44 protein-coding genes and 1 pseudogene are annotated in these 47,814 nt (G+C 43.6%); 36 read left to right on the top strand and 9 right to left on the bottom strand.

Features of this window, described 5'->3' with window-relative positions; genetic code table 11:
- Positions 1-98 precede the first annotated feature (98 nt).
- The 13 genes from G587_RS26285 to G587_RS0114040 all read left to right on the top strand — a co-directional run bounded on the left by G587_RS26285 (position 99) and on the right by G587_RS0114040 (position 13,599).
- Positions 99-245 carry a hypothetical protein gene (locus G587_RS26285; RefSeq protein ID WP_196812581.1) on the top strand — a complete coding sequence of 49 codons (147 nt, stop codon included), beginning with the start codon at positions 99-101 and terminating at the stop codon, positions 243-245.
- Positions 246-435: 190 nt separating this feature from the next.
- A complete protein-coding gene (locus G587_RS24605; protein ID WP_026492792.1) occupies positions 436-1,389 on the top strand; it encodes a zinc ribbon domain-containing protein in 954 nt (317 codons plus the stop codon).
- Positions 1,390-1,602: 213 nt separating this feature from the next.
- A complete protein-coding gene (locus G587_RS0114085; RefSeq protein WP_330364485.1) occupies positions 1,603-1,821 on the top strand; it encodes a FeoA family protein in 219 nt (72 codons plus the stop codon).
- 31 nt (positions 1,822-1,852) lie between these two features.
- Positions 1,853-3,844 (top strand): ferrous iron transporter B, encoded by a 1,992-nt coding sequence (gene feoB / locus G587_RS0114080; protein WP_026492790.1) that lies wholly within the window; start codon positions 1,853-1,855, stop codon positions 3,842-3,844.
- Positions 3,845-4,008: 164 nt separating this feature from the next.
- Positions 4,009-5,400 carry a DNA polymerase Y family protein gene (locus G587_RS22870; protein WP_035786801.1) on the top strand — a complete coding sequence of 464 codons (1,392 nt, stop codon included), beginning with the start codon at positions 4,009-4,011 and terminating at the stop codon, positions 5,398-5,400.
- Positions 5,401-5,455: 55 nt separating this feature from the next.
- Positions 5,456-5,677: a hypothetical protein gene (locus G587_RS26020; protein ID WP_207637476.1), complete on the top strand. Its 222-nt coding sequence runs from the start codon at positions 5,456-5,458 to the stop codon at positions 5,675-5,677.
- Positions 5,646-6,842: an Ig-like domain-containing protein gene (locus tag G587_RS22865; RefSeq protein ID WP_207637475.1), complete on the top strand. Its 1,197-nt coding sequence runs from the start codon at positions 5,646-5,648 to the stop codon at positions 6,840-6,842. The genes G587_RS26020 and G587_RS22865 overlap by 32 nt, the downstream gene beginning before the upstream one ends.
- Positions 6,814-7,638 (top strand): class B sortase, encoded by an 825-nt coding sequence (locus G587_RS0114065; protein ID WP_026492789.1) that lies wholly within the window; start codon positions 6,814-6,816, stop codon positions 7,636-7,638. The genes G587_RS22865 and G587_RS0114065 overlap by 29 nt, the downstream gene beginning before the upstream one ends.
- Before the next feature lie 144 nt (positions 7,639-7,782).
- Entirely contained in the window at positions 7,783-9,603 is a 1,821-nt protein-coding gene (locus G587_RS0114060) for a leucine-rich repeat protein (RefSeq protein WP_081679462.1), read from the top strand.
- 204 nt (positions 9,604-9,807) lie between these two features.
- On the top strand, positions 9,808-10,365 hold the full coding sequence (locus G587_RS0114055; protein ID WP_051201049.1) for a CAP domain-containing protein: 558 nt from the start codon (positions 9,808-9,810) through the stop codon (positions 10,363-10,365).
- A gap of 292 nt (positions 10,366-10,657) precedes the next feature.
- Positions 10,658-11,845 (top strand): ABC transporter substrate-binding protein, encoded by a 1,188-nt coding sequence (locus G587_RS0114050; protein ID WP_026492786.1) that lies wholly within the window; start codon positions 10,658-10,660, stop codon positions 11,843-11,845.
- Positions 11,846-11,939: 94 nt separating this feature from the next.
- Positions 11,940-12,824: an ABC transporter permease gene (locus G587_RS0114045; protein WP_026492785.1), complete on the top strand. Its 885-nt coding sequence runs from the start codon at positions 11,940-11,942 to the stop codon at positions 12,822-12,824.
- A gap of 1 nt (position 12,825) precedes the next feature.
- Complete coding sequence (locus tag G587_RS0114040; protein ID WP_026492784.1) at positions 12,826-13,599, top strand: ABC transporter ATP-binding protein; 774 nt, start codon at positions 12,826-12,828, stop codon at positions 13,597-13,599.
- 60 nt (positions 13,600-13,659) lie between these two features.
- On the opposite strand, the gene G587_RS0114035 is transcribed toward G587_RS0114040, so the two are convergent.
- Complete coding sequence (locus G587_RS0114035; protein ID WP_026492783.1) at positions 13,660-13,845, bottom strand: hypothetical protein; 186 nt, start codon at positions 13,843-13,845, stop codon at positions 13,660-13,662.
- Positions 13,846-14,043: 198 nt separating this feature from the next.
- Between G587_RS0114035 and G587_RS0114030 the strand changes: the two genes are divergently transcribed.
- From G587_RS0114030 to ilvD, 12 genes and pseudogenes are all read left to right on the top strand, one after another.
- Positions 14,044-15,825 (top strand): sensor histidine kinase, encoded by a 1,782-nt coding sequence (locus G587_RS0114030; protein ID WP_026492782.1) that lies wholly within the window; start codon positions 14,044-14,046, stop codon positions 15,823-15,825.
- The gene (locus G587_RS0114025) at positions 15,810-17,408 is read left to right on the top strand and encodes a response regulator transcription factor (RefSeq protein ID WP_026492781.1); all 1,599 of its coding nucleotides are present in this window, start codon (positions 15,810-15,812) and stop codon (positions 17,406-17,408) included. The genes G587_RS0114030 and G587_RS0114025 overlap by 16 nt, the downstream gene beginning before the upstream one ends.
- 137 nt (positions 17,409-17,545) lie before the next feature.
- Entirely contained in the window at positions 17,546-19,084 is a 1,539-nt protein-coding gene (locus G587_RS0114020; protein ID WP_035786796.1) for an ABC transporter substrate-binding protein, read from the top strand.
- 105 nt (positions 19,085-19,189) lie between these two features.
- On the top strand, positions 19,190-20,128 hold the full coding sequence (locus G587_RS0114015; protein ID WP_026492779.1) for an ABC transporter permease: 939 nt from the start codon (positions 19,190-19,192) through the stop codon (positions 20,126-20,128).
- An 11-nt stretch (positions 20,129-20,139) separates the two neighbouring features.
- Positions 20,140-21,078, top strand: a complete 939-nt coding sequence (locus tag G587_RS0114010) for a carbohydrate ABC transporter permease (protein WP_242830089.1) — start codon at positions 20,140-20,142, stop codon at positions 21,076-21,078.
- Positions 21,079-21,182: 104 nt separating this feature from the next.
- Positions 21,183-22,052: a Nif3-like dinuclear metal center hexameric protein gene (locus tag G587_RS0114005; protein WP_026492777.1), complete on the top strand. Its 870-nt coding sequence runs from the start codon at positions 21,183-21,185 to the stop codon at positions 22,050-22,052.
- A 31-nt stretch (positions 22,053-22,083) separates the two neighbouring features.
- The gene (locus G587_RS0114000; protein WP_026492776.1) at positions 22,084-22,884 is read left to right on the top strand and encodes an alpha/beta hydrolase; all 801 of its coding nucleotides are present in this window, start codon (positions 22,084-22,086) and stop codon (positions 22,882-22,884) included.
- A 15-nt stretch (positions 22,885-22,899) separates the two neighbouring features.
- Complete coding sequence (locus G587_RS24600; RefSeq protein WP_051201047.1) at positions 22,900-23,712, top strand: alpha/beta hydrolase; 813 nt, start codon at positions 22,900-22,902, stop codon at positions 23,710-23,712.
- Between the two features lie 88 nt (positions 23,713-23,800).
- On the top strand, positions 23,801-24,997 hold the full coding sequence (locus tag G587_RS0113990) for a GDSL-type esterase/lipase family protein (RefSeq protein WP_026492775.1): 1,197 nt from the start codon (positions 23,801-23,803) through the stop codon (positions 24,995-24,997).
- A 9-nt stretch (positions 24,998-25,006) separates the two neighbouring features.
- Entirely contained in the window at positions 25,007-25,849 is an 843-nt protein-coding gene (locus G587_RS0113985; protein ID WP_026492774.1) for an AraC family transcriptional regulator, read from the top strand.
- A 59-nt stretch (positions 25,850-25,908) separates the two neighbouring features.
- Positions 25,909-26,196 (top strand): annotated as a pseudogene (locus tag G587_RS0113980) (ABC transporter permease subunit); the annotation flags it as partial.
- Positions 26,197-26,229: 33 nt separating this feature from the next.
- Positions 26,230-27,978, top strand: coding sequence for a dihydroxy-acid dehydratase (gene ilvD, locus G587_RS0113975; RefSeq protein WP_026492772.1), 1,749 nt, complete (start codon positions 26,230-26,232; stop codon positions 27,976-27,978).
- Here the strand turns inward: ilvD and G587_RS24595 are convergent.
- Together G587_RS24595 and G587_RS0113965 are read right to left on the bottom strand one after the other, a co-directional pair.
- The gene (locus G587_RS24595) at positions 27,963-28,430 is read right to left on the bottom strand and encodes a histidine phosphatase family protein (RefSeq protein WP_026492771.1); all 468 of its coding nucleotides are present in this window, start codon (positions 28,428-28,430) and stop codon (positions 27,963-27,965) included. The two genes, ilvD and G587_RS24595, sit on opposite strands and share 16 nt — an antisense overlap.
- A gap of 30 nt (positions 28,431-28,460) precedes the next feature.
- Positions 28,461-29,693 (bottom strand): hypothetical protein, encoded by a 1,233-nt coding sequence (locus tag G587_RS0113965; RefSeq protein WP_026492770.1) that lies wholly within the window; start codon positions 29,691-29,693, stop codon positions 28,461-28,463.
- Between the two features lie 287 nt (positions 29,694-29,980).
- On the opposite strand from G587_RS0113965, the gene G587_RS0113960 reads away from it, so the two are divergent.
- Positions 29,981-31,753, top strand: a complete 1,773-nt coding sequence (locus G587_RS0113960; protein WP_026492769.1) for a proline-rich domain-containing protein — start codon at positions 29,981-29,983, stop codon at positions 31,751-31,753.
- Between the two features lie 114 nt (positions 31,754-31,867).
- On the opposite strand, the gene G587_RS0113955 is transcribed toward G587_RS0113960, so the two are convergent.
- The 3 genes from G587_RS0113955 to G587_RS0113945 all read right to left on the bottom strand — a co-directional run bounded on the left by G587_RS0113955 (position 31,868) and on the right by G587_RS0113945 (position 34,421).
- On the bottom strand, positions 31,868-32,302 hold the full coding sequence (locus tag G587_RS0113955) for an aspartate carbamoyltransferase regulatory subunit (RefSeq protein ID WP_026492768.1): 435 nt from the start codon (positions 32,300-32,302) through the stop codon (positions 31,868-31,870).
- 53 nt (positions 32,303-32,355) lie between these two features.
- A complete protein-coding gene (gene pyrB / locus G587_RS0113950; protein WP_026665420.1) occupies positions 32,356-33,312 on the bottom strand; it encodes an aspartate carbamoyltransferase in 957 nt (318 codons plus the stop codon).
- Between the two features lie 86 nt (positions 33,313-33,398).
- A complete protein-coding gene (locus tag G587_RS0113945; RefSeq protein WP_026492766.1) occupies positions 33,399-34,421 on the bottom strand; it encodes a DUF5050 domain-containing protein in 1,023 nt (340 codons plus the stop codon).
- Positions 34,422-34,616: 195 nt separating this feature from the next.
- On the opposite strand from G587_RS0113945, the gene G587_RS0113940 reads away from it, so the two are divergent.
- The 7 genes from G587_RS0113940 (at position 34,617) to G587_RS0113910 (ending at position 42,213) form a co-directional block, all read left to right on the top strand.
- Positions 34,617-36,233, top strand: a complete 1,617-nt coding sequence (locus G587_RS0113940) for a DUF815 domain-containing protein (protein WP_196812578.1) — start codon at positions 34,617-34,619, stop codon at positions 36,231-36,233.
- A 24-nt stretch (positions 36,234-36,257) separates the two neighbouring features.
- Positions 36,258-37,802 carry a Ppx/GppA phosphatase family protein gene (locus G587_RS0113935; protein WP_026492764.1) on the top strand — a complete coding sequence of 515 codons (1,545 nt, stop codon included), beginning with the start codon at positions 36,258-36,260 and terminating at the stop codon, positions 37,800-37,802.
- A 39-nt stretch (positions 37,803-37,841) separates the two neighbouring features.
- Positions 37,842-40,001 carry an RNA degradosome polyphosphate kinase gene (locus G587_RS0113930; RefSeq protein ID WP_035786792.1) on the top strand — a complete coding sequence of 720 codons (2,160 nt, stop codon included), beginning with the start codon at positions 37,842-37,844 and terminating at the stop codon, positions 39,999-40,001.
- A complete protein-coding gene (locus G587_RS0113925; RefSeq protein WP_026492762.1) occupies positions 39,998-40,582 on the top strand; it encodes a Maf family protein in 585 nt (194 codons plus the stop codon). Before G587_RS0113930 ends, G587_RS0113925 begins: the two co-directional genes overlap by 4 nt.
- A gap of 48 nt (positions 40,583-40,630) precedes the next feature.
- Positions 40,631-40,885, top strand: a complete 255-nt coding sequence (locus G587_RS0113920; RefSeq protein WP_026492761.1) for a hypothetical protein — start codon at positions 40,631-40,633, stop codon at positions 40,883-40,885.
- Positions 40,886-40,907: 22 nt separating this feature from the next.
- Positions 40,908-41,321 (top strand): hypothetical protein, encoded by a 414-nt coding sequence (locus tag G587_RS0113915; RefSeq protein ID WP_026492760.1) that lies wholly within the window; start codon positions 40,908-40,910, stop codon positions 41,319-41,321.
- Positions 41,322-41,499: 178 nt separating this feature from the next.
- Entirely contained in the window at positions 41,500-42,213 is a 714-nt protein-coding gene (locus tag G587_RS0113910) for a hypothetical protein (RefSeq protein ID WP_026492759.1), read from the top strand.
- 47 nt (positions 42,214-42,260) lie between these two features.
- Here G587_RS0113910 and G587_RS24590 read toward each other — a convergent pair whose 3' ends face one another.
- Both G587_RS24590 and G587_RS0113900 read right to left on the bottom strand, forming a co-directional pair.
- Positions 42,261-43,067 carry a Cof-type HAD-IIB family hydrolase gene (locus G587_RS24590; RefSeq protein ID WP_051201046.1) on the bottom strand — a complete coding sequence of 269 codons (807 nt, stop codon included), beginning with the start codon at positions 43,065-43,067 and terminating at the stop codon, positions 42,261-42,263.
- 62 nt (positions 43,068-43,129) lie between these two features.
- Positions 43,130-44,032: a NifB/NifX family molybdenum-iron cluster-binding protein gene (locus G587_RS0113900; protein WP_026492758.1), complete on the bottom strand. Its 903-nt coding sequence runs from the start codon at positions 44,030-44,032 to the stop codon at positions 43,130-43,132.
- 161 nt (positions 44,033-44,193) lie between these two features.
- Between G587_RS0113900 and G587_RS0113895 the strand changes: the two genes are divergently transcribed.
- The 3 genes from G587_RS0113895 to G587_RS0113885 are packed head-to-tail and all read left to right on the top strand — an operon-like array spanning position 44,194 to position 47,506.
- The gene (locus G587_RS0113895) at positions 44,194-45,045 is read left to right on the top strand and encodes a PHP domain-containing protein (RefSeq protein WP_026492757.1); all 852 of its coding nucleotides are present in this window, start codon (positions 44,194-44,196) and stop codon (positions 45,043-45,045) included.
- 48 nt (positions 45,046-45,093) lie between these two features.
- Positions 45,094-46,104 carry a LacI family DNA-binding transcriptional regulator gene (locus G587_RS0113890; protein WP_026492756.1) on the top strand — a complete coding sequence of 337 codons (1,011 nt, stop codon included), beginning with the start codon at positions 45,094-45,096 and terminating at the stop codon, positions 46,102-46,104.
- 49 nt (positions 46,105-46,153) lie between these two features.
- Complete coding sequence (locus G587_RS0113885) at positions 46,154-47,506, top strand: MFS transporter (RefSeq protein ID WP_242830088.1); 1,353 nt, start codon at positions 46,154-46,156, stop codon at positions 47,504-47,506.
- Positions 47,507-47,603: 97 nt separating this feature from the next.
- On the opposite strand, the gene G587_RS0113880 is transcribed toward G587_RS0113885, so the two are convergent.
- On the bottom strand, positions 47,604-47,814 hold a 211-nt coding region (locus G587_RS0113880; RefSeq protein ID WP_035786790.1), incomplete at its 5' end, for an IS3 family transposase.

The raw sequence follows: 47,814 nt of genomic DNA, 5'->3' as shown, positions 1-47,814 counted from the left end.
GACCATTCTCAACATCCAACAGGGTGCAACCGCATAAAACGGAGCGGAACCGTTGTCAAGGAAAACGTGGAATACCGAAGCGGCAGCGCCGCGAGGATATGCCGCGAAAGTTCCTTGACATAAGGTTCACGGATAATCCTGATACATTGGTCAGCAAGTGTGCTTGCTGGCCTGCTTCCGGCGAGGACGGGTGCGGGCAGAGCCCGCTTAACGGGTCAAGGGACTGGTCCCTTGCAGGTTCTTAGGGCGGAGCCCTAAGCCCTCGGAGAGCTTGTCGGTATCAATATCTACATTTTCAAGGTTCTTTTGAGCCTTTTTTCTTTGGCTCATTTTTCCATAGCAGACTTTACACTATCTAAGAAAAATGAATTTTATTTATTATTCTATTGTAATATAATAATTACATTAGTTAAATATAAAGGGAGAAATGAGGAAATGTTTTGTGAGTATTGTGGTAAAGAACTAGCAGACGGAACTAAGTTCTGCCCTTACTGTGGTAAGCCGGTAGGACAGAGTTCGCAGCAACCTGCAGGGAAGACTTCGCAGCAGCCTGCAGCACAACAGAGTACGTATGGGGAAAACGTTACTCAGCAACCAACCTATGGCCAGCAGCCTACTTATGGTCAGCAGTCTACCTATGGCCAGCAATCTACCTATGGCACCGGCACCTATGGTCAGCCGGAGAATCCTTACTACCAGACACAGCCTAAGAAGAAGGGTAATGTTGGTCTGATTATTGGCCTGGTTGCAGCAGTGGTAATTATTTTTGGAGCCATTGCAACCTTTGCCTTCATTAAGATTAGCTCAGCAGTAAACACAGCAAAGGAGATTGCCGAAAATCCTTCGGATGCCTTAGTTGATCAGTATCTCGATGAGGATGGCAATTTTGATCATGGAAAATTGAATGAATTTGAGGAAATGATGGCTGACACCTGGGAGAGTCAGTCAGAGGATATGACTGGCAAAACAATGTATGCCACACATGATCTTGTTACCAAGGAAGAGACTTCTTACTGGGAGTTCCTCGATAATAAGACAGCATGGCTTATGATGCCGGACGGAAGCTACTACGAAGCTAATTACACCTACATTACAGGTAAGCTTGGAATGCTTTACACAGAGTTTAAGTTCCAGGAATTTGGTCTTACGTATGATGAGCTTGCAAGCGTTACAGCTGCCAGAATGGAAGCGGATCCTTCCTGTGAGGGTTACGTTGTTATAGCGTTTACCAACATGGAGCTTCATAATGCTGACGGTTCCACTGAGACAATGGACAGCTCCAATGCGGTAATGTACTATGGCGTAAGCTATGACAAGGGTGATTACACTCTGTACGATATCGTAGGTGCTAACTCAGCAAGCTACTACAACTTTATATGTGATAAGTAAAATAATTATTGAAGCCTGAATCTGCGGATTCAGGCTTTATTTTTTCTACATAAATATTTTTGAATTTTTATAAGAAATGAACTTGACAATCATTCTCAATAAGTACATAATGATTTTGCGATAGTTAGCAAGAGGTAACAAGAATATGCCCTAAACAAGCCAACTATACGAATTGCATAAAATTTAATTTCTATCATAGGAAGAAGGAGTCACATGGATATGACATTAAATGAAGCCGAAATCGGAAAAGAATATATCGTTTCAGATATAGAGACTGACGGCGATGAAGACATGAAGAGTTTCCTGTTTTCACTTGGATGCTACAGCGGTGAGACTATTACTGTTGTTGATAAAAAGCGCAATCTGGTGGTCGCAATCAAGGATGCCAGATATAACATTGATCCTGAGTTAGCAGAAGCTATCAAGATATAATTGAAAAAAGTTATTTTTAGGAGGAAGTAAAATGAGAATCGCAATGGCGGGTAACCCGAATAGCGGAAAAACAACAATGTTTAATGCCCTGACCGGACGTAGTGAGAAGATTGGTAACTGGGCGGGTGTTACTGTTGATAAGAAGGAGAGTCCCATCAAAAAGTCATTTTATGATGGTGGAAAGGAGCTTATTGCAGTAGATCTTCCCGGAGCATATTCAATGTCTCCCTTCACATCCGAGGAGAGCATTACAAGCGGATATGTTAAGAACGAGCATCCTGATGCAATCATCAATATCGTGGATGCTACTAACCTTAGCAGAAGTTTGTTTTTCACAACTCAGCTACTTGAGCTTGGAGTACCTGTAGTTGTTGCACTTAATAAAAATGATGCAAACGACAAAAAGGGAAACAGCATAGATGAAAAGCTCCTTTCAGAAAAGCTTGGATGCCCTGTAATCAAGACTGTTGCTACTTCAGAGGCAGGTCTTAAGGAAGTGGTTAAGGCAGCAGCTGAGCTTGAAGGAAAAGGACAGAAGGAGCCCTATGTTCAGGGTAACGTTGATGTTCATGACAAGGCAGCAGTTGAAGAGGCAGACAGAAAGCGCTTTGCTTTTGTAAATAAGATTGTTAAGGATGTTGAGAATCGTAAGGTTCTTACAAAGGATAAGAACTTCGGAGATACAATCGATAACATTGTTACACATCCTGTTGTTGGACTTGTAGTTTTTGCTGCCATCATGTGGCTTGTATTCTATATTTCACAGACTACCGTAGGTACATGGCTTGCAGATATCCTCGCAGGCTGGATCGAAAGTTTCCAGGGCTTTGTGGGAGATAAGATGGCAGATGCCAACCCTCTTTTATATGCACTATTGGTTGACGGTATCATCGGTGGTGTAGGTGCCGTTGTAGGCTTCCTCCCCCTTGTTATGGTTATGTATTTCCTCATCGCACTTCTTGAGGACTGCGGATATATGTCAAGAGCAACAGTAGTTCTTGATCCTATTTTCAAGAGAGTAGGTCTTTCAGGAAAATCTGTAATTCCTATGATCATCGGAACTGGTTGCGGTATCCCTGCTATCATGGCATGCCGTACCATCAGAAACGAGAGAGAAAGACGTTCAACAGCAATGCTTGCAACCTTCATGCCCTGCGGAGCTAAGCTTCCTGTTATCGCACTTTTTGCAGGAGCATTTTTCCCTGAGTCAAAATGGGTGAGCTTCATCTGCTACATGGGTGGTATACTTCTTATCCTTCTTGGCGCACTTCTTATCAAGGCAGTTACAGGAATGAAGTACAGAAAGTCATTTTTCATCATCGAGCTTCCTGAGTACAAGGTTCCCAGCCTTATGTTTGCATTGAAGTCCATGCTCGAGAGAGGTAAGGCTTACATCATCAAGGCAGGTACAATCATCCTTGTATGTAACACAATCGTTCAGATCATGAGTAGCTTCAACTGGCAGTTCCAGGCTGTAGAAGAGGGAATGGAGAGCACTTCAATCCTCGCTGGTATTGCAGGACCCTTCTCTGTTCTTCTTATTCCTGTTGTTGGTATCGCCAGCTGGCAGCTTGCTGCAGCAGCAATCACAGGCTTTATTGCCAAGGAGAACGTAGTAGGTACTATCGCAACAGTTTATGCTATCACCAACCTTATCGATACCGAGGAGCTTGAGCTTATCGGTGAAGGTAACGCAGTTGCAGCAGTTATGGGTATCACCAAGGCAGCAGCTCTTGCATACCTTATGTTCAACCTCTACACACCTCCGTGCTTCGCAGCTCTCGGTGCTATGAACTCTGAGATGAAGTCAGCTAAGTGGCTTTGGGGCGCAATCGGCTTACAGCTTGCAACAGGCTTTACAGTTGGTTACCTTGTATATCAGATCGGTACACTTGTAACAACAGGCACTGTTGGTGTAGCCTTCGTTCCCGGACTTATCGCAATCCTGGCATTCGCAGGTATCATCGGATTCATTATCCAGAGAAACCAGAAGGCTATGGAGCTTGAGTATAAGCTTGACTGATGAAAACTGATGTCACATTAAGCTTTGAATAAAAAGGAATTATATAATATTTATAAGGATTTCCGGCAACTTCACTTGAGGGAGTTGCCGGTTTTTTGATAAATGGACACAAACATTTGTTTTTGGTAAACTGTGCTTGGAAGTTTTGTGGAAGGGAGGCATGTATGAATAGGACAATTTTTCATATAGATGTTAATTCTGCCTTCCTGTCATGGTCTGCGGTTAAAAGACTAAAGGAAGATCCTGATTCAGTAGATCTACGAACAATCCCTTCTGTTGTTGGCGGTGATGTAAAAACAAGACACGGCATAGTTACTGCAAAGTCGATTCCTGCTAAAAAGTATGGAATCCAGACAGCTGAGCCTATAGCCAGCGCTCTGCAAAAGTGCCCCAAGCTTGTTGTGATCTCGTCAGATTTCCATATTTACAGACAGTATTCACATGCATTTATAGACATATTAAGAAGCTATTCCGAGATTCTGGAGCAGGTATCAATAGATGAGGCCTATCTGGATGTGACAGAGCTTGCAGGAATGGATGTAAGAAACCACCTGATAGAAAGCTTTACCGGGCTCTTCAGGCTGATAGAGAGGGATGACGCCGGAGAGATAGAGAGGCCTGTGGCTTCGGAGGACGTCATCATTAAGGAAATAATAAATAACCCTGAATTTGATCAGGTATTTCCGCTTAATCTCGCAGCCGCGATAAGATATGAAATCCGTACAAAGCTGGGCTTTACAGTAAATGTCGGAGTATCAACCAACAAGCTCCTTGCAAAGATGGCCAGCGATTTTACAAAGCCAGACAGAACCCACACGCTGTATCCTGCGGAGGTACGCATAAAAATGTGGCCCCTTGATATAGGAGACCTCTTTGGCTGTGGCAAGAAGAGCGCTGAGAAGCTCAGGGGCGTTGGCATAAGGACAATCGGCGATGCCGCAGTGATGGATATTGAACTATTGAAATCTCAGCTGGGTGAAAAGGGCGGAGAGTACATTTACAGAAGCGCCAATGGAATAGGCTCGGACACCGTGCACACAGAGCACGAGGATGCCAAGAGCTATTCCAATGAGACTACTCTTGCTACCGATATTACAGCTGATAGCTACGATACGGACATGCCGCCGGTGGTAAGGCGCCTGGCCGATAAGGTGGCTGGGAGACTGCAGAAGGACGGCGTATATGGAGGAACAATAACCGCCCAGGTGAAGACCGGAGATTTCAGGCGGTTTTCAAGACAGATGAAGCTGTCTGAATCTACCAATGATGCAGATGTAATTTATGAAAATGCCATGCTTTTACTTGGGAATCTACTCACCGGAGAGGATGGAATTTTTGAAGGCGGAATAGGCGTGAGACTCGTGGGAGTCGGCGCGGACAATCTTGATAACGGCGAGTACCGTCAGGGTAACCTCTTTGATTGGGCTGCCACTGGTAAGGCACAAGTCAGGGAGGAGAAGCTTCGGGAGGAAAAGCGTGGGAAGCTTGAAGAGATGGAGAAGCTGATAAAGGGCCGTTTTGGAGATGATGCAATAAAAAAGGGGTACGATCAGTAGGCCCCATGAGACAGGCTCATGATGTTTTTGTAGTTTTAAGGGGAAGTTTTAAAGTATGAAAAAAAGTTTTTGGAATAACAAATTGGGGAGAGGAGTTTCTTTATTTATAATTCTATCGCTCCTTTCTACAGGAGTATCGTTTTCATCTGAGGGAGTGACGGCTAAAGCAGCTGCCATGACAGGAAATGTCGCCGGTGACCACAGAGTTGTGGAAGCACCCAAGATACGGTCACGCATGGAATCTGGTGAAAATAGGCTCTGGATGGTACGAGGTTGATTCCACCTGGGATGATACAGGAGATAATAATGAAGCAGCGCGCCATAAATACTTTAATGTGACGACTGCTTATCTTGAAAATCTGGGCTCTTCAAGCCACTTAAGAGCAGCTCCTTATATAGGCTCGCTTATGGAGACGCCTATAGCTACGGGAACTACCTATACCTATAGCTACATGAAAAATCATTACCCGAACCTGTTTACCAACATCGTAGCTACAGGCATAACTACAAATATGAGGACGGCAGATATAAAGACAGGGGAAACAGTCACTGCACAGGCATACCTTACACCTTCAAATGTCACCAACAAATACGTAAAATGGACATCCTCTGATCCTTCAGTCGCTGATGTGGATGGAGGCGTTATAACAGGTAAATCATCAGGAAGAGCTATAATAACTGCCACCGCCGGATCAAACCCTGATTTACTTACGACGATAGCAGTAACGGTAACGACTCCAATAACAGGCATTAAGCTGGATAGAAGTAGTATCACTATGAAAATAGGTGATATTTTCAGTATTAACGCATCTACCGTTCCGGATAACGCAGATGATAAGTCGGTTTCATGGATCAGCTCCAACAAGGAAGTGGCTACCGTCAACAATGGAAAGGTTACGGCTACAGGCTCAGGAACAGCTGTTATTACCGCAGTATCGGATGCCAACAATGCCATAAAGGCAAGCTGCAAAGTTACGGTTTCACTATCATCGGGAGCTGACATCACAGTGACCTCCGGAAAGGATACCTATAAGTATGAGGTTCTTGATGATGGATTTACAGTAGCCTTTAAGGGGGTATCTGATAAAAAGGTAAAGACAGTAGATATTCCTGAAGTCATATCTGATGCAAACGGAACAAAATACACTGTCACGGAGATAGGAAAGAGTGCTCTCAAGGGCAGGAAAAAGCTGAGGAAATTGACAGTTCCAAAAACTGTTACTACTATTAAAAAGAATGCTTTTAAGGGCTGTAAGGAGCTCTCACAGATAACCATCTACGGTGATACTCTTGAAAAGATAGAGAGCGGAGCTTTTTCAGGAATTTCAAAGAAGGCTACATTTACAATAAGAACTTCAGACAAAGCAAAATACAAGAAGATTGTAAAGAAAATAAAGAAGGCAGGCGCAAAGAATGCAAAATTCAAGCGAAAAAAGAAATAACAGTAAGGTAACATCCTTTGCGGTGATAAGAACAATACTTATTATCATCCTCGTAGGAGTAATAGGATATGAGGCGGTTATGATCTACCGCGACCAGACAGAGTATTCTGTTGCGGTTAATGAATATGAAGAAATTCGCGACACCTACGTGGATATAAAGGACGATAATACCCAGAAGGGTGCAAGCCTCTGGGAGGACGCTTATCCCAAGCTCGATATAAAGTTCCAGGCACTTAAGGATGTTAACCCTGATTTTGTGGGATGGATTTATTTCCCTGCACTTTCTAAGATAAGCTATCCCGTGGTTAAGGAGCAGGAGATTGACCAGTACCTCTACAAGACCTTTGACGGAACCTCCAACAGGTCGGGCTGTATCTTCATGGATGTCCTCAGCGATGAGAATTTCTGCGGACTTAGCGACATGGTATTTGGACATAATATGAAAAACGGTTCCATGTTCGGTTCACTTAAGACTCTCTATAAATCAGAGAATAAGGATGTTTTAAAGAATAGCCCTTACGTCTACATTTATACAGAGGATAAGGTTTATAAATACAAGGTTTTCGCATATTACACCACCACACGCGGATCTGAGAGCTACACAGAGGTAACTGACGAGAACGTTTATGATGAGTACATAAATTATATTAAGAGTAATTCTCTTATAGATGTACCAGCAGACATCAAATTTGATGAGCACCCGTCACTGCTTACACTTTCAACCTGCTCCGGAAAAGCCGGCAGCGGAAGGCGATTTGTGGTTCATACAGCAAAGGTCGAAACCTTCGACAGATAAATCAAATAATTTTTATCTTTATACAAAATTCATAGAAATATAATAGAAAATTCAAAGCCCAGGGTATACAATATCTTGTATAAAAATTTATACAGGCTCAAAAATATGTGTTTTGTGTCATGACTTGAATGAGGGGGAGAGTCTATGAACAAACGTATATCCATTAAGGGGAAAAGGCCTTTAATGGCAATCTTTGCATTGTCATTATTGGTCAGTTTAACTATATCTTTTAGTAATCCTATGGCATCTGTCAGGGTCAGCGCTTCGGGGTATGATCTTCCGATTGGAGATCATGAAGGCTTTCCTATGCGAGGTGCTTCTAAGACAGTTGCGTCTGATTATAATCCATTAAGAGCAAAAGTAAGAACCAGTAAGAACGCTGCCAACGCAGTGGATCATGGCTATTATTACGCGAAACTAAATACGATTGAAAAGAGAGATTTCTACGATGCTCTTTATATTGCTTGCGACAGCTCAAGGCGTTTAAAAAAGTTCGATAAGCTTCCGAGCAGTGATTCTGAGGCTGATGTTGTAAGTAAGGGTGGATACCTTTTCTACTCAGGAAGTGAAAGCAGAAACAGATATTACAATGCGGATTCCATGGAATGCACCACTGTTGTAAACGAGGCTATAGAAGCAGTCTGCTATGACCACATGGCCAATGTGGAATATTACATGTGCGACTGGCAGATATATGAATTTGAAACAAATGGTGTCTACAAGGATTACATAATCATGCAGGAATATACAGCTGATGATTATGATAAGATCGACCAGGCTGTAGCTGCAAAGGCGAAGGAATATGCTAATAAGGTAAAAGCCCTTGGACTTGTGGATGCCAATAACACAGCAGTGACAGTTCTAAATGTCCATGACTGGTATACAAAACAGGTTGTATATGGAAATATCGGCTCTACAGGAAAGTCATATTTCAATTTTTCACACACTGCTTACGGCGCACTCTGTAAGGGAAGAGCTGTCTGTGACGGCTATTCTCTGGGCTATGCACTTATTCTTAAAGAGCTCGGAATAAATACAAAGGTTGTTACCGGATACGCTAAAACCTCGTCAGGCAGCACCGGCGGACATGCCTGGAATATGGTAAATATAGGCGGAGACTGGTACGAAGAGGATACAACCTGGGCTGATGCTTCAAATTCCAGCGGAGCTTATATAAATCACGCATATTACAATAAAACAACCTATGAATATAGGGTGGGTATTGAAGGCAGCAAGCATGAGAGAGGCGCGCCCTACGGCGGAAGACTAATAGATACTGCAACCGGAACAAAGTATACATACGAAGCTACTCTTGCTCTTTTATCAGGTCAGGAGCCTCAGTATAACGATAACTCCGGTGAAGAGTCATCTACAAACACCGACAGCACAAATGAAAATAGTTCAGATAACAACACTACAACAACAGATACATCCTATAATGAGCCTGTTACTCTGGAGGCTTCTCCGATAGTATGCAAGGTTAACAGCGACCAGACAGCAACCATAAGGGGCGTGACAGACACTGCCGATTCAACTCTTGATATTCCAAGTACTGTTGAAATCAATGGAAAAGAGTACCCTGTAACAGAGATCGAGGCAGAGGCCTTTAAGGGAAACAGAAATATACGTGAGATAAAAGGAGGCCACAATATAGTTTCTATAGGAAAGGCAGCCTTTAGCAATTGTAAGAACCTAAGGACTGTTGATCTTTCACAGACAGATGTGAAAACAATCGGTGCCAAGGCCTTTAATGGCTGCGGCAAACTAAAGAAGGTTAAACTTAACGGTGATTATTTAAAGAAAGTCGGCTCCAAGGCTTTTAATAAATTAAATAAGGAGGTGAAGATAACAATATATGCCAGGAATAAGAAGACCTACAATAAGCTGGTGACGAAGGTAACAAAGGCTGGCGCTAAAAATGCAAAGTTTAAGAGTAAGAAATCCCTTGGCATAAAGTACAATTGAAAAATTATAACTAAATAGAGGAAACTTTTTTTGTGAATTTTTTCAGGATTACCACTAATAGCGTGATTGAAAGAAAATAATAAAAAGTACAATCATAAATGTAATTTTAATTGAAATTTTCGTTGACTTTTATGATAATCATGGTATTATTGGTGTAGGTAATTTATTAAAAATGATTTTGTTTCTGTGACTGGAGGAACGCACATGAAGAAGTTTAAACGTGTAATAGCTACTATGGTTGCAGTCGTTATATCCCTTAATGTAATGGCTTGTGGAGCTGAGAAGGTAGCTAAAATTGACGACGTAGCTGCTCTCAGAGGAATAAATGAAGATACTGAGAACATCTACATTGATGATGAAGCAATAGCTCTTGCCGGAGAGGCTACATCAAGCCAGGCTGCATTAGCAGCAGCTCAGGCAGCATTCGCGCTCGTTAATCAGAAGCGCGCTGCAGCAGGTCTTTCAGAGCTTAGATGGAGTGATGCACTTACACAGGCAGCACTTGTAAGAGCTCAGGAGATCGTTGGTACATTTTCACATAACAGACCTAACGGTTCTGCATGGTACACCGTAAACAGTAACATCATGTTCGGTGAGAACCTTGCAAAGCTTTATAACACAGGAGACTCCGTTGTAGACGCATGGATGGCATCACCTACCCACGCAGCTAACATCATGGAGGCAGGCTTCAGTACAGTTGGTATCGCCGTATATCAGGCAGAGAATGGCAACTGGTATTGGGCACAGGAGTTTGGATACTAATCCAAAGCCAAGCGAATAAAAAGGAAGAGGCAGAGACGAGCTAGCTCGTATTTCTGCCTCTTATTTTTTATTCATTTGGTGCGGAGCACCAACGAGGAAATGGAACATTTCCGAGTCTGGGCTTTGGATTAGTATCCATGGCAACTCATTTTCCGAGTCTGGGCTTTGGATTTAATTGCATGTAGACTCTTTTTGTTGTATTATAATGAGGTTACTTGCTGTGATAATTTACAGTAGTGAAGTGCATTGAAGAGCCCTGACAACTTTTCGATGCATCAATAGGAGGATTATTATGAAAAGAAAGATGATGGCAGCTATACTTGCTGCATCCATGATGGTGATGACTGTCACCGGATGTGGAGACAACCGTAAGGTAGCAGATGACGCAAACCAGGCCGAGAGCACAGAGACAGCTGACAGCGCTGAAACAGAGAGCTCCGAAGCAGAGACTGAGGCTTCTGAAGAAGCTACAGAGGACGCTACTGAGGCTGAGACAGAGGATGCATCAGCAGATGCTTCCGAGGAAGCTACAGAAGAGGCCACAGACGTTGATACAGAGGGAAAAGAGTACATTATCGGTATTTCCCAGTTTGCAGAGCACGGCTCACTTGATAACTGCCGTGAGGGATTCCTTCAGGGACTTGCAAACGAGGGTATCGTAGAGGGAGAGAACCTCACAGTTCACTTCCAGAACGCTCAGGCTGATACAGGTACTGCAAGCCAGATTTCAGATGCTTTTGTAGCTGATGGCGTAGACCTTATCTGTGGTATTGCAACACCCAGTGCAATGAGTGCTTACAATTCAGCACTTGGTACAACAGTACCCGTTATATATTCAGCAGTTTCAGATCCCGTTGCAGCAGAGCTTGCAAACGAGGACGGAACACCTGTAGGTAACATCACAGGAACATCTGATGCACTTGCTGTAACAGAGCAGCTTGAGATGATCAGAAAGATGCTTCCCGATGCTAAGAAGATCGGTATCCTTTATACAACATCTGAGACAAACTCAGAGAGCACAATCGCTCAGTACAAAGAGCACGCAGCAGATTATGGCTTTGAGATCGTAGACAGCGGTATCAACACACTTGCAGATCTTGATATGGCTGCAGCAGACCTTGTAACAAAGGTTGACTGCATCAACAATCTTACAGATAACACAGTAGTTTCAGGACTTCAGACAGTTCTTAGCTATGCTAACGAGCAGAAGATCCCCGTATTCGGATCAGAGGTTGAGCAGGTTAAGGTTGGCTGCGTGGCAGCTATGGGCCTTGATTATGTAAAGCTCGGTGTTCAGACAGGTGAGATGGCAGCAAAGGTTCTTAAGGGCGAGAAGCAGGCTTCAGAGATGCCTTTCGAGGTAATCAACGAGCCCAGCCTTTACGTAAACACAGCAGCTGCTGAAGGCATAGAGATGCAGCTTGATGAAGAGCTCGTTTCTACAGCAGCTGAGGTATTTGACAGCATCGCTGCAAATTAATAAAAAATATAAAGCTTCCAATGTAGGAAGTGTGAAATAAAAATATGCCTTCCCCCTTTAGGGGAAGGTGCCCGAAAGGGCGGATGAGGGTAACATGGCTTTATTGGTAAGTGTCCTCGAGCAGGGATTGTGCTACGCAATCATGGCTCTTGGAATGTATATAACATATAAAATTCTGGATTTTCCGGACATGACTGTGGACGGCGGCTTTCCTTTCGGAATCTGTCTTGCGGTTGTAATGATAAGAGCCGGAGTTCAGCCTATACTTACTTTGCCTATCTGCTTTGCGGCAGGTTGTCTTATTGGAGTATGTACAGGTATTATTCACGTGGTGTTCAAGGTAAGAGATCTTCTTGCCGGAATCATCATGATGACCGGTTTATATTCCATAAACCTTCGTATTGCAGGAAGAGCCAACCTTCCCATGTACGATTACTACACGATTTTTGACAACAGACTTATGAACGGTATCTTTGGTGCCGTTCCCGGACTTGCAAAATTCCAGTCCGTAATTATTCTTGTTGTGATTGTTGCCGTAGTTAAGCTGATCCTTGACTGGTATCTTAAGACCAGATCAGGACTTATGCTTCAGGCAGTAGGAGATAACGATGTTCTTGTAACCTCAATGGGCGTGGACAGAGGTAAGGTGCGCATCATAGGCCTTGCAATCGCAAACGGTATGGTTGCACTTTCAGGCTCCATATACGCTCAGCAGCAGAGATATTTTGACGTATCCATGGGTACAGGAACCGCTGTTATCGGTCTTGCCAGCGTTATTATAGGAACTGCGCTTCTTAAAAAGCTTTCATTTTTCAAGGTGACTACAAGCGTTATTATAGGTGCTATTGTCTACAAGGCCTGCGTTGCCATTGCAATCAAGTGCGGTCTTCAGTCAACAGACCTTAAGCTCATCACAGCTGTACTGTTCCTGGTGATTCTCATAATCACAAGAGACAGAAAGCGGAAAGTGGAGGCCTGATATGCTGGAACTGAAATCAATTTATAAAAACTATAATGCAGGCAGCGTCAACGAGATGTGTCTGTTCGACGATTTTAACTTAACTGTTCCTGACGGACAGTTTGTGGCTGTCGTAGGAAGTAACGGATCCGGCAAGACCTCAATGCTCAACATTATCTGCGGCTCAATACAGGCCGACAGAGGAGAGGTTCTTGTAAACGGTGTTAATATTGCCAATCAGCGTGACTACCAGAGACACAGAACCATAGGAAGAGTTTATCAGGATCCTTCAAAGGGAACCTGCCCTTCAATGAATATCCTTGAGAACATGTCAATCGCTGACAACAAGGGTAAGAGATATGGTCTTCAGTCAGGCGTTAATCACAAGAGGAAGGATTATTACAGAGAGCTGTTAAAAGGTCTCGGACTTGGCCTTGAGGATAAGCTATATACCAAGGTAGGCTCACTCTCAGGTGGTCAGCGTCAGGCGGTTGCACTTCTTATGAGCACCATGACGCCACTTGAATTCCTGATTCTTGATGAGCACACAGCGGCTCTTGATCCCAAGACTGCTGACATCATAATGGAGCTTACCGAGAAGATAGTAAGGGAGAAAAAGGTGACAACCATCATGGTTACCCACAACCTTCGCTACGCTACGGAATATGGTGACAGACTTCTCATGATGCATGAGGGGTCGGTGATCCTTGATAAGGCAGGAGAAGAGAAAAAGAACATGAATCCCGAGCAGATAATGCATCTGTTCAACGAGATAAGTGTTGAATGTGGTAACTAATTTATTAGGAGCTGTGTCTGGTGATCAGGCACAGCTCCTTTAAAGTTACTTAATTCATTTTTAACTATCTTTATTAGTCAGATTAGTCAATAGTGCTTCGAGTTCTGCTATTCTGGCATCTTTTTCAATCAAAGAATTATCCTTTTCAGCCAAAGCATTATCTTTTTCAGCCAAAGCAGCATCTTTCTTTGCAAGCTCGCGTTCATATTCACCTTTCATAACATCAATATCAATTTTGGATAACATATATTCAGTCCTCCATTTCTGATTGAGACGAGCGAGTTTGACGGCATCGTCAAGCTGGCTGGTTAACTGACTGCCTGCAAGCTTACCACTAAGGTAATCTAAAAATTTAATTGATTAACACTATTATACTGACTGATTTCGGCGGGTACAACTTTTCTTCCAAGCAAGAATTTTGTCACTTTGCTATAATGTTTAATTATGAAAACAGATGAAACAAAAAAAGTCTCCTTTATCAGGATCATAGCCATAGCTTCAGTAGGGTACCTTCTGCTCATGATCGTTATTCTGTCCGCAGTGTGGTGGAATACATCAGGAACACTGGAGGATAGCGCTGCTGCGTCCATTACTCAGGCCAGGGAGATGGCGTCCTTCGAAATAGAAGAGGTGCTAAAATCCAACGAGCAGGCGCTGGCTTCGGTTTTGCAGAATAATGAAAATATACAGGTCTTCGAGTATGGGAATGAAAATCAGAGGGCTATAGCTGCGCAGAACATGGTTCAGATATTGAACAGGGCAGCAATGACAAGTAGTGACGTTCAGACCCTTGTTTTCTATGACCTTGTAGGGGATACCTACATAGCAAGGACAGAGCCTAATATTTCATACGAAGAGACATCTAATATTGAGAAGACTATACGGCAGCTTGTGGAGGATAATCCCGGCAATATGCCTTCATCCTGGTTCTATTGGAAAATAGGTGAAGACAGCTATCTTCTTAGAATGTATAAGAATAAAAAGAGAATGCTCGGCGTTCTTGTAAAGGTGTCAAATATTTCCGATTTTTATTCACCTGAAAGTGGGATTGAATATACTCTTGTGTCTGATGATGGCCAGATAATTGCAGAGTATGGAGCCATAGAAGCTGCTACAGACGAAGATGCATCCCTGACACACGGTGGAAACGGTCTGATAAAGGACTATCTGACCGAAAACTATATCGATGTTTGCAGATGGTCTCCGGACAAGGAGTATTATATTTCCGGAACCGGTTTTGCAAGCGGAGATTTTTCGCTTTTCCTTAGTATGACCAGAAGCAAGGTCTATGGTGGCTTTCAGATTCTTCAGGTGGTTATAATAATCCTGATAGTAATCGCGATACTGATGCTGGTGTTTATGAGCATTTATGCGAGAAAAACAGTTTTTTCACCTCTTTCTGACCTTCTTCGTGCCATGAGAGAAATCGAGAAGGGCGACCAGAACGTGAGGCTCTCTGACAATGCGGACACCACAGAGTTTCAGCAGATAAATACGAGCTTCAACAAGATGATGGACACCATTGTTAATCTCCGCATGAAATCCTACGAGGAGAGAATAGCCTTTGACGAAGCTACTTTAAAATATGTTCAGCTTCAGATTAAGCCACACTTTTTCCTCAACGCGCTGACAACGATTCACAGCATGTCCTATCAGAACAAGAATGAAGAGATAAGAGAGTACATAGAGAGACTTTCAAGAAACGTAAGGTACCTGTTTAAGTCAGGTCTTCACACCGTGCCGCTTTCAGAGGAAATAGAGCACGCAAGGGACTACATCGCGATGCAGGATATTCTCTATCCGGGTTCTGTTTTTGATTTTATAGATATCGGAGAGGGTCTGGAGGACTATCCGGTTCCGCAGCTCCTTGTACATACGATTCTTGAAAATATATACAAGCACGCCGTATCAGTTGATAAAATGATATCCATATTGATTTCCGCAAAAGCAGAGGAACACTATGGGGAAGAGATATGCCACATCACAGTGGAGGATGACGGCGATGGATTTCCGGAGGAATTCCTTGCGGATGTGAAAAATGGAAATGTAAAGGTCAAGGAAAACGGACACGGAGTAGGTCTCTGGAATCTGAAAAAGACACTAAGTCTTATGTACAGAAGAGATGACCTTATCGAGTTTTCAAATAAAGATACCCATGGAAGCCGCGTAGATATGTGGATTCCTAAGAGAGTTAAGAGGCAGAGCAGTTTATGGATGCAATCGTAATAGATGATGATATATCCACGGTGGACGTAATAGTCGCCAATGTGGACTGGGAGAAATTTCATATAGATAAGGTGCACACAGCCTATAATGTGGCTTCTGCGCAGAGGATTTTTAAGGACAATGACATAAGCATAGCTGTCTGCGATATTGAGATGCCCATGGGAAGCGGCCTTGACCTTATAAAGTGGGTCAGGGAGGAGAAAATCGATACCGAATTCATTTTCCTTACAAGCCATGAGAAATTCGATTATGCGAGACAGGCTATTGAATACAAGGCATCAGGCTATGTGGTTAAACCCTTTAATGCAGACAGAATGGAGGCGGAGCTCACGTCTGCCCTGCAGAGATTAAGCGACAGACAGGAGATACAGAAGGCTTCGAAATTCGAGGAGCTTTACGCAGGAAGTCTTGAATATGTTGAGGGCTCCTTTTGGGACGATGTACTACAGCGAAGGATTGTAGAGGACAGGAGTATCATTGCGAAGGAAGCTGCAAACAGAGGCCTTAATATAGATACTGAAAGCGCCTACAGACTTTTCATAATAGCGAGTGGCAATCCCGAGCAGATAGGTGAGAAGATCGGTAAGGAATCCGTGGGACTCTATGAAAAGGACCTTGCGGCCTTTGTGACTGACAAGCTCTGCTGTGAAAAACTCCACCAGGGAAGGATAGTAAACTATCATGTTAAGAACCTTCTCTACACCGCTATCATCTGCGGAGATGAGTCCAAGACCATAGACCAGGAGTTTATCGATGAAGCGCTAAAGGAGCTGGGGAATGTTATAACCGTATATATAGGAAACTCCTGTAATATAGAAGAGCTCCATGAGACAAGGCTTCACATCGAGGAGCTGGACAGAAATAACGTGGCTTCCAAGGGAAGAGTTTTCCATGAAAATGATGAGATTGTAATGCTCTCAGAAAAGGAACATATCCTGGATCAGGAGCAGATAAGACTTCTTCTTAATGAAAAGAAGAAAAAGGAACTTCTGAACCTTCTTAAATTCAGCATGGAGAGCCTTGCGAACCAGAAGAAGCTCTCAGCAGCCACGCTTACCATAATAAAGCAGGATCTTTTGCAGATAGTTTTCGTATACCTTCACAGCAAGGGGATCCAGGCTACGCAGCTTTTTGCAAATGATGCCTTTGTGCTTCTTGAGAGTCAGTCCACGGATTCGCTGATGGACATGATGCGTTTTCAGGTGCATCTGATCTCAGCCACAATCGACTATGTAACTGAGGTTGAGCAGTCAGACTCCATTGTGCAGCGTGCCAAGAACTACGTGCACCAGCACTACGCAGAAGATATATCAAGAACGGAGATCGCTGAGAGCGTGTTCCTCACACCTGAGTACATGGCTAAGATGTTTAAAAAGGAGACAGGCGTAAGTCTTAAGCAGTACATAAGCGACTACCGTGTTCAGATTGCAAAGGAGCGCCTTTCAAGTCCCGGAGTCCGCATCAGCGACGTGGCAGCAGAGGTGGGCTTTGACAATTTTTCCTACTTCTCAACGGTATTTAAGAAGACAACAGGCTATACTCCCGGTGAATACCATGCCATGACTACGGGACAAAACGAATAAAAAATTCTATTTACGAAAAAAACTTAAAATTAAAAATTAATGTCTTGTTTTTAAAAGAAAGAGAATTACCTCCCTTTGTATAATGAGTTTACTTCAAATGAAGAGCAATTAAACACAATGTACAAAGGGAGGTAATTATGTTTAAAAAAGCTATTAGCACAATTCTTGCCGCAGCTATGACATTTTCACTCGTAGCATGTGGTTCATCTGATGGGGGCGCACAGAGCGCAGGTTCAGATAACGATACAAAGACTGAGGCGGCAGCAACCGCTGACGGAGATTACGACCAGATCACTTATGCGTTCGTAACCTTCAATACAGTTCCTGATGATACTTCTGATGTAGAAGAGGCTCTCAACGAGATCACAAGAGAGAAGATTGGAGTTGAGGTTCATCTTATGCCTCTTTCAATCGCTGATTACACACAGCAGGTAAGCCTTGCTGTACAGAACGGCGAGATCGATATTTTCCACACACTTGGCGATCTTGGTAATAGTATTGCAAGTGATATGTGTTACGACATCACAGATATGATGGACACAGATGCAAAGGAGACCAAGGAACTCTTCGAGGAGGAGTGGCTCAAGACCACAATGCAGGACGGCAGACTTTATGCTATTCCTACACTTAAGCCCTTCGCACTTCAGCCCATGCTTCTTTACAGAAAGGACATCGCTGAGGAACTCGGACTTAACATGGATACAGTAAAGACAGCAAAGGATCTCACAGATATCTTTGCACAGGTTAAGGAAGCTCATCCTGAGATGACACCCCTTGCTCCTGTATCACAGGGCGACAGCGGTCTTACAAGATGGATCCCCAATATCGACTGGCTTGGTGATTCCTTCGCATCACCCACAGGTGTTCTTCAGGGCGAGGACATGACAGTAACAAGCTACTATGACCTTACAGATTTTGAGGACTATGCAAACCTTGTAAGAGACTGGTACTCAAATGACTACATCATGAAGGATGCAGCTACAACAACATCTGCAGCAGCAGAGCTTATGTCTTCAGGTAACTACTTCGCTTACTCAGCATCATACAGCTATCCTCTTGAGGACACAGCAGCTTCACTTTCAGCTCCTTCAGGCTACGAGCTTGGTGCAATCGCACTCGGAGATGCTTACCTTGATACATCTTCAATCAATGCAGTAGCACAGGTTATCGCATCAACTTCTGAGAATCCTGATGCAGCACTTAAGTTCCTCAACCTTACATACACAGACGCTGATGTAATCAACACAATGCTCTATGGTATCGAGGGCAGAGATTATACAAAGAACGAAGACGGAACAGTTTCTTATCCCGAGGGACAGGACGCTGCAACAGTTCCTTACACAGCACAGCTTTCATGCGGTGTTCTTGGTAACTTCTTCATCCAGTGGCCTTTAGAGGGCTCAGGCTCAGAGGAGTCACTTAAGTGGGAGGACGAGCAGAACCACAACGCTCCTTCATCACCTGCAATGGGCTTCACCTTTGATGCATCAGGCGTTCAGACTCAGTACACAGCAGTAAGCAATGTAATCCAGCAGTATCTGCCCGGTATCGCTTGCGGATCAGTTGAAACAGAGTCAGCACTTGCTGAGTTCAGACAGGCACTTAAGGATGCAGGCTATGACGACATCCTCGCTGAAAAGCAGAAGCAGCTTGACGCTTGGGTAGCAGCACAGTAATTCATTAGTTTTTATAAAAAATATAAGCAGGCCGGTATATCTTAAAAGGTCACGAACCAGGTAGACATACTGGCCTGTATATATGTAAAAGAGGAAGGAATTTAGATGTCTGAAAACAAGTCCAACATTAAAAAAGTAAAAAATAAATATGCTAAATCGGGTCCGCTTCTTTTGATAGCAGCGCCGGGTATCTTATATCTTATTATCAACAACTATATCCCGATGTTTGGTATCTTTCTTGCTTTCAAGAATTTCAGTTATAAAAAAGGAATCTGGAAGAGCCCCTGGAATGGTTTTCAGAACTTTAAATTCCTGTTCCAGACAAAGGATGCCATCATAATGACAAGGAACACAATCCTTTATAATCTGGCATTTATCGTAATCGGAACAGTCTTTGCAATCACCATCGCGATTTTCCTGAATGCTCTTGGTGACAGCATCAGAACCAAGTTCTTCCAGTCAGCTTTGCTTCTTCCGAACCTTATGAGCTGGGTTATCATCGCATACATGGTATATGCATTCCTTAATTCCGACAGCGGTTTCATCAATAACACCATCATGAAGGCTTTGGGAAAAGAGGATATTGCCTGGTACATGGAGAGAGGCTACTGGCCCTTTATCTTAACGATAGTTTACCTTTGGAAAAATGCCGGCTATATGTCAATCATCTATCTTGCAGCAATTGCAGGAATTGACAAGTCAGTGTACGAAGCAGCGAGCCTTGACGGTGCGACCAAGCTTCAGCAGATCTTCAGAGTGACACTTCCGCTTCTTAAGCCCACAGTCATCATCATGACACTTATGGCAGTCGGAAGAATCTTCTTCTCTGACTTCGGTCTGTTCTATCAGGTTCCTATGAACTCAGGTGCGCTCTATGCCACAACCCAGACCATCGATACCTACGTGTACAGAGGTCTTATGGAACTTAACGACGTTGGAATGAGTGCCGCAGCAGGCCTTTTCCAGTCATTGCTTGGCTTTATCATCGTGGTTTCAGCTAACGCATTTGTCCGTAAAGTGGACAACGATAACGCACTTTTCTAAAGGAGTTAAAAATGGAAAATACATTAAAAATGGGAACAGCAAATATAGTAAGTGCCGTTCATGTCTCTTCGGATGCAAAGAAATTCAAGGCTATATCAACCATCGTCCTTGGAATTCTGGCAATACTGGCACTTTTACCGATAATACTTATCGTAGTTGCATCCTTCACGGATGAGACAACACTTCTTAGAAACGGATATGCATTTATCCCGGAAAAATGGTCCACAGACGCATACGTATATATGCTTCAGCAGGGTTCAACAATTTTCAGAGCTTATGGAATCTCAGTCCTCGTAACAATCGTAGGAACACTTATAAGCGTACTCATCACCACAATGATCGCTTATCCCATGAGCAGAAAGAACTTCAAATACCGCAACGTACTTGCATTTTTCGTATTCTTCACAATGCTTTTCAACGGCGGCGTAGTTCCTTCATACATGATGTGGACTCAGATTTTTGATATAAAAAACAGCATCTGGGCACTGATTCTTCCCAATTATCTGTGCGGTGCTTTCAATATTTTTCTTGTAAGAAACTATTATGCAAACAGCATCCCGGATGCACTTATCGAGTCGGCTCAGATAGACGGAGCAAGTGAGCTTACAATTTTCTTTAAGATCATTTTCCCTCTTGCAGTTCCGACAGTTGCAACAATTTCGCTTTTTACAGCACTTACTTATTGGAATGACTGGGTAAACGCGCTGTACTACATACAGAAGCCACAGTATTACGGAATTCAGAACCTGCTCATCAGGATAATGAACAACATTCAGTATCTTAAGAGCGGCGCAGCCAGTGTGGCAGTAGGTACAGGAGCAATATCCCTTCCAAGCAACGCAGTGAGAATGTCCATGGCGGTTATTGGAATTCTACCTATTGTAGTTATTTACCCTTTTGTGCAGAAATACTTTGTTAAAGGCGTTGTCGTAGGTGCTGTAAAAGGCTGAGAACACTTGGCGAGGTATTTTCGAGCCTAGTGTGAACGTGTTCTGGCGAGGGGCAAAGCCCCGAGAGCAGAACTTCCTTGTGAAAAATGGGAGGCAAAGAAACAGTGAAAATATCAGAAGTCTTAGAACGTGTATACGCATACCATCCCGATCTTGGTCCGGATTATGATGGATGCGATGGAATAAAGTGTGGGGACCCCGACAGAGAGAGTACAGGCATTGTATCATCCCTCGTCCCCAATGTTGATGTAATAAGAAAAACAATTGAGATGGGCTGCAACCTGCTTTATGTACATGAGCCCACAAGCTACCTTACCCCCGACCTTAGGGGATGGAGAGCTAATTATAAGTGCGACATCTATGATGAAAAGATGAAGCTCCTTGAGGACAACGGCATTGTTGTTTTCAGGGATCATGATCACATGCATGCCCACAGACCTGACAGCATCTTCACAGGTGTGATCAAGTACATGGGCTGGGAGGATTATCTTAAGGATTCAGGAAATAAGATTCCCTTTGGCTATGTTATCGAACTCCCCGAGGAGGTTACGGTAGCAGAGATGAACAAGGAGCTCATAGATAAGATAGGACTTCACGGAACAAGATATATCGGACGACCTGAGGATAAGATCAAAAAGCTTGCTCTCGTCGGACATATCTATCCCGATGCATTTATACCTGCATCTGAAAAGGGCGGCTATTACACTGACTACACAACGGAGATTATCCGCGCAATGCAGGAGGAGCATATAGACGCAATCATTCCCGGAGAGATAATCGAGTGGAATCTGCTGTCCTATATAAGGGACGGTATTTCTCTTGGAAGAAACATGGCATGCTTTAATATCGGCCACTTTAACTGGGAGGAGCTTGGTGCAAAATATGCTGCCGACTGGCTGACAGACCTTACAAAGGGCGAAGTAAAAGTATCATACGTTCCGACAGGAGATCTGTGGAACTATCAATTAGCATAACTACTATTTTGCATAACGGAGGAGGCAAAAAATGGCGACAGGAAGACTTAGATTTTACTCCATTTCGCAGATGGGGCAGGTGAATATCTCATATGTAATACCTAATGATATTCCGCCTATAATGGTTGAGGGGAACGAGCATTTTAAAAGACCAATGAAGACACTTTATCTTCTTCATGGCTTTTCAGGTAACGAGAGTGACTGGGAGTACAATGGCGTTGCAGAGGACATCGCAGGAAAATATAACCTGGCAGTTATCATGATAACTGGCGGCAACAACTTCTATCTGGACAGAAAGGCAACAGGCTGTCAGTACGGAACCTTTGCAGGAGAAGAGGTTGTTAATTATACAAGAAAATTATTCGGCCTTTCAGAAAAAAGAGAGGACACACTGATCGGTGGTCTTTCCATGGGCGGCTTTGGTGCAATCCACACAGCACTTGCTTATCCTGAGACCTTCGGCGGAGTTGTGGCTTTGTCATCAGCTCTTATCATCCATGATATTGCAGGTCTTAAGGAAGGCTTCCAGGATATGATGGCCAACTACGATTACTACAGAGAAGTATTCGGAGACCTTGATAAGGTCAAGGAATCTGATAACAACCCTGAGGTTCTTTATACAAAGCTCAAGGATAAGGGTGCAAAGATTCCTCCGATCTACATGGCTGTTGGAACAGAGGACTTCCTCTATGAGAACAATCAGATCATGAGAAGATTCTTTGAAGAGAACAAGGCTGATTTCACCTACGAAGAGGGACCCGGAATCCATGACTGGAATTTCTGGAACGAGTATATCTTCAAGGGGCTTGACTGGGTTCTTGGAAAAATCTAAAAGGAGCTAAACGGAATGTCTTTTTCAGAGGTACATTTTTTATCGGATAGTTTAAAGCAGGGAGTGTCGGTTTGCGTATTCATGCCCGAGAGAGGATCCTTTGGTTCCGACGCTGAGCCTCCCTACAAAACAGTATATTTTCTTCCCGGCTACAGCGGGGATTATGCAAGCATTATCACAATGCTTGGAATCCGCAAGCAGGCTGAGCTCAAGGGCCTTACGGTTGTAATGCCAAACGGCCAGAATGCTTTTTATATAGATCACCCGGAGAGAAATGCCAATTACAGCAAGTTCATAGGTGAGGAGCTTATCGAGAGAACAAGGGATATGTTCAGACTCTCTGACAAAAGAGAGGATACCTACATTGCGGGAATATCCATGGGCGGCTACGGAGCTCTTTTAAACGGTATCAGATACCATGACGTGTTCTCCAAGGTTGCTGCATTTTCACCTGCGACCAATCCCTGGACACTGCTTTCAGAGCCTGAGAAGGGCGGCTTTGGTGCTGCTGAATTTGCCAACATGTTTGGAACCAGGGAAGAGTACGAGAATGGCCCGTGGAACATTTTGAAGGCCTATTCAGAAGCAGATAAGTCCATAATTCCCGAGCTGTTTATCGGCTGCGGAGATCACGATATAGCAGTAGATTCACAGGTTAAGGAATTCAGAGAAACTCTTGATAAGTCAGAGGTTCCCTACAGGTATTTCGGAACTGAAGGTAACCACGATTTTGATACCTGGGATAAGATGCTTGATCCTGTATTTTCATTCCTTGCAGGTATTCCTGAGGGAAGCAGGAACGCACTCTCCATTCCTCCAATGGAATAAAAAATTGACAATTAGCAGGGTAAGAATTGCAAAGTAATGCGCATACATCTTTCCTATAATAGAGTTCGTAAATGGAGGTATATGCAGTATGAAATGGCTTAGTATTTTTAAATATCTGAAAATCGGATATGGAGAAAATATAGCACTGGCTGACAATCTTACTCAGAGAGTGTCCTTTGATAACAATGTCGATGCAGACAGGGTAAGAGTCAGATTCACCAACCGCTACAGCAAAAATGAACTCAGGATTGCCAAGGCAACCATAACAAAGGAAGGCGCTTCAAAGATTAGCAGCATCACTTTGGATGGAAAAGAGGAGATAAAGCTTGGCCCTGATGAAGTGGTATTTAGCGATGAGGTGGATTACAAGATCAGCGCCGGTGACAGGCTGGTTATAAGTATTTACTACAAGGACAGACAGGAAATGGATTCCATCTGCTGCTTCTGGTCAGACGGCGGAGCCGAGGTTAATTACTACGAGGGCGATGTCACAGGGGCTGATGAAAATAGTCTTGGAGCTTCAAAGGGAACACTTCCGGAGATAACCTCTGACATTTTAAGAGATGATGCCAATATCGGTATGATGAAGATTTTCTCAGGCTTTGATATCGTGCAGGCTCTCGCAGATGATGACACCAAGGTTATCGCAGCCTTCGGGGATTCCATAACTCACATGTCCTTTTACACCAATGCACTTCAGAAGAGACTGTATAAAGCATATCCCGGAAAGCTGTCCCTTATCAACTGCGGTATAGGCGGCAACAGACTGGTGGATGATGCGACCTATGTTAAGGCAGCGGGAAAACAGCTTGTGCTTTTCGGAAAAGCAGGAGTAGACAGATTTGAGGAGGATGTTTTCGGAATCGATGAGGTGGACACTGTTCTTACTCTTATAGGAATAAACGACATAATGCATCCGCTTTTCTTAGAGGACAAGGAAGAGACCACAAGCGGAGAGGACATTGTAAACGGATATAAAAAGATAGCAGCTCTTGCCCATGATAATGGCGCAGAGATTTACTTTGGAACAATAACACCTTGCGGAAATGACGAGTATCCTGACTGGTGGCTTCCAAAGTTCGAGGCTTCAAGAAATAAGGCCAACGAATGGATAAGAAGCGGCGAGCTTATTGATGGATTTTTCGATTTCGACAAGGAGCTTAGGAATGACAATAAGCCCGGATATATGAAGGATGACTGTAACATCGGTGACGGACTTCATCCTAATACCGAAGGTGGCAGGAGGATGGCTGATCTGGTAGATATAAAGGCTATTGTCGGATGAGGGGACAAAATGGCAGAGCACTACGAAAGCGAAGCGTTTATTTATAATCAGGTTCCTGTACGTATATTTAATCATTGCTATGACGGAACAGAGATTTTTACAGGCCTTCACTGGCACAGGAACATTGAGTTTAATCTTACGACCAGCGGCAGGATAAAGATGAACATTGACGGCGAGACCGTGCATCTTCCTGCCGGATCGTGGTGCATAGTTAACAGCGGCGAGCTCCATTCCAATCACTGGATTGAGCCCACTGACCATTTCGAAGGAATCTGCGTGCAGATATCCAAGAGCTTCATGGACAGATGGGTAGGAGAGGGTAAACGCTTTGAACTTCCGGGCAGTCAGGCTGCCTATGACAGAATTAAGGATATACTGATAGAGTTTGGAGAATACCAGCGGACGGGAAAGGATGACCTTAGAAAAATGCAGCTGGTTTTTACGCTTTTAAATATGCTCTCCGATAACTGCATCAGGGAAGGAGGAGTTGTGGAGAGACACAGTGAAAACGGGGATGCCAATATAAAGGCTATAATCAACTACATCGACGCGAATTACATGGAGCAGATGGATCTTGCTTCAGTTGCTGCGCATTTTAACTACACTCCTACATATCTTTCAAGAATGTTCAAGGAGCATGTGGGCAGGAATTTTTATCAGTACCTGCAGAATGTGCGTCTCATGAACTGTGTCGAGGAGATGAAGGACGAGGAAAATATAAGGCTTATGGAATGTGCCCTGAACCACGGTTTTCCTAATGCAAAATCCTTCATTTCAACCTTTAAAAAGACCTTTGGATGTACGCCCTCAGAGTGGATAAAACAAGGGAAAAAAACGGCCATTTTGGCATAGTAAAAATTGACAATTACACAGACAAAAATAGAAAAGCCTCATGATGCAGCTTTACAAGGACATTTTTCCATATCATAATGCCGCTTCTTAAGCCCATCATCATCACTGTAACGGTATTCGTTGCCATGGGCGTTTGGAATGACTTTTTGATGTCCAGTCTTTTCCTTACAAAGACTGAGACCAAGACACTGGCTATTTCAATCAAGACCTTCCTGACCAACCACTCTGCGGAGTACGCTCCCATGATGGCGGGACTTCTTCTCAGCGTATTGCCTGTTCTGATTTTCTATCTTATCGGACAGAAGTACATTATCGAGGGTGTTATCGCTGGTAGCGTCAAGGGATGATTGGTATAATACATCATATTGGGAGGCATTATGATGGAACTGATTAGCCAAAAGATGAGAAAACTTGCACCGGAGATGGATCCTCTGCGCATAGGCTGTGGTTGGAAAAAGGAAGACCTTGGAAAGCCGCAGATTATTATAGAAAGTACTGCCGGGGACAGTCATCCCGGAAGCGGACATTTATCTGTCCTGGTAGAAGAGGTGCGGAGAGGTATCTATGATGCCGGCGGCTTTGGTGCGAGATATACCTGCACCGATATATGTGATGGCGAGAGTCAGGGAACTGACGGAATAAACTATTCCCTCGCAAGCAGAGAGATGATCGCCAATATGATAGAGATTCACGCGGGCGCTACGCCCTTTGACGGTGGCGTTTATATAGCAAGCTGTGATAAGGGTATGCCGGCTAATCTTATGGGAATGGCAAGAGTTGGGATCCCGGGAATTGTCGTGCCTGGTGGTACCATGAGTGCAGGCCCTGAGCTTCTTACTCTGGAGCAGCTTGGAATGTACAGTGCGAAGTACGAGCGCGGTGAGATTGATGAAGATAAGCTTTCCTGGGCTAAGGAAAATGCATGCCCTACCTGCGGCGCCTGCAGCTTCATAGGAACGGCTTCTACCATGCAGATCATGGCTGAGGCTATGGGACTCAGTCTTCCCGGAAGTGCGCTTCTTCCTGCCACAAGTCCTGATCTTAAGGAATATGCTTATAAGTCCGGTCAGAGAGTAGTAGAGCTTGCAAAGGAAGGAGTTAAGCCCTCCGACATAGTCACCATGGACTCACTTGAAAATGCGATCATGGTCCATGCAGCTATCTCCGGAAGTACGAACACGCTTCTTCATCTTCCGGCCATTGCTCACGAATATGGCCTTGAGATAGACGGAGATACCTTTGACAGGCTTCACAGAGGAGCACATTATATCTTGAATCTTCGTCCCGCAGGAAAATGGCCTGCAGAGTTCTTCTACTACGCAGGCGGAGTTCCGGCGATAATGGAAGAGATAAAGGACAGCCTACACCTTGATGTTATGACTGTTACAGGAAAAACTCTTGGTGAGAACCTTGAGGAGCTTAAGGCTAACGGCTTCTATGAGAGGTGCAATAAATGGCTGGAAGAGGCTAATAGGAAATATAAAATCAGCGTCACAAAGGAAGATATAATTAAGCCCTACGATAAGGCTATAGGAACAGATGGAAGCGTAGCGGTGTTAAAGGGAAATCTTGCACCAGAGGGTGCGGTAATTAAGCACACAGCATGTCCTAAGGAGATGTTTAAGGCTGTACTAAATGCACGTCCCTTTGACAGTGAGGAGGAGTGCCTTGATGCTGTTCTCCATCACAAGGTAAATAAAGGCGACGCAGTATTTATCCGCTACGAGGGACCAAAGGGCAGCGGTATGCCTGAGATGTTCTATACTTCAGAAGCCATCAGCTCCGACGCTGAGCTTGGAAGAAGTATAGCACTTATAACGGATGGCAGATTTTCAGGAGCATCTACTGGCCCGGTTATTGGACACTGCAGTCCTGAGGCACAGGCAGGAGGCCCTATAGCCCTTGTTGAAGAGGGCGACCTTATAGAGCTTGATGTATTTGAAAGGAAGCTGAATATTATAGGAATTAAGGGAGAGAGAAAGACTCCTAAGGAGATAGAAGCTGAGCTCGAAAAGAGGCGAAAAGCCTGGAAACCTAAGCCGATGAAATATAAGAGCGGTGTTCTCAGACTTTTCAGCGAGCTTGCAGCAAGCCCCATGAAGGGAGCATATCTTCATTTTTCAAAATGAAGAGTTTCTCTTTTATAGGATTCGATATGATCCATATCGTTGAAGAGTTCGAGCCTTGGAATTATCATTTCTCCATTCTGGGCTGTGAAATCGATGATTGAAATGGAGCACACTCCATAGGGCATTGAGGTTAATGCGAAGGGGAAGGGGAGGCTTAGCACATGTGAAAACATGATGGAGCCTGATCCTCCATGGGCAAAGAGGGCGATGTTTTTATCTTTGTTTCCCCAATCTATCTCGTGCATAAAATCGAGATTCTGTATTTCGAGGTTATGGCTTTTGGCTGTGTATGAAGCGGTTTCTCTTGCCCTTCCCATGGGAGAAGAGAAGATAGCGCTAATGTCCTCATCCTTTAGCCTCATAGCCACATTAATCGCCTGCTTTTTACCGTTTTCAGTAAGGCAGTCGTTTGCATAATCAGGTTCGCCGTGTCTGACAAATATAAGTCTCATTAGTTTAGTCTCTTTTCTTTAAGTAATATTTTACAGCTCGAAATATTCTGCGGTTATGTGACTGATTTCAACGTCTGATTTTGAGCTGTTTTTATTTGATCTTCCGAAAATGGAGCCGGAGACACCCATTACGCTAAAAGGTCCGATGAACGCTACATCTGTTGAAACCTCTGAGATGACCGGCTTATGCTGATCGGCGCAGTTTACCTTGGCACAGTTTCGTATTTTAAGACGATCGCGGATGTATTCTGTGGGGATATCATCCGCGATGGTTACAACTGCACAGTCCTCCACAACCACTCCTTCGGGGTGGTTTTTCAGTGTCTCACTGTCTAAGGAAAACGTCGCTTTGTCCGAGATTACGAGACCTTCCATAATGATGACGTTTTTACAGGACACGTTCAACTCGTTATATTTTTTTGCACAGCATTTATCAAGACGTACGGTGCCATCAACTGAGAGAAACTTCAGTTTTTCAAGGGCAGGAAGACTTTCCTTTTTGATCATAAGATCGCCGATAACATACAGGTCATTTCCCATGGATGCGATGAGAGAATCATCAAGACAAATATCATCCATGTCAACAATCCTGCAGCTATCAGGAAGCTCAACAATTTCTGCTTCTATGTTAATAAGTGGGAGAGTCTTCTCAAGGTGGCTTTTCCTAAGATATATCTTACTTGTCTGGAGATTTACGTTTTTCTCAGAGAGCTTATCAAAGTCAGTTTCGCAGTCCATATCATAGATTGAGGAGAGTGCAAAATATCCTGTATTTTCCTGAGCTCTAAGAGGGAAGTATTTATCAAGCTTATATTTATTATCGAGAATTACGTAGTCATCCGGATAAACCTTCGTCAATCCGTTTAGCGAGATTTTCTGCATTGGAAGACGGCCCGAGATGCTTTGCGGGCACATGATAATGCCGTTTACTTCAATCTTTTCATATAGATTAAGTGTATCCAATGAGCCGGGAGCAAGCTTGAGAAAGCCGTTGACTGTGAGGATGGTTCCGGCACTTACCTGAGTCTCAGGTGTTATGTCGAATATTCCGTTTACGCGCTGGATTTCTTTTCCTGAGGATATCAGTGACTCGCTTCGCAGAGAATCTGCCTCGATAGTAAAAGGAAGCATGCTCATAACCTGTCTGCTTCTGTCATCAACTATCATGGTATCTGCTTTTATAAGAATTTCCTCGTAGCCTCTGTAGTTGCTTTCGTTTATTCTTCTTGCATCACATACATCGCAGTTTATTTTAAGCTTCATGATTATTCGCGTCCTTTTTTACAAAAGTTTCCTATTAATCATACTATACGAGCCAGGTTGTAACAAGAACAAGCGTATGGTTTCATATTGTTGATACTGCTATGTTTTGGTATAATGTGATGCTGAGGGGAACAATATAATAATGGGAATGATGGTATGAAGAAAAAACTTGGGAGTCTTTTTATTCGATATCACAGCACTGCTGTGATTTTTTTATGCTGTCAGGACATTCGTCTATTGTATCCGGAACTGCAAGTTAAGTAAGTTTTTTAAAGGAGAACCACAAAATGAGTGAACTAAAATTCGACCCTTATACAGGGAAACCAATTGAACCAGAGGAGAAAAAGGAATATAAATTTGATCCTTATACAGGTAAGCCGATTGAGCAGCCTGCTACTAACGCACCGCAGTTTGATCCTTACACAGGTAAGCCAATAAGCAGTGCACATCAGGGAGGAAATGAGCAGCAGAGTGTTAACCCTCAGCAGAACTATAATGCTCAGCAGAGCTACAATCCCCAGCAGAACTATAATGCTCAGCAGAGCTACAACCCTCAGCAGACTTATAATGCCCAGCAGCCCGGTAATTATGCATATAATCCCGGAATGTATGCAGGCAATAAGTCAGACAGCAACAAGAAGGTTGCATTTATCGTACTTGGTGTTGTTGTAGTTGCATTCCTTGCACTTGCAGTATTTGGTGGCGTTAAGGCTATGCAGTTTTTAAATAAGAACAAGGAAGCTCTTAACAATGAGCAGAGCTTTGAGACTCCTGATTCTACTGCAGAGACACCTGCATTAGAGGTGGTTCCTGATAACCTGAACGATAAGGCTGAGGAGCAGCAGCCCGAGGAGCAGCAGGAAGAGAAGAAAGAAGAGCAGCAGGAAGAGAAGAAAGAAGAGCAGCAGCCCGAGGAACAGAAGGAAGAGGAGCAGCCTGCAGAGCAGGTAACTGTATCCAACAACAATCAGGTTGACGAGAGCAGCATTTTCTCCTTCAAGATAGGTGATGCATCATACCAGATTCCTGAGAAGACAAGCGTATTCCTTGAAGATGGTTGGTTCTTTGATAAGCCCGATGATGCAAATGAGATGATTGGAACAGGCGAGCTTTTCTACACATATCTTGCTTATCCCGGTGGTGAGCAGCCTCACATCATGGTTACTATCACAAACTTCAGTCTTGATGCAGTAGCTGCTAAGGACGGATATATTTCCAACATTTCATTTAATGCTTATGATGTTGAGAAAATGGGACAGAATGTAACTACTCTTGGCGGTAAGGTAGTTCTTGGCCAGGGCGGAGTTGATGACATAAAGGCAGCTTACGGTGAGCCTGGTTATATTTCAGAGTCAGAGCTTGGTGATGGATATTTCTATTACGATGAATCAAGCAGCAGCTTTACAAAGCCTTCTGTAATGATCAGCTTTGATGAGAATGACAATTACGATGGCATTTCAATTACAAATAACGATCAGCCTGCAGACTTTGAGCAGGTAGAGGTTAGCTCAGATGCTCCTGAGTACCTCAGCAAGTATGTAGCTCCTACAGAGCTTGGCGATGATCCCTTCTCAGGTAACTTTAAGCTTGACGGTGTTGTTTATAACCTTCCCTGTCCTCTTCAGGTATTTGAGGATAACGGCTGGACTTATGATGTTGAGCACGACTACTCAGTAGGTGCCGGCGAAGGCTACGTTGTCCAGCTTAAGAAGGGCGATCTGATGCTGACACTTAACACAGAGAACTTCGATACAAAGGCTACAATGCTTAAGAACACAATGGTAATCATGATCTCATCCAACTCTACAGGTCTGTTTGCTAACGGTATCGAGTTCCCCGGCGGATTTACAGCAAGCTGGTCAGAACAGCAGCTCGTTGACTGGATTGACAGCCACAACATTTCTAACTACGAGAAGCGCAGCAGCACAGGCGTTTATTCTATTCCTTTCGATCAGCCCGGCAATGGCAAGAGCAAGGGAGTAGGTAAATACGAGATATATACAGAAGATGGTCAGATAGACTTCCTGCACTTTAGATGCTACGGATGGCTTAAAGACTGATCCTGAAATGAATCACTGATAAAAAGAACCACCTTTCCGCAATAACCGGAAGGGTGGTTTTTTTAATGGCTGTTTTTAATGTTTGTATTAGTAATACTTATTTTACAGCATTATTTATTTTGAGCTTTCGCCGTATTTTTCATCGCAGTATTTGCAGCGGTAAACTTCCTTGTCCTCATCTGCGAGATAGAAGATGTGGGGCAGACCCTGCTCGATTGATGTTATGCAGCGGGGATTGTGGCATTTTATTACGTTCTTTATCTCATGAGGCAGGAAAAGTGCTCTTTTTTCTACGATTTCACCGGCCTTGATAACGTTAACAGTGATGTTGTGGTCGATGAATGCCAGGACGTCCAGGTCAAGGGTGTCGATGTCGCACTCAACCTTCAGGATATCCTTTTTACCCATGACGTTACTCTTTGCATTTTTGATAATAGCAACGGTGCAGTCCAGCTTATCGAGACCTAAGTGGTGATAGATCTGCATGCTGCGTCCGGCCTTTATATGATCTAAAACGAAGCCTTCTTCGATTTTTCCAACGTTAAGCATATTGTTTCCTTTCTACTATGTTCCTTCCCTCGAGGGGAGATGACGCTGCGGGGTTAAAAGGTTCTTAACAACCCGTGATTCATATGAGCGTCTGTCTTATCAAGAAGTGTCAGTATCAGTGCCATTCTTACATACAGACCATACTGAACCTGCTTGAAATAAGCGGCTCTGGGATCATTGTCCACTTCTACGGAAATCTCATTAACTCTGGGAAGCGGGTGGAGGATATGCATATCCTTTTTAGCCATCGCCATCTTTTCCTCATTCAGAATATAGAAGTCACGCAGACGGATGTAATCCTCTTCGTTGAAGAAACGTTCCTTCTGAACTCTTGTCATGTAGAGCAGATCCAGTCTTGGCATTACGTCCTCGAGCTTTATTACTTCCTCATAAGATATGTTGTTTTCATTCAGAAGATCCGTGATGTAATCAGGAACACGGAGTTCATTAGGTGATATGAAAATAAAATGGATGTCCTTATAACGAACTAATGCATTTATAAGAGAATGAACGGTTCTGCCAAACTTAAGATCGCCGCAGAGACCAATAGTAAAGCCACCAAGTGAGCCATATAAAGAACGAATAGTGAGAAGATCTGTAAGAGTCTGCGTGGGGTGGTGATGACCGCCATCACCGGCATTGATAACTGGAATAATAGAATTCGCTGCTGCTACCATAGGGGCACCTTCCTTGGGATGGCGCATCGCACAGATATCAGCGAAGCTGGAAATAACACGGATAGTATCGGCGACACTTTCGCCTTTAGAAACGGATGAACTGGAAGCATCGGCAAAACCGATAATCTGACCGCCAAGTCTGAGCATTGCTGTTTCAAAGCTGAGTCTTGTTCGTGTACTGGGTTCATAGAAACAGGTAGCGAGGATATTACCATCGCATTTGTGAGCATAGCTGCTCATGTTCCGTTCAATGTCTCCTGCGGTGTCAAAAAGCTGATCGAGCTCTTCAACTGAGAAGTCAAGCGGACGCATCATGTGTCTTAGATTATTCATCATAGATTCTGCACTCCCATATATACTGATTAACTTTTTTTCTTAATCAATTATATATGTTTGAGGCTCATTGTCTAGTAAAAAAATCATCTATTTGGATTGAAAGTTGTGACAGGTGCAGAGCCGTCAATCGGAATGTGATACATGACATTTTCTACGCCAAAGGGCTTGAAATAAAGATACTTTGAAGTGAGGCTAAGACCATGGAAAACACCCTCAGCAATAACGGTGTTACCGGAACCATCGAGCTTCATAACTCTGAGGGTCTGGTTTCCTGCCTCTGAGGTAGCATAAAAGATATTGTATTCGTTCATGTTGTAATAATCTACGCGGGAATTGGTCAAAACCTCGGTGCTTCCATTTATGAGACTGGAGCGGCAAAGTCTGTAGTGATGAGCAGCATCGATATAGTAGACATAGTCGCCCTGAACGATAGGCTGCCAGATATTGCCGACAAGAACGGTGGAAGATGTATCATTGGAAAGTGTATCTATTACGTGGAGATCATGATCAAGATCAACTCCGCTGTAATAGATTTTGCTATTAAGTGCGCAGGACGGGTCAAGGAGCTCTGTGGTGATTATTGAAGGATTCTGACCGTCGATTCTGATCTTATTAAGGCCGATCTTTTTTCCTGTATCAACCGTATAATACAGGTCACTGCCAACAAGCTGGATAGAAGAGATTATCTCTCTGTCCAGCATCTTTTGCTTATCACCGTCTGTTTCACTTCTGTAAAGTCCATAAAAAGTAGACACACGGCCAAGACCCTTTAAGTCACTGGTAGCGTTACTTTTTGTGGTATCCATATAGTAGTAGACGTACTTGCCGTGGCCTACTATATTTCTAACGGACATCATGGTCAGGTCATTAAGGTCTGTTTCATCGGGATTCATGGAATACATGGCATCACTATCAAGAGGATTTGAAAAGTACACCTTTCCATCCATCTCAAGGAAAAGCCCGCCATTATATAGATTTCCTGCGGTGTTACCGATGGCTGATTCATCATTAAGCGGCACACGGTTACGCAGAGCATATATTAAAATAAATATTGTGATGAAGGTAATAGCGGCTGAAAAGCCTATAATAACTCTTTTGTTTTCCATAATTTACCATCCTGATTCGGAAAATGCTCGAAAACAATTATTTATAAACTTTATTTTATTAAGTATATCACGGTTTTTGGCTACAAAACTATTAACTTTCCGTGAAATTATCGGAGTTTTATTTCAATTTTATGGTACAATTTATATTAATATTATTTTAAGCCGAACAGGCATTTTTTGAGGAGAGACGTACGTATGGACTTGAACGAACTTCGCTTGGATATTGACGAAATTGATGCGGAGCTTTTGAAGCTGTTTGAACAGAGAATGAAGATAAGCGAGAAGGTGGCTGATTACAAGATACATTCAGGAAAAAGCGTTTTTGATAAGGAACGTGAAATTCAGAAAATCGAAGCTTTTAAGGCACTTGCCAATGATGATGAGAACAGAGATGCTGCCGGTGAATTTATCGAGAAGATAATGGAGATAAGCCGTAAGCGTCAGTACGAGAAGCTTTCAGAGAGCGGAGCTCTTGATAACGGAAAAGATTATGACCCGGTATTTTCGGAGGAAGTAAAGGATAATTCACTTATTCTCTACAGGAATGCCACAAAGGAGCAGGCCTGGCTCAGGGATACACTTGTTATTCTTGCAGACAAAAAAGGGGCAGAGGCTCATTACACACGCGGTGAGCAGGAGGAACTGGTTCATACCTGTATGAGCATCCTTATAGATGAGTCTGCAAGGCGCGGCTTTTATGGCAATCTCTGGCATGCCTTTCTTGCACTTTTACTGGTGTCTGATGAAAATGCCTACAGTATGGCAGACGAGATGCGCGGAGATACGGATGGCTCCATAAGGGAGATTGCACTCCATGATCTTACACGCTTTAAGACATGGTTTGACTTAGACTTTTCCGAGATGATCAAGCGCCTTGGAACACCTGAGCTTTCGGCACTTTTTGATTTTAAGGCCGGATCCTCTGACAGCAAGGTCTTCAATACAAGAGTAAGGGATAGAATCTGCGAGCTTGCAGTAACGTTATCGAAGTGTGAGAACGCTGAGGATATGCTTAGTGAACTTGCTCTTTTCTATAAGCAGTATGGAGTTGGTAAATTCGGACTTCATAAGGCCTTCAGAGTAAGACATGCAGAGCCCTCTGCAGTGATCGAACCCATAAGGAATATCAGACATGTGCAGCTTGCTGATCTTGTAGGCTATGAGATAGCAAAGCAGAAGCTTGCCACAAATACAGATGCATTTGTGGCAGGTAAAAAGGCCAATAACTGCCTTTTGTACGGAGATGCGGGAACAGGTAAATCCTCCTGTATCAAGGCTATTGCCAATGAATACTTCGATAAGGGACTTAGAATTATTGAAGTTTACAAGCATCAGTTTAAGGATCTTAATGACGTTATAGCCCAGATAAAGGGCAGAAATTATAAATTCATCATATACATGGATGACCTCAGCTTCGAGGAGTTTGAGACAGATTACAAGTATCTTAAGGCTGTCATTGAGGGCGGTCTTGAGAAAAAGCCGGAGAATGTGCTTATCTATGCGACCTCCAACAGGAGACATCTCATCAGAGAGAGCTTTAAGGATAAGCCCGCAGTGCTTGATGATGACCTTCACAGGAACGATACTGTTCAGGAGAAGCTTTCACTGGCTAACCGTTTCGGCGTGACGATCTATTTCGGAGCTCCCGAGATGAAGGAATATGATGAAATAGTACGTGTTTTAGCTAAGCGCGAAGGCATAGATATGCCGGAGGAGGAACTTGTAGCAGAGGCAAGAAAATGGGAGATGAATCACGGCGGCCTTTCAGGACGTACCGCTCAGCAGTTTATCGACTATCTTCTTGGAAAATAACAGACTTATGTAGGAGGGGCGCATATGGCAATAGATGTTTTTGCCGCAGTTGACCTTGGATCTTATGCTTTAGAGATGAAAATCTACGAGATGTCGCAGAAAAAGGGTGTTAAGGAGATTGATCATGTAAGCCACAAGATTGATCTTGGAACGGAGACCTATGCGACCGGGCAGATTTCAGCTACGCATATGGATGAGCTTATCAGAATTCTCACTGATTACAGCAAGATCATGGAGGGGTATCGTGTTTCGCGTTATCAGGCCTATGGTACCAGTGCCATGCGTGAGACCAGAGACATTGATACTGTGCTTGAGCTTTTGAGGCAGAGGACCGGGCTTGAGATTGATATCCTTAGTAACTCTGAGCAGCGCTTCCTTGACTACAAATCTGTAGCTCTTAATAACGAACGATTTTTTAAGTTTTTGGAAAAACCAACTGCTATTGTTGATGTCGGAGGAGGAAGTATCCAGATATCTCTTTTCGAGAATGATACTCTTGTTACGACTCAGCAGCTGCGCCTTGGCGTACTGAGACTTCATTCCACAATGCAACTCATTCAGCCGGGACATAGTAAATATCCCATGCTGGTTCAGGAGCTGGTGGAATCACAGCTGAATGTATTTGCCAAAATGCATCTTAAGGACAGGAAGGTTGAGAATGTAATCCTTCTTGATGATTACGTATCACCTGTTCTTCAAAGAATTAATCTCGGAATGGATGAGAAGGGATATGCATCCGCAAGAGAGTTCCAGAACTACATTGGAGGACTTGCAGGTAAATCTCTCCAGGATACCTCCAAGAAGCTGGGGCTTGCTCAGGACAACATAATGCTGATGTATGTTTCGGGACTTCTGGTTTCCAATATCCTCTCAGTACTTAATGCTGAGACTATCTGGGCTCCGGGAGGAACCCTCTGCGATGGTATAGCCTTCGAGTATGCGGAGAGGAAGAAATACATCAGAAGCTCCCACGATTTCGAGCAGGATATCGTGGCCTGCGCTCAGAATATTTCCAGAAGATATATGGGAAGCAGACAGCGCAGTGAGACACTTCAAACGATAGCACTTAATATTTTTGACAGCATGAAAAAGGTTCATGGACTTGGTAAAAGAGAACGATTGCTATTGCAAATCTGTACCATACTTCATGACTGTGGAAAATACATAAGCATGGTCAACCTGGGAGACTGCTCCTATAACATCATAATGTCAACTGAGATAATTGGTCTTTCCCATCTGGAGAGGTCTATCGTTGCCAACGTGGTAAGGTTCAACCATGATGACTTCGAATATTACAAAGCAGGTGGCTACAGATTCCACGGAATTGATCACGATGCCTACCTCATAATTACCAAGCTTACTGCGATTCTCAGAATAGCGAACGGACTCGACAGAACCCACAGGCAGAAATTTAAGAATGTCAAGGTTTCAGTCAAGGACAAGGAGCTGGAGATAACAGTTGATACCATGGCTGATATTTCACTTGAAAAAGGTTTGTTCAGTTCGAGAGGCAGCTTCTTTGAGCAGGTTTATGGAATACAACCTGTTATCAGACAAAAGAGATTATAGTGTGGAAGGTGCCCAAGGGGCGATGAGGGTGAACAATATATGTCAACAAAAAAGAATAAACAGATAGAATCAAAAGCTATAAATTTCTATTATGACGGCTATTATATTAACCGAGAGCTGAGCTGGCTCCAATTCAATAGCAGATGTTTGTCAGAGGCAAAGGACAAATCCACACCTCTGTTTGAGAAGCTTAAGTTCTTAAGTATCACGGCCAGCAACCTTGATGAATTCTTCATGGTTCGTGTCGCATCCCTTAAGGATATGATAAATGCCGGATATAAAAAGCCTGATATTGCAGGACTGTCTCCTAAGGAACAGCTAGAAAGAGTAACCGCTGTTGTCCATGATTTTGAAAATGAACAGTACAAGGTTTACAATCGTCTGTTATTGCCTGAGCTTGGTGAGAACGGAGTGGAGGTTGTAAGAGATTATAAGAATCTTAATGCTGAGGAAGCGGACTATATCGACAGATATTTTGATGATTTCGTTTATCCTGTTCTTACTCCAATGGCGGTGGATTCCTCCAGACCTTTTCCTCTTATCAGGAACAAGACTCTTAATATAGGAGCTCTTGTTAAGGCTAAGGACAATGATGAAATGGAATTTGCCATGGTTCAGGTGCCTTCGGTGCTTCCGAGAATCATGGAGATTCCTGAGCAGAGCGGTGTAAGGAAGATTATGCTCCTTGAGCAGATCATTCAGAGAAACATTCGCAAGCTTTTCCTTAACTATGATATCGTGTGCTGTTATCCGTTTAGAGTTGGACGAAATGCCGACTTATCAATCGATGAGGATGAGGCAGAAGATCTTCTTAAGGAAATAGAGAAACAGCTTAAGAGAAGGCAGTGGGGCCAGGCTATAAGACTTGAGGTTGAGAAGGGCTTTGATAAGCGGCTTCTTAAGATTCTGGTTGATGAGCTCAAGGTTGAACAGAGCGAGATTTATACTGTTGACGGTCCGCTTGATCTGACCTTCCTTATGAAGCTGTATGGAATCGAGGGCTTCGATTATCTTAAGGAGCATGGATATAATCCGCCCGCTCCCGTTCCGGAGCTTCCTCTGGACCGCGACATTTTTGCATGTATAAGAGAGGGTGATATTTTAATGCATCACCCCTATGAGAGCTTTGATCCGGTTGTCAGATTTGTAGAGACTGCAGCTTCCGACCCTGCTGTTCTTGCCATCAAGCAGACCCTCTACCGTGTAAGTGGTAACTCACCCATTATCGCAGCCCTTGCAAAGGCAGCCGACAATGGTAAGCAGGTTTCCGTACTGGTTGAGCTGAAGGCTCGTTTTGATGAGGAGAACAATATCGTATGGGCAAAGATGCTTGAGAAAGCAGGCTGCCACGTTATTTACGGTCTTAAGGGTCTGAAGACTCACAGTAAGATAACACTCGTTGTTAGAAAAGAGGAAGACGGTATCAGACGTTATGTTCACCTTGCAACAGGTAACTATAATGACTCCACAGCTAAGCTTTATACCGATGTTGGTATGTTTACCTGCGCTGAAGCCTATGGTGAGGACGCGACAGCCGTATTCAACATGCTTTCAGGTTATTCAGAGCCTGTAGTATGGAATAAGCTTACTCTGGCACCTCTCTGGCTTAAGGACAGAGTACTCGATCTTATTAAGAGAGAGGCTGAGCATGCAAAGAACGGAGAGCCTGCACATATCATCGCCAAGATGAATTCAATCTGTCACAAGGATGTTATTGCGGCGCTCTATGAAGCCAGCAGTGTCGGGGTTAAGATTGATCTTATTGTAAGAGGTATATGCTGCCTCAGGACCGGAATCCCCGGTGTGAGCGAGAATATAAGTGTCCGCTCAATAGTAGGTAACTTCCTTGAGCACAGCAGAATCTTTTATTTTGAGAATGGCGGAAGTCCGGAGTACTATGCTTCAAGTGCCGACTGGATGCCAAGAAACCTTGAACGAAGAGTTGAGATCATGTTCCCTGTTGAGAACCCCGAGCTTCGTAAGAAGCTGTGGCATATTTTGGACTCTGAACTCAACGATAACGTCAAGGCTCACATTATGAATAAAGAAGGAGAGTATGTGAAGGTTACCAGAAGAGGACAGGATCCGCTGAACTCACAGAAGCTCTTTGGAAAAGAAGCAACTCAGCTCAGTAAGCCTAAGGACATTGCAGAGAACAGAGTATTTGAACCTGAATATAGGGATGATCACGGACTATGAGATATGTTTTAGCATCAGGCTCTCCGAGGCGCAAAGAGCTCCTCGGAGGTCTTGGATTTGAATTTGAAATAATACCGGCAACAGGCGAAGAGGTTATTACAAGCGATGTGCCGTCAGAGGTTGTGAAATCACTTTCCCAGCAAAAAGCTAAAGAGATTTTTCATAAACTTTTTACAGATAATAAAGATACCCTCGTTGTAATTGGCTCAGATACCGTTGTATCATATAAAGAGAAAATCCTAGGTAAGCCAACAGACCGACAGGACGCAAGGCGCATGATCGAGAGCATCGCCGGAGGAACTCATGAGGTCTACACCGGAGTAACTCTTTGTTACTCAGAGAACGGTGAAGCGAAGGAGTTTACTTTTTACGAGTGCACAGAGGTCAGGGTATTTCCCATGACAGACTCTGAGATCGAGGCCTATCTTGATACCGACGAGCCCTACGACAAAGCGGGGGCCTACGGCATCCAGGGTATCTTTGGTAAGTACGTAAAGGGAATCGATGGTGACTACAACTGCGTTGTGGGACTTCCGGTTGCGAGGCTTTATCAGGAAATGAAAAATCTTAATCTTATCTAGACGTATGTGATGCAAACAATATTTTCACATGCGGGAAAGTGAGTTTCTATGCACGAGTATGACGATGCCGTACTGAATTGCTTTTTGGAAAATCAGGGACAGCTTTTTTCCGAAAACGTGGCGGAGAGCCCAGAGGAGGCAGAGGCTTTCCTTGAAGATTGCATGGCCGTAGTTGTGGAATCGCCTGAAGAAGTTGAAGAGTATTTTGAAGAAGCCGGACTTGATCCCGGAGATGGTGATGTTATGGAAGCATCAGAGGTCTTCGATGTAGGCGATGGAAGGTACCTTATTGTTGAAGGTTGAATCCTTATAATGCCAGGTGAGTATGAAATATAAATACTGTAGAATTCAGGGAAAAGAGCTGGCTGCTAATACCAGAACAGGCAAAGGAATCTTCAGCATGCTTAACCAGATGGTTTCAAATGGTGTGATGGAAGATGAGGATGTCGATCTTTTCAAGGAGATTGATTCCTGGTTTGCTGAAGAGTTACCATGGCCTCCACAGTGTAAGAGGCAGGAGAAGGTCATCTGCTATTTCAAGACTGATAATTCAGAGATGATGATGAAGATGATCAATCCATTGTTATGGCTGTTGGAGCGCTACAAGCACCCTTACTATGTGGTTTACACGAACTTCCCCGGAGAGATTGTCTACGAGGATGAGTACCAGATAGTGGTTAAGGTGGATGAGAATGTAGTCATCGAGGATGTCCAGGCGAGCTGGTCTCCGGATGACTAATGCTTTATGGAATTTTAGGGATATGCATGAAAATGCATGTCCCTTTTTGGGTGTCCGGAAGAATCTGACGTTAGCAAAAGTTAATAAATACTTTAGGGAATATACATTGTTTCAGTAACAAACCGTTTTTACAATTAATCTATAACGCAAAAAAGTTTTCTTATGAGGGGAGAAAAATATGAGCGAAAATAGAAGGTTTTTTAGAGCGGTACTGGCAGTATTACTGGCATTTGTTTTCGTTGTTACAGGGCCTTCAATGGGGGCTCTTGCGAAGGACTCCGGCAGCTACATGAAAAAGAATAACCTTCGCACGAACCTTAGAGAGCACAAGTCCGTAAATGTCCAGAGCTATTGCTATGGTCTGGGACTTCGCGACAGCAAGGTTAAGGTTATCGCCGTACAAAAGGAAGGTTCTTCCGGAGTGGAAGGGTACGAAGTGGCCTTAATAAAGATCAGGATATCAACTCCTAAGCTAAACGCTAAGAATGTAAAGAAGGCAATAAAGGCTGCTAATAAAGCCGGCATGGGTAATAACATATCCGCCAGCTATTTCGGTGTCATAATGGATGGCAATACGGGAATGAATCTCTCTGTTTTATCAAGTGGTGAGGACCAGATAGATGGTGTTTATTCCTATGTCACCATGGAGTATGATGGCTTGTATGAGCAGAAGGCTGCGGGCTATGAGATAGAAGGATATAAGGATCTTATTTACACCTTTGCAGTCGCTTATCCCAAGGACAGAAAGAATCTCTATATTGGAATTGCCGGAGTGAAGAAGCCTGATAAATATACACGTACAGAATTTGAAGAGGGCACAAGGAAGTTTACCAGGACAAACATGTACAGTAAAAAGAACAATAAGCTGAGTGCTTTTTATAAAGTTAATTAAAGCAAAAGAGCGAGCCAAACGGCTCGCTCTTATTATGATAATGAATGTTATATATTATTTAAAAGTATTGAAACCAAACCATCGTTATCATTATCGGCTTCTGTAATAATATCAGCTGCTTCCTTTACCATCGGCACCCCGTTTATCATGGCAACGCCAAGGCCTGCAGCCTTTATCATGGAGATGTCATTTTCCTCATCACCCGCCGCAATAGTGTTTTTATGAGGTATGCCAAGGTGGTCGGCAAGTCTTGTTACAGCACTTCCTTTTCCAGCCTCTGAGTTAAATATCTCAAGATAGAAGGGATTGGAATAGAGAGTGGTGATTTTTCCTTTTCCTAAAATATCAACTGCATCCTTAAAACGGTCGATTTTCTCTTTATCATGAAGCTCGATACCGATAATCTTGCAGGGGACATCAGGAAGCTCTGAACATATATCATCCGTTACGATATAAGGAGTTTTTATAACTCGTCTGTAGTAAGAGAGCTCCTCATCATCTGCAGGGCTTATAAGATTATCATCGTTATAGGTGTGACAGTGGACTCCATATTCCTCTGCAAGAGCAAATATCTGAGGGACCAGATCAAAGGGGACCCCGGTCCTGTACACATCCTTTTTAGCATCACAGTCGTATATCTCAGACCCGTTAAAGGCTATAAGATAACTACCGGGGAAGAAGAGATCGTTCTCTATCTGTACGGCCTTTGCACTGTCAAGAGCACGTCCTGTACTTATTGCGAAGTGATTACCTGCATCTGTGAATTTCTTAAGGGCATCCATGGTAGCAGGTGTTACTTTTTTTTCTTTTGTAAGTAATGTACCATCCAGGTCTGTGAAAAAAATCTTACTCATATCAGTTCCATTTCTAAGAGTACGTAAATAACAAAAGCTTTTAATCGAAGGCAGAAGATATCTTATTTGATAGCTACTAAATCGATCTTAAAGTTGAGAGCTTTTCCTGCCATCTCGTGATTAGCATCAAGTGTTATTGTGCTGTCTGTCTTGTCTGTAACAAGTACAGGGAAGGGTCTGCCATACATATCCTGAAGATATACCTGCTGACCAACTGTAAGATCCTCAGAACCGGGAAGCTCTGAAATTTCAGTTGTGAAAATAGCCTCAGGGTCTCTCTCACCATAAGCTTCTGAGGGCTCAAGGTGAATCTCAAGAGTCTCGCCCTCATCCATATTTGCAACAGCAGCATCGAATCCGTGGATCATCATGCCTGCACCGCAGATGAATTCAAGAGGCTCGCCTCTGTCATAGGAAGAATCGAACTGTGTTCCGTCATCAAAGGTTCCAACATAGTGTGCGCGGCATATCTTGCCAACATTTTTACCCTCAATAGCAGGTGCTGAAGAATGGCAGCCTGAGCATCCTGCGCAGCCACCTTCATTATCACCACAGCCCCCGCAGCCTTCCTCAGCGTCGTCATGACCGCCACAGGAATGTCCATCGCTATGGTCTCCACATGTATGTCCTTCACCGTGGTGATCACAGTTAACGCCTGTGCTCTCGAGCTCGCCCTTAAGGTATGCTTCAACAGCTTCATCAGTGCTGCCTGAAGCGCCTGCACATACTTCGATACCGTTGTCAGTAAGAGCTGTCATAGCGCCACCGCCGATACCGCCGCAGATGAGAACGTCTACCTCTTCGCCTGCAAGAACACCTGCAAGAGCGCCGTGGCCCTGTCCGTTAGAATCTACAACCTCTGAAGAAACAACTTTTCCATCGGTTACTTCATATATCTTAAACTGTTCTGAATGTCCAAAGTGCTGGAAAACTTCACCATTATTATAAGTAACTGCAATTTTCATAATATAATTCCTTTCTATGCATACAATTACAAGATAGTAACATATTTTGAGAATATATTCAAATTACTGGGGATAGCCATGATTGAATACCTCTTTTTCCTTAGGTATAATGGAAGATGAAATTGTTATATTTTGAAAATAATTCGAAAAGAGAACAGCCTATGAAAATTTGTGATTTGCATACACATTCAACCGCATCTGACGGAACATATTCACCCACAGAGCTTGTGGACTATGCTGCCGAAAAGGGGCTCTCAGCCATTGCACTGACTGATCACGATACAGTGTGGGGCCTGTCAGAGGCCATGGAGAGAGGGGAGATGTACCCTGACCTTGAGATTGTTCCCGGCATTGAGTATTCAACAGTACGAAACGGTAAGGATGTACATGTTGTAGGTCTTTACATTGATTATAAGGATAAGACATATCAGGCCAGCCTTAAGGGCTTTATAGATTCCAGAGTTAACAGGAATCGTAAGATGTGTGAGAAGCTTACGGAAGCAGGCATGCCGGTTACCTTTGAGGAGCTGGTTGAGATGAATCCCGGTGCAGTTATCACCAGAGCTCACTTTGCAAAATTCCTTTATGCCAAGGGCTATGTTACAAGCGTAAAGGAAGCCTTTGAGAGATATGTGGGAGATCACTGCCCCTGCTACGTACCCAGAGAGAAGATAACTCCCCAGATGGCTGTTGAGCAGATACTGTCAGCTCATGGTGTTCCGGTACTTGCCCATCCTGTAATATATGGACTTGGTAAGGATGCACTGGATGAGCTTGTAAGGGATATGAAGGAAGCAGGACTTGTTGCGATAGAGGCTCTTTACGGAACCTACACAGCTCAGGATGAGCGCGATATAAAGGCGCTTGCTTCGAAGTATGACCTTCTTATAAGTGGCGGATCTGATTTCCATGGAGCTAACAAGCCTCACATAGATCTGGCTGTGGGCACAGGCAGAATGGTTATTCCTTATGAGGTACTTGAACGAATTAAGGAATATGCCGGCAAAGCATGAAAATAAGTCATTCATTGGAATGATAATATACCCGGAGTAATTTAATACATGAACATAAAAACAATTGCGCAGCGTGCAGGTGTCAGCACCGCAACTGTGTCCAACGTAATGAATGGCAACTTTGGCAAGGTGTCAGCCGAGACCAGAAAGCGAATAGAAGACATCATAAAGGAAACCGGCTATAAGCCTAACGTCATGGCAAGGTCCCTTGTGAAAAAGGAGAGCAGGCTCATAGGAGTCGTGGTTCCTTATATGGGAAGGGATGATACCTTTTTTGATAACCCCTACAATGCCAATATTATTGCTTCTCTTGAGCAGGTTATAAGGAGCAGGGATTATTACATGCTTCTTAGATGCGTGGGGGATCCGAATGAGATAGTAACCATCCTTTCTTCATGGAATGTCGATGGGGCGATTTTCCTTGGAATAGTCAAGGAGGAGGTCCATGAGATTAAGGAGAGCATAGATATTCCGATGGTTTTCCTTGATACCTATGCACCTGAGGAAAAGATAGTAAACGTCGGAATTGAGGATTACAGAGGCGGATATCTTTCCGCAAAATATCTCATAGGAAAAGGGCACAGGAAGATAGCTCTTGTAACGCCGGAGATTTCTGATGAGGGTGTTATAAGAGAGCGCTACGATGGCTTTTTTGATGCATGTAAAGAGTCCGGAGTGAAATTTACAACAAAAGACATCTTTAATTCAGATACTTATTATAAGAACGCGATGCAGGTGGGGCAGGACATAGCCTTTGGCGGTGGCGGATACACGGCTGTGGCATGTATGTCTGACCTTGTAGCCTTTGGTGTGGTTGAGGGACTTAAGCAGTGCGGAATGAAGGTGCCAAACGATGTTTCAGTAATCGGCTTTGATAACTTAAATCACTGCGAGCTTGTAACACCGAAGCTTACCTCCATAGCTCAGGACATTGGACTTAAGGCCCAGAGAGCTGGAGACCATCTGTTTAAGATGATAGGCGGAGCGGACTTTGTTTTTGACGAGAGACTGCCCATCAGAGTAGTTGAGAGACAGTCAGTTAGGAATCTGAATGAATGATGTGATGCGATGGGGATAACAGCATCACATCATATATGAAAAAAGTTTAATGTATTGGGGTGACGACATAATGAAGCTTAACTATAAGAGAACGATTCTTATCGGATTGGCATTCATGTCAATCTGTTCTTTCTGGCAGTTCTATGACAATGAGATTCCCAAGATTTTGACCTATCATTATGGTTTGGGAGAGACCTATACAGGCGTTATCATGGCGCTTGATAATGTGCTTGCTCTGTTCATGCTTCCTCTTTTTGGAGCGCTTTCAGACAAAGCGGAGACCAGAATAGGTAAGAGGATGCCCTTTATTCTTGCGGGAACTGCTTTATCCTCTGTGCTTTTATTCACATTAATATATGTAGCGCATGTAAGCAGTAATCTGGCGCTTTTTATTGCCATTTTGCTTTTTCTTCTTGTTTCAATGGGAACCTACAGATCTCCTGCGGTAGCGCTTATGCCTGAGCTTACTCCGGCAGTACACAGAAGTAAGGCCAACGCCATAATAAACCTTATGGGAACCCTGGGCGCTGTTTATACGCTGGTAATGATAAAGCTTCTTCTGAAATCAGCGGAGAACGAAGCAGATACGAATTACATTCCTCTGATGCTATCACTTGTTATTTTTATGGTTCTGACCGTTTTGATCCTTTTTATAGCTATTCCGGAGAATAAGCTGATAAAGCAGGTACGTGAAGGCGTAGAGGATTTTGACGGAGAGGGTGGCCTTATCAGTAAGGAACTGGCAGAGGCTGATGTTAATGCATCTGATGGCTCAGTTAAGGAGGTTCTTACAAAGGATGTCAGAAAGAGTATGTCGTTTCTGCTGATGTCTGTATTCCTTTGGTTCACAGCCTATAACGCAGTTACAACCGCTTTTTCAAGGTATGTTACAGAGGTGTGGGATCTTCACAACGGAGCCTATGCGGATTGTCTTATGGTCGCTACAGTTGCTGCGGTTCTGTCATATCTTCCAATAGGTGTGGTTTCTGCAAAGATTGGTCGTAAGCTCACGATTCTGAGCGGTATTGCACTGATGATTATGTGTTATCTGGCAGCTTCATTTATGCAGAGCTTCAGCCCGGTAATGAATTTCTACTTTGCAATTATCGGTGTAGGCTGGGCAGCGATAAATGTTAATTCATACCCCATGGTTGTTGAGATGGGACGAAGCTCAGTTCTTGGAAAATACACTGGACTTTACTATACATTTTCAATGGCAGCCCAGGTATTTACACCGATCTTTTCGGGATTCCTCCTGGAACACGTTTCCTACAGAACCCTGTTTCCATACGCTGTAGTATTTTCAACGCTGTCATTCATAACAATGATTATGGTAAAGCATGGCGATACCAAGCCACGTAAGAAGAAGAGTATACTTGAGAATTTTGATGTAGATGATTAAAAAAGGGGCTGTCGCACTAAGTGAACTGCTACCCGTCAAGTAGACAATAGAAAAAACAAAATTTTCTGCCATCAGATTGTTGATCTGGTGGCAGTTTTTATGCTACCGCCAGATACTGCTCGTACTTCTCGAATGGTGTTAAAATCCCAAGTTTTCTCTGTAATCGCCTAGTATTGTAGTATTCTATGTAGTCCTCTATCATTTTCACAAGAGTGTCTCTGTCAGTGAATCGGTTCCCATAATACCGTTCGCGTTTAAGTATTCCCCAAAATCCTTCCATCGGACCATTATCGATGCATTTAGCTACA

Origin of the sequence: Butyrivibrio sp. XPD2002 (assembly GCF_000423945.1) — a bacterium.
GTDB lineage: Bacteria > Bacillota > Clostridia > Lachnospirales > Lachnospiraceae > Butyrivibrio.
Note: the sequence above shows the minus strand (reverse complement) of the source record. Positions and strands in the feature narration are given on the sequence as shown.

Excerpts from the sequence above, each read along its gene's own strand:
- feoB (WP_026492790.1), top strand. The coding sequence starts at position 1,853 with ATGAGAATCGCAATGGCGGGTAACCCGAATAGCGGAAAAACAACAATG.
- G587_RS24590 (WP_051201046.1), bottom strand. The coding sequence starts at position 43,067 with ATGAGTAAGATTTTTTTCACAGACCTGGATGGTACATTACTTACAAAA.
- G587_RS0114050 (WP_026492786.1), top strand. The coding sequence starts at position 10,658 with ATGAAAAGAAAGATGATGGCAGCTATACTTGCTGCATCCATGATGGTG.
- G587_RS0114020 (WP_035786796.1), top strand. The coding sequence starts at position 17,546 with ATGTTTAAAAAAGCTATTAGCACAATTCTTGCCGCAGCTATGACATTT.
- G587_RS0113915 (WP_026492760.1), top strand. The coding sequence starts at position 40,908 with ATGAAATATAAATACTGTAGAATTCAGGGAAAAGAGCTGGCTGCTAAT.
- G587_RS0114025 (WP_026492781.1), top strand. The coding sequence starts at position 15,810 with ATGGATGCAATCGTAATAGATGATGATATATCCACGGTGGACGTAATA.
- G587_RS22870 (WP_035786801.1), top strand. The coding sequence starts at position 4,009 with ATGAATAGGACAATTTTTCATATAGATGTTAATTCTGCCTTCCTGTCA.
- G587_RS0114040 (WP_026492784.1), top strand. The coding sequence starts at position 12,826 with ATGCTGGAACTGAAATCAATTTATAAAAACTATAATGCAGGCAGCGTC.
- G587_RS0113890 (WP_026492756.1), top strand. The coding sequence starts at position 45,094 with ATGAACATAAAAACAATTGCGCAGCGTGCAGGTGTCAGCACCGCAACT.
- G587_RS26285 (WP_196812581.1), top strand. The coding sequence starts at position 99 with ATGCCGCGAAAGTTCCTTGACATAAGGTTCACGGATAATCCTGATACA.
- G587_RS0114035 (WP_026492783.1), bottom strand. The coding sequence starts at position 13,845 with ATGTTATCCAAAATTGATATTGATGTTATGAAAGGTGAATATGAACGC.
- G587_RS0113900 (WP_026492758.1), bottom strand. The coding sequence starts at position 44,032 with ATGAAAATTGCAGTTACTTATAATAATGGTGAAGTTTTCCAGCACTTT.
- G587_RS26020 (WP_207637476.1), top strand. The coding sequence starts at position 5,456 with ATGAAAAAAAGTTTTTGGAATAACAAATTGGGGAGAGGAGTTTCTTTA.
- G587_RS0113965 (WP_026492770.1), bottom strand. The coding sequence starts at position 29,693 with ATGAAGCTTAAAATAAACTGCGATGTATGTGATGCAAGAAGAATAAAC.
- G587_RS24605 (WP_026492792.1), top strand. The coding sequence starts at position 436 with ATGTTTTGTGAGTATTGTGGTAAAGAACTAGCAGACGGAACTAAGTTC.
- G587_RS0114030 (WP_026492782.1), top strand. The coding sequence starts at position 14,044 with ATGAAAACAGATGAAACAAAAAAAGTCTCCTTTATCAGGATCATAGCC.
- G587_RS24600 (WP_051201047.1), top strand. The coding sequence starts at position 22,900 with ATGTCTTTTTCAGAGGTACATTTTTTATCGGATAGTTTAAAGCAGGGA.
- G587_RS0114010 (WP_242830089.1), top strand. The coding sequence starts at position 20,140 with ATGGAAAATACATTAAAAATGGGAACAGCAAATATAGTAAGTGCCGTT.
- G587_RS0114000 (WP_026492776.1), top strand. The coding sequence starts at position 22,084 with ATGGCGACAGGAAGACTTAGATTTTACTCCATTTCGCAGATGGGGCAG.
- G587_RS0113945 (WP_026492766.1), bottom strand. The coding sequence starts at position 34,421 with ATGGAAAACAAAAGAGTTATTATAGGCTTTTCAGCCGCTATTACCTTC.
- G587_RS0113930 (WP_035786792.1), top strand. The coding sequence starts at position 37,842 with ATGTCAACAAAAAAGAATAAACAGATAGAATCAAAAGCTATAAATTTC.
- G587_RS0113910 (WP_026492759.1), top strand. The coding sequence starts at position 41,500 with ATGAGCGAAAATAGAAGGTTTTTTAGAGCGGTACTGGCAGTATTACTG.
- G587_RS0114045 (WP_026492785.1), top strand. The coding sequence starts at position 11,940 with ATGGCTTTATTGGTAAGTGTCCTCGAGCAGGGATTGTGCTACGCAATC.
- G587_RS24595 (WP_026492771.1), bottom strand. The coding sequence starts at position 28,430 with ATGAGACTTATATTTGTCAGACACGGCGAACCTGATTATGCAAACGAC.
- G587_RS0114065 (WP_026492789.1), top strand. The coding sequence starts at position 6,814 with ATGCAAAATTCAAGCGAAAAAAGAAATAACAGTAAGGTAACATCCTTT.
- G587_RS0113895 (WP_026492757.1), top strand. The coding sequence starts at position 44,194 with ATGAAAATTTGTGATTTGCATACACATTCAACCGCATCTGACGGAACA.
- G587_RS0114015 (WP_026492779.1), top strand. The coding sequence starts at position 19,190 with ATGTCTGAAAACAAGTCCAACATTAAAAAAGTAAAAAATAAATATGCT.
- G587_RS0113885 (WP_242830088.1), top strand. The coding sequence starts at position 46,154 with ATGTATTGGGGTGACGACATAATGAAGCTTAACTATAAGAGAACGATT.
- pyrB (WP_026665420.1), bottom strand. The coding sequence starts at position 33,312 with ATGAATAATCTAAGACACATGATGCGTCCGCTTGACTTCTCAGTTGAA.
- G587_RS0114085 (WP_330364485.1), top strand. The coding sequence starts at position 1,603 with ATGGATATGACATTAAATGAAGCCGAAATCGGAAAAGAATATATCGTT.
- G587_RS0113920 (WP_026492761.1), top strand. The coding sequence starts at position 40,631 with ATGCACGAGTATGACGATGCCGTACTGAATTGCTTTTTGGAAAATCAG.
- G587_RS0113935 (WP_026492764.1), top strand. The coding sequence starts at position 36,258 with ATGGCAATAGATGTTTTTGCCGCAGTTGACCTTGGATCTTATGCTTTA.
- G587_RS0113985 (WP_026492774.1), top strand. The coding sequence starts at position 25,007 with ATGGCAGAGCACTACGAAAGCGAAGCGTTTATTTATAATCAGGTTCCT.
- G587_RS0113960 (WP_026492769.1), top strand. The coding sequence starts at position 29,981 with ATGAGTGAACTAAAATTCGACCCTTATACAGGGAAACCAATTGAACCA.
- G587_RS0113990 (WP_026492775.1), top strand. The coding sequence starts at position 23,801 with ATGAAATGGCTTAGTATTTTTAAATATCTGAAAATCGGATATGGAGAA.
- G587_RS0113940 (WP_196812578.1), top strand. The coding sequence starts at position 34,617 with ATGGACTTGAACGAACTTCGCTTGGATATTGACGAAATTGATGCGGAG.
- G587_RS0113925 (WP_026492762.1), top strand. The coding sequence starts at position 39,998 with ATGAGATATGTTTTAGCATCAGGCTCTCCGAGGCGCAAAGAGCTCCTC.
- G587_RS0114055 (WP_051201049.1), top strand. The coding sequence starts at position 9,808 with ATGAAGAAGTTTAAACGTGTAATAGCTACTATGGTTGCAGTCGTTATA.
- G587_RS0114060 (WP_081679462.1), top strand. The coding sequence starts at position 7,783 with ATGAACAAACGTATATCCATTAAGGGGAAAAGGCCTTTAATGGCAATC.
- ilvD (WP_026492772.1), top strand. The coding sequence starts at position 26,230 with ATGGAACTGATTAGCCAAAAGATGAGAAAACTTGCACCGGAGATGGAT.
- G587_RS0113955 (WP_026492768.1), bottom strand. The coding sequence starts at position 32,302 with ATGCTTAACGTTGGAAAAATCGAAGAAGGCTTCGTTTTAGATCATATA.